Source organism: Pseudomonas sp. E1MeOHC2 (assembly GCF_058745025.1).
In genome coordinates this window covers 3,430,450-3,488,120 of record NZ_CP196675.1, presented here as the reverse complement: position 1 = coordinate 3,488,120, position 57,671 = coordinate 3,430,450, and the positions used below count along the sequence as shown (strand labels likewise).

Below are 57,671 nucleotides of genomic sequence, written 5' to 3'. Positions count from 1 at the left end.
CGGCTAAAGTGCAAGGCAGTACCCCTCCAAACGATTGCTGAAACGAGGAGCGATCAAGCTACCCATTTGCTTTTCGAGGTTTCTTAAGCGTCCATTCATCAATCATATCAGCCCAATCCTGCAACATCGCACGACGCTGATCCCGATACTCAGCCTTGTTGTAGACCGCACGAACCCCTTTCTGCTCGTGGGCTAAACATTTCTCGATCCAGTCGGAGTTATAGCCTGCCTCATGCAACAGCGTGCTGGCCGTGCGTCGCAGGTCGTGAGGTCCGAATTTGCCTAGTGGCACCCCTTCCTTCAGGGCAAGGCGATAGGTGAGTGTCAGTACCTGATTGATCGTGGCTGCACTCATTGGCAAATCGGAGTCGTAGCGTGATGGCAGAACGTAGTCTGAACCCCCAGCCAAGGTTTTCAAGGCGATGAAGAAATCCAATGCTTGCCGGGACAGAAACACCAAATGAGGGTTTCGGCGCTTCATGCGATCTTTGGGGATGGTCCATAGTGCCTCGCTGAAATTGATTTCACTCCACGTCGCATTGGTCAGCTCGCTCTTGCGCACCATCGTCAGCAGGAGGAGTTTGGCCGCTGCACGAACCGAAGCCGCGGTACCAATTCTGTCCATGTACTGGTACATCAGCGCAATCTCGTCAGGCGTCAACGCCCGGTCGCGTGGCTCAAATTTCGCGATGCTGGCAGGCCGTACCAGATCTGCCGGATTTTCAACTTTCTGGCCACGCTCAATGGCCCAACGGAAGACTTGAAGCACGATCTCACGTGCGTGAACGGCTGTTGCAGGCGCGCCCCGCTCCACAATCGTGTCCGTCAGAGCTCGCAGATCCTCGTGAGTGATTTCGATCAGCTTCTGATTGCCAAACTTAGGCTTTAACTCGCGCTCATAGACTGATCGGCGCATGTCTCGTGTCGAGTCAGCCATCTGATAGCCGCGCAGCCATTTTTCAGCCCAAGCGTCAAAGGTCTCAGCGCCCTTTGTGCGGGCCTTCGCACGTGCTTTTTCCTTTGCTGGAGACTTACCGGCGGCGACCATCTTCTTCGCCTCACCTAGCCGCTCACGCGCCTCTGCCAAGGTGATCCCCCCTAAGCCATAGCGACCGAAGGTGATGGTCTCCTGCCGGCCGTTGATGGAGTAGTTGTAGCGAAAGGAGATGGAGCCGGCCGGGGTGACAGCCACGTACAAGCCATCACGATCAATCACTTTGTAGAGCTTGTCTTGGGACTTTAGATTTCGAAGCTTGGTATCGGTGAGCATGGCTTCCACTATTTCCATGAAAAAATACCATGCCCCGAAAAGCGCGGGAAAATGGGGTATACCCCAGTAAAACCGGGCCTTTAGGCCAACTCGATACCATGCCAACACAGGGACAAGGGACATGGTATTGAGCGTCATGCATGGCATTGGATGCATTCAATACCCCGTACCATGCCACATAAACACCGTGCTTGGCGATGCAGAAAGCTACCCGAATTTGCCAGACCCAAAAAGCCAAAAGCCCGCAATTACGCGGGCTCTAGGGCATATTTTGCTAGATCGTGCCGGGCAGTGCCGGACGCGGGATCATTCCCACTCGATCGTGGCCGGCGGCTTGCTCGATACGTCGTAAGTAACGCGCGAGATGCCTTCGATTTCGTTGATGATGCGGCCGCTGACGGTCTCCAACAGCTCGTACGGCAGGTGTGCCCAACGCGCGGTCATGAAGTCCACGGTCTCGACGGCACGCAGGGCCACGACCCAGGCGTAACGACGGCCGTCGCCAACGACGCCAACCGATTTGACCGGCTGGAACACCACGAAGGCCTGGCTGGTCTTGTGGTACCAGTCGGCTTTGCGCAATTCTTCGATGAAGATGTGGTCAGCGCGACGCAGGATGTCGGCGTATTCCTTCTTCACTTCACCGAGAATCCGCACGCCCAGGCCTGGGCCTGGGAACGGGTGGCGGTAGACCATGTCGTACGGCAGGCCCAGTTCCAAGCCGATCTTGCGGACTTCGTCCTTGAACAGCTCGCGCAGCGGCTCGACCAGCTTGAGGTTCATTTCCTCTGGCAGGCCACCGACGTTGTGGTGCGACTTGATCACGTGGGCCTTGCCGCTCTTGGCGCCGGCCGACTCGATCACGTCAGGGTAGATGGTGCCCTGGGCGAGGAACTGGATGTTGTCCAGCTTGCTGGCTTCGGCATCGAAGATGTCGATGAAGGTGCGGCCGATGATCTTGCGCTTCTTCTCCGGGTCCGCTTCGCCTTCCAGGTTACCCAGGAACTGCTCCTCGGCATCGGCACGGATCACCTTGACGCCCATGTTCTCTTTGAACATGGCCATCACCTGGTCGCCTTCGTGCAGGCGCAGCAGGCCGTTGTCGACGAATACGCAGGTCAGCTGGTCGCCGATGGCGCGGTGCAGCAGCGCGGCAACCACGGAGGAGTCAACGCCGCCGGACAGGCCCAGCAGGACGTTTGCCGAACCGACTTGCTCACGCACCTGGGCGATGGCGTCTTCGACGATGTTGGACGGGGTCCACAAGGCTTCGCAGCCGCAGATGTCCTGCACGAAGCGCGAGAGGATACGGCCGCCCTGCTTGGTGTGGGTCACTTCTGGGTGGAACTGCACGCCGTAGTAGCCGCGCGCGTCATCGAACATGCCGGCAATTGGGCAGCTCGGGGTGCTGGCCAGCACGTGGAAGTCGCCAGGCATCTGGGTGACCTTGTCACCGTGGCTCATCCAGACGTCCAGGCCCAGTACGCCATCGGCGTCCACATGGTCTTCGATGCCGTCGAGCAGGCGGCTCTTGCCGACCACGTCAACGCGGGCATAACCGAATTCGCGCAGGTCGGACCCGGTAACCTTGCCGCCCAGCTGTTCGGCCATGGTCTGCATGCCGTAGCAGATGCCCAGCAGCGGTACGTTCAGGTCGAACACCGCCTGCGGTGCACGCGGGCTGTTGGCTTCGTGGACCGACTCGGGGCCGCCAGCGAGGATGATGCCGCGCGGGTTGAATTCGCGGATCGCTTCATCGTCCATGTCGAACGGATGCAGTTCGCAGTAGACACCGATCTCGCGCACGCGGCGGGCGATCAGTTGGGTGTACTGGGAACCGAAATCGAGGATCAGGATGCGGTGAGCGTGAATGTCGAGGGCCATGACTCAATCTCGTCAGTGGAAATCGGAAACGACGCGGGGCTGTCGTGACAGCCCCGCGTGCAACTGTTGCTGGAAGCCTCAGCCTACGCGGTAGTTAGGGGCTTCTTTGGTGATCTGCACGTCATGCACGTGGGACTCGGCCATGCCGGCACCGGTGATGCGTACGAATTCCGGCTTGGTGCGCATCTCTTCGATGGTCGCGCTGCCGGTGTAGCCCATGGACGAACGCAGGCCGCCCATCAGCTGGTGGATGATCGCAGCCAAGGCACCTTTGTACGGTACGCGGCCTTCAATGCCTTCCGGTACCAGCTTCTCGGCGCCGGCCGAGGAGTCCTGGAAGTAACGGTCGGAAGAGCCCTGCGCCTGTGCCATGGCACCCAGCGAGCCCATGCCGCGGTAGGCCTTGTAGGAACGGCCCTGGAACAGCTCGACTTCACCCGGGGCCTCTTCGGTACCGGCGAACATCGAACCCATCATCACGCAGGAAGCACCGGCAACGATGGCCTTGGACAGGTCACCCGAGAAGCGGATGCCACCGTCGGCGATCAGCGGCACGCCCGTGCCTTCCAGTGCGGCGGCGACGTTGGCGATGGCGCTGATTTGCGGCACGCCGACACCGGCGACGATGCGGGTGGTGCAGATCGAGCCTGGGCCGATACCGACCTTGACGGCGTCAGCGCCAGCTTCAGCCAGGGCCTTGGCCGCAGCGCCGGTGGCGATGTTGCCGCCAATCACCTGCACTTGCGGGTAGGTCTCTTTGACCCAGCGTACGCGGTCGATCACGCCTTTGGAGTGACCGTGGGCGGTGTCGACCACCACCACGTCAACGCCGGCGGCAACCAGCGCGGCTACGCGCTCGCCGGTGTCCTTGCCGGTGCCGACTGCCGCGCCGACGCGCAGACGACCTTGGTCGTCTTTGCTGGCCAGCGGGTAGGCCTTGGCTTTTTCGATGTCCTTGACGGTCATCATGCCCTTGAGGCTGAACTTGTCGTCGACGATCAGGACTTTTTCCAGGCGGTGCTTGTGCAGCAGCTCGCGGACTTCGTTCTTGTTGGCGCCTTCGCGCACGGTGACCAGACGCTCTTTAGGCGTCATCACGTCGCGAACCTTGGCATCCAGACGGGTTTCGAAGCGCACGTCACGGGAAGTGACGATACCGACCAGGTCACCGTTCTCCAGCACCGGAACACCCGAGATGTTGTTCAGGCGGGTCAGGTCGAACAGGTCACGCACGGTGGCGTCGGCTTCGATGGTGATCGGGTCCTTGACCACGCCAGCCTCGAACTTCTTGACCTTGCGCACTTCGCCGGCCTGCTGTTCGATGGTCATGTTCTTGTGGATGATGCCGATGCCGCCTTCCTGAGCCATGGCAATGGCCAGACGCGCTTCGGTCACGGTATCCATGGCGGCGGAAACCAGAGGGATGTTCAGCTCGATGCCACGAGTCAAACGGGTCTTGAGACTGACTTCATTGGGCAGTACCTCGGAGTAGCCAGGTACAAGGAGGATATCGTCGAAAGTCAGGGCTTCTTGGCTGATACGCAGCATCGCGGGGGCTCCCGGGCGGGAAAAATGGAAGCGCGCCATTATACTCATCCACGGCGCGCCGCTCAATGCAAAATAAGGGCCTTCGGTCAGCCTTGTGGCACTTTTACCTGCACCACGGCCACTGGCTGATCCAACCAGTCGGCGAAGCTGTCGAGAAAGGCCTGAGTAAATCCGGCCTCGCCCCAGTTGTTGAAGATGAACCCCAGGTTGGAAAAGGCACATGGCTGCAGGTAAAGAAAGCCATTGATGTCGTCTTCGAAGCCGCACAGCGGGCAGGTGAAATTGTCACTGACCCTTGGCATCCACTCTTCGAGGCTCTCGAACAGCGGCTCGCCGACTTCACGGCGGCACTCCGGGCAACCGGCTTCTTCAAGAAAACCGTCGGTCGGGGTGTAGATGCAGCGCTTGAGCATGATCTCCAGGCCGTTGGCCTGCTCACCGAATGGCAGCTTCTCGGGATGCAGGGCCACCTTGCGTGCACCTTCGGCCAAGGCATGGCCCATGCGGTTGCCGGTGCGGCCACAGGTGGTCAGTTGCTCTTCGACGATTTTCTCGCGCACCAGCCAGCGCACGATCGCCCGGGCGCGGGCTTCGTGGGCCGGGACGGTGGAAAGCTTGGGGACGATGATGCACTGGGTGTTCATTAAGGAAGCAAGCCTGCGAACTGCGGTAATGAAACAATTCTACCGCTCACAGGCTCAGGTAGCGACCGATCATGGCCAAGCCGCTGGCCAGCACCAGCCAGGTGACCAGGCGCACAAAGGCCTCGCGGGACAGTTTCAGGGTCAGCCGGCGCCCCACCCACAGCCCGATGAACATTACCGGTAACAGGCAGGCCGCGAGCAGCAGCAGGCTGCTGTCGGCGTAAACCCCGGCGAGCAGGAACAGCGACAGGCGTACGACCGTGCTGCAACTGATCAGCGCGCTCTGGGTAGCCCGCACCTGCTCTTTCGCCTCCAGGCGGGCGCTCAGATACAGCGCATAAAGAAAACCACCACTGCCGAACAACGCGCCGAACAAGCCCCCTACCGTACCCATGGGCACCGCCCAGACGCCGGACAGGTTCGCCGGGCGCACCTTCACCGCCAGGTTATAGAACGCATAGGCGCTGACGAACAAACCCATCAGCAACAGCAGCAGGTCGGACTTGAGCCGCAGCAAAAACACCACCCCCAGGGTGCACCCTATCGCCATGAAGGGCAGCAGGCGCATCAACTCACCGCGCACCACATCCCGGCGCGACGGCAGCAGGTTGCCGAATGCCGCAACGAAGTCCAGCAGCACCAACAGCGGGATGATCCGGGACAGCGGCATGAAGTGGATCAGCACCGGGGCTGCGACCAGTGCAGTGCCGAAACCGGCAATACCGAAGACGATGTAGGCCAGGCCAACACCGAGCAGGATGGGCAGCCAGTCGAGGCCGGAAAAGGACAATTGGGTGAGCATGGCGTGTGTTCCTGAAAAGTCATGCAAAGGTTAGCCAGCCATGAGCCATGCCGACTAATATGCGTTTGCGCCATCACCCATCTCGAAAAGGCATGACATGACGTCGATCCGCCAGTTGCGTTACTTCGTGGAAATCGCCGAGAGCGGCAGTTTCAGCGCCGCCGCCGAGCGGCTGTACATCGCCCAGTCGGCGCTGAGCCGGCAGATCAAGGAGCTGGAGCAGCACCTGGGCACGCCGCTGTTCGAGCGGACCGCACGCCTGCCGCGTCTGACGCTCGCGGGGGACGCCTTTTTGCAGCGTGCCCGCCGCTTGCTGGCCGACCTGGCACAGGCCGAGCGCATCACCCGCGACATGGGCGACGGCCTGCAAGGCAGCCTGCGCCTGAACCACTCCAGCACCGTGCCGCTGACCGGGCCACTGCTGGCTCGCCTGGGCAGCTACCTGCAAGGCAACCCAGGGATTGCACTGGAGATCGCGCAGCAATCCTCGGAGGCGCAGTTGGAGGATATCGCTGCTGGGCGGCTGGATATCGGCCTGCTGCGCCTGCCGGTGCTGCGCCAGCATGAGGGCGTGGTGCTGCATGAATTGTTCAGCGAGCCTTTATTGTTGGCCGTCGCCGCCGGGCACCCCTTGGCTGAAGCGCCGGTCGTGCAACTGGAGCAACTGCGTGGGGAACGGTTCATTTCCATTCCTCACCGCGATCGCGGCGGGTTGAGCTACTTGTCGGCCTCGCTGTGCATGAATGCGGGGTTCTTTCCGCAGGCGGCCCAGGTGGTTTCACGCAAGACCACGCAGTTGCAGTTGATTCAGGCGGGGTTCGGGGTGGCGTTGTTGCCGGCATGCATGCGCGAGATTGCGCCGGCATCGGTCAGGTTCGTGGCGCTGGGGGAGGTTTGTGAGAGTACTGTGGCACTGGCGTGTCGGCGGGATGCGGGGGTGATGGTGCGGCAGTTTTTGGCGGCGATGCAGGGGGCGTGATGGGAGGCAGTGGTGCATGACGGTAGATCTTCTGCGCTCTTGAGATCGAGCGCCGCCCGCGCGGCGCATCGCGACGCAAGGCCGCTCCCACATTTGTTTCGGGCCAATTATTCCTGACAAATTCGCGCGCGGCCCCTTGGCGCCCACCTCAATATCGAGTTGGACAAACAAGGCGGTCGCGCGCCCATGCCACAGGCCTGACTGGCCCGAAACAAATGTGGGAGCGGCCTTGCGCCGCGCGGGCGGCGCTCGATCTCAAAGGCGCTAAAAATCCACCGCCCTACACCTGCCAGCCCCAACCCAATTCCCGCCACCACCCGATGTCCTTTATGATGCCCGCCATGATCAAAGACCCCTTCGAACGACTCGGCCTGGACCGCGAGGTCCTTACCGTCAGCCAGCTCAACGGCCGCGCTCGTGTGCTGCTGGAGGACGTGTTCCGCAGTGTCTGGGTGGAAGGCGAGATATCCAACCTCGCCCGCCCGGCCTCCGGCCACATGTACTTCACCCTCAAGGACAGCGGCGCCCAGGTGCGCTGCGCGCTGTTCCGCCAGAACGCCACCCGCGTCCGCCAGGCCCTGCGCGACGGCCTGGCGGTGCGCGTACGCGGCAAGGTCTCGCTGTTCGAAGGCCGTGGCGACTATCAGCTGATTCTCGACAGTGTCGAACCTGCCGGGGATGGCGCCCTGCGCCTGGCGTTCGAGGCACTGAAAGAAAAACTTGGCGCCGAGGGCCTATTCAGCGCCGAGCGCAAGAAGCCGCTGCCGGCCCACCCGCAGCGCATCGGCATCATCACCTCGCCCACCGGTGCGGTGATCCGCGACATCATCAGCGTATTCGGCCGCCGTGCCCCGCAGGTTGAACTGAACCTGATCCCCACGGCGGTACAGGGCCGCGAGTCCATCGCGCAGATCGTGCGCGCTGTACAACTGGCCGACAGCCTTGGTTTCGATGCGCTGATCCTGGCCCGTGGCGGCGGCTCGCTGGAAGACCTGTGGAGCTTCAACGAGGAAGCCGTGGCACGTGCCGTGGCCGCTTGCGTCACGCCCATCGTCAGTGCCGTCGGCCATGAGACCGATGTGTCGATCTGCGATTTTGTCGCCGACGTACGCGCCCCCACGCCATCGGCCGCCGCCGAACTGCTGGCCCCTGACAACAGTGGCCTGCAGCAGCGCCTCGACGGCCTGCAACGGCGCCTGCTGCTGCGCATGCAAAACCGCCTGAGCCACGACCGCCTGCGCGTGGAATCGCTGGCCCGACGCCTGCGCCATCCGGGTGAGCGGCTACGCCAGCAAGCCCAGCGCCTGGACGACCTGGACATGCGCTTGCGCCGTGCCTTCATGCTCAACCTCAACCAGCGCCGCGAGCGCTTGGGGCGCCTCGACACCCGCCTGGCCGCGCAACACCCGGGCCGTACCCTGAAGCTCCTGAACCAGCGCCTGGACAGCCTCGCCGAACGCCTGCCGCGGGCCATGCGCGAGGTCCTCAAGGACCGCCGCCAGCGCTTCCAGGCGCAACTGCAGACGCTGCAAGTGGTCAGCCCGCTGGCCACCCTTGCCCGCGGCTACAGCATCCTGCTCGATGAGCGTGGCCAGGCCATCCGCAGCGCCGAGCAAACCCACAACGGCCAGCGCCTGACCGCCCGCCTCAATGAGGGCGAACTGCAGGTGCGCGTCGAAGACAACCACCTGACGCCCGTCACCCTCTCACTACTGGACTGACTCATGCCCCGCCTGTTCGCGCCCCTGCTCGCCCTTTCCCTGCTGTTGCTGGCCAGCGGCGCCCAGGCCAGCTATATCACCCGCGCCTTGAACAAACCGGTGCCCGGCGGTGTGGCGGTGGTCGATCTAGGCCCCGGCAGCACAGCGCCAAACGCGCGCTTTGACGGCAAGCCGGTGCTGGTGGTCAAGGAGCAGGACAACTGGCTGGCGATCGTCGGCATCCCGCTGACCCAAAAACCCGGCACCGCGGTGCTGAGCCAAGGTGGCCGCAGCCTGCCCTTCACAGTCGGCAGCAAGCAGTACCCCGAGCAGCGCATCACCCTGAAGAACACGCGCCAGGTCAACCCGAACCCGGCCGACCTCAAGCGCATCGACCGCGAACTGGCCGAGCAGATCAAGGCCTACCGCAGCTTCAGCCCGACCCTGCCAAGCAACCTGATACTCGACAAGCCGGTCACAGGCCCGCTGTCGAGCAAGTTCGGCGTGCGCCGCTTCTTCAACGGCGAAGAGCGCAACCCGCATGCCGGGCTGGACTTCGCCGTGCCCGCCGGCACGCCGATCAAGACCCCGGCCAATGGCAAGGTGATCCTGGTGGGTGATTACTTCTTCAATGGCCGTACCGTGTTTGTCGACCATGGCCAGGGTTTTATCAGCATGTTCTGCCACATGTCGAAGATCGATGCGAAGGTGGGGCAGGCGCTGCGTCGCGGGGATGTGGTGGGCCGGGTTGGCTCGACCGGGCGGGCGACCAGGCCGCACATGCATTGGAATGTCAGCTTGAATGATGCGCGGGTAGATCCAGCCATCTTCATTGGCGCGTTTCAACCCTGAGATCGGCGCCAGCCTCTTCGCGGGCAAGCCCGCTCTCACAGGGCTGGCGACGCCGCAGATCCCTGTGGGAGCGGGCTTGCCCGCGAAGAGGCTGGCACAAACACCCTGACTTCCCTTGTCTTGCGCCATCAAAAAGTACCGCGCAAAAACCTCAAAGCCTTGCAGTAAAAAGCGCTACAAAATCTCGCCATCCCACTTTTTTTAAGCATTCCTCTCAATTTTCTACGAACACTTGCCATCCCTCACCCCACTGGTTAGGGTTGAGGCATGAAAACCTCCAGCACCCTCATTCTGCTCCGACAACATCGCAGCCTCTGCCTGGTCAGTGCCCGACTACCAGGGTGAATCGCGTCGCCTCGCCTTTTCATCTCGTTACTGCTCGGCAGGCCCGATCTCGGCCGCATACAAAAGGATTGCTTCCATGACCATGCTCAAAGACCCTTCGAAGAAATACCGCGCCTTCCCGACCATCGACCTGCCTGACCGCACCTGGCCGTCGAAAAGCATCACTGCAGCGCCGATCTGGTGCAGCTCGGACCTGCGTGATGGCAACCAGTCGCTGATCGAGCCGATGGATGCGGAGAAGAAGCTGCGTTTCTGGAAGACTCTGGTGCAGGTCGGCGTAAAAGAAATCGAAGCCTCGTTCCCCTCCGCTTCGCAGACCGATTTCGACTTCGTGCGTACCTTGATCGAAGACGGCCACATCCCGGACGACACCACCATTCAGGTGCTGACCCAGGCCCGTGAAGACCTCATCGCCCGCACCTTCGAATCGCTGCGCGGTGCCAAAAAAGCCATCGTCCACCTGTACAACGCCACCAGCCCGTCGTTCCGCCGCATCGTCTTCAACCAGGACAAGCAAGGCGTGAAGGACATCGCGGTGAACGCGGCCAAGCTGTTCGTCAAGTACGCCGCCCAGCAGCCAGAAACTCACTGGACCTTCCAGTACTCGCCAGAGACCTTCAGCGCCACTGAGCTTGAGTTCGCCAAAGAAGTCTGCGACGCCGTCATTGAGGTGTGGAACCCAACCCCTGAGCACAAGCTCATCCTCAACCTGCCGGCCACCGTGGAAGTCGCCACACCGAACATCTACGCCGACCAGATCGAGTGGTTCTGCCGCAACATCAGCCGCCGTGACAGCGTGATCATCAGCCTGCACTGCCACAACGACCGCGGCACCGGCATCGCCGCCACCGAGCTGGGCCTGATGGCCGGCGCCGACCGCGCCGAAGGCTGCCTGTTCGGCAATGGCGAGCGCACCGGCAACGTCGACCTGGTGACCTTGGCGCTGAACCTCTACACCCAGGGCATCGACCCGCAGCTGGACTTCTCTGATATCGATGGCGTGCGCAAGGTCGTCGAAGAGTGCAACCAGCTGCCGGTGCACCCGCGTCACCCGTACGTGGGCGACCTGGTCCACACCGCGTTCTCCGGCTCGCACCAGGACGCCATCCGCAAAGGTTTCGCCAAGCAGCAGGAAGGCGAGCTGTGGGAAGTGCCGTACCTGCCGATCGACCCGGCCGACATCGGCCGCAGCTACGAGGCGGTGATCCGCGTCAACAGCCAGTCGGGCAAAGGCGGCATCACCTACCTGCTCGAACAGGAGTACGGCATCAGCCTGCCACGCCGCATGCAGATCGAGTTCAGCCAGGTGGTACAGGGTGAAACCGACCGCCTGGGCCTGGAAATGACCGCCAAGCAGATCTACAGCTTGCTGCAGAAGGAATACCTGCAGGCCAACGCCCCGTATGCGCTGGTCAGCCACCGCCTGCAGGAAGAAAACGGCCACAGCGCCGTGGAAGTGGAAGTCGCCGGTGAAGGCGAGACCACCCTGCACTGGCGCGGCAAGGGTAACGGTGCCCTGGAAGCCCTGGTGGCCGGCCTGCCGATTGCCGTGGAAATCATGGACTACAACGAACACGCCATTGGTGCCGGCACCAATGCCAAGGCGGCGGCGTACATCGAGCTGCGTGTGGCCGGTGGCCGTCCGGTACATGGCGTGGGTATCGATGAAAACATCACCACCGCCAGCTTCAAGGCACTGTTCAGCGCGCTGAACCGGTCGCTGAGCCAGCAAGATGCTAAAGCGGCGTAAGCAGTAGTTTGATGGTCACAAGCCCGCATCCTGATGCGGGCTTTTTTATGCCTGTACTGGCCTCTTCGCGGGGCAAGCCCGCTCCCACAGGAATGGTGGATCTACGGAGGTTTACTGTGGGAGCGGGCTTGCCCGCGAAGAGGCCATTACCATCAACACAAAACCTGCAGGCAAAAAAAAAGGGCGCCGACCAAGCGCCCCATAAGCCGTAAAGCACACAACAAATTCAGTTGGCGTCCAGCAACGCCATCGCCTCGGCACTGCACGCCTCGATCCGCGCCCAATCGCCGTTTTTGATCCAACTGCTGTCGAGCATCCAGGTCCCGCCCACGCACATCACATTGGGCAACGCCATGTAGTTGCGCACATTGGCCGGGTTGACCCCACCAGTCGGGCAAAAGCGGATGTCGCCAAACGGGCCGCCAAACGCCTTGATCGCCGCCACGCCACCGCTGATTTCCGCCGGGAACAGCTTGAACCGGCGATACCCCAAGGCGTAGCCCATCATGATCTCGGACGGTGTGCTGATACCCGGTAGCAGCGGAATGTTGCTGTCCACACCGGCTTCGAGGATGTCCTGGGTGATGCCTGGGGTGACCACGAACTGCGCACCAGCCGCTTCGACCGCCGCGAACATGCTGCGATCGAGCACGGTACCGGCACCGATGCACAGCTCTGGGCGCTGCTCGCGCAGCACCTGAATGGCCTTCAGGCCGTGCTGTGAACGCAGGGTCACCTCAAGGGTACGAATACCGCCTGCAGCCAAAGCATCGGCCAGGGGCAGGATGTCTTCCTCACGGGCGATGGTGATCACCGGCAGGATGCGCGCCTTGTTGCAGATCGCGTCGATCCGGGCGGCTTTGTCGGCCATCGAGAGCAGAGTCTGTGGGCGTTCAAGGGTGGTCATGACAGTGGATCCTTGGCTCATGGGCACCAGTAGATGTCCAGGGGGTCGTGAAGAAAGGCGCGTATCGGCATTTCGGTAAGGTCGTTGCCCGCCAGCGCGGCGCGCAGGGTAGCGAGTTTGCCCTGGCCTTGCACGGCCAGCGCGGTAAACGCGGCACAGGCCAGCAACGCGCGGGTCATCGACAGGCGCTGGTGCGGCACACTGGGCGCCAGCATTGGCAGGCAGCGGCGTGGGGTGTTCGGGTCCAGGCCTTCGTCCAGATTAGGGCTGTTAGGGAACAGCGAGGCGGTATGGCCATCGTCGCCCATGCCCAGCACCAACACGTCGATGGCTGGAAGATCTGCCAGTGCCTGGTCGGCGCTGGCCGCGGCGCGCTCAAGGTTCTCGGCCTGCTGATACAAGCCAATGAAGCGCGCTTTGGCCGCCGCGCCCTTGAGCAGGTGACGGGCCAGCAAGCCGGCATTGCTGTCGGCATGCTCCACCGGCACCCAGCGCTCATCGGCCAGGCTCACGGTGACCTTCGACCAGTCCAGCGCCTCGGCGGCTAACCGCTCAAGAAACGGCACCGGGCTGCGCCCACCGGACAACACCACACAGGCCTGGCCTTTGGCGGCAATCGCCGCCCGCAGCCGCTCGGCCACGTCACGGGCCAAGGTCGCCGCCAGGGCCCTGGCATCTGCCAGTTCATGCGCTTTCACCGCCGCTGGCAGTTGCAGTTTAGATATCGCCATACCACGCCCTCCCATCTCGTGTAATCAGTGCGATTGAGCTCATCGGCCCCCAGGACCCTGCCGCGTAAGGCTTGGGCGCATCACCTGCGCTTTGCCAACCGGCGATCAACTGGTCGCACCATTTCCAGGCATATTCGATTTCATCCTTGCGCACGAACAGGTTCTGGTTGCCACGCATCACCTCAAGCAACAGGCGTTCGTAAGCATCCGGAATCCGCGCGCTGCGCCAGGCATCGGAAAAATTCAGTTGTAGCGGGCCGCTGCGCAGTTGCATGCCCTTGTCCAGGCCTTGCTCCTTGGTCATCACCCTTAAAGAAATGCCTTCGTCCGGTTGCAGGCGGATGATCAACTTGTTACCGACCTGCAAACGTTGTTCCGGGGCGAAGATATAGTGCGGCGTTTCCTTGAAGTGGATGACGATCTGCGAGAGCTTCTGCGGCATGCGCTTGCCGGTGCGCAGGTAGAACGGCACGCCAGACCAGCGCCAGTTGCGGATATCGGCGCGCAGGGCGACGAAGGTCTCGGTGTCGCTCTGGGCGTTGGCATTGTCTTCTTCGAGGTAGCCGGGTACGGGCTTACCGTCGCTGTAGCCTGCGATGTACTGACCGCGCACCACACGGGTGCTCAGCCCTTCGCCGGTGATCGGCGCGAGGGCCTTGAGTACCTTGACCTTCTCGTCGCGAATGCTGTCGGCCGAGAGCTCGCTGGGCGGGTCCATGGCAATCAGGCACAACAGCTGCAACAGGTGGTTCTGAATCATGTCGCGCAGCTGGCCGGCCTTGTCGAAATAGCCCCAGCGGCCCTCGATGCCGACTTTTTCGGCCACGGTGATCTCCACATGGGAGATCGAATTCTGGTTCCACTGGGTTTCGAACAGGCTGTTGGCAAAGCGCAGCGCGATCAGGTTCTGCACGGTCTCCTTGCCCAGGTAGTGGTCGATGCGATAGACCCGGCTCTCGGGGAAGAACCGTGCCACGGCATCGTTGACCCGACGCGACGACTCCAGGTCGTGGCCGATCGGCTTTTCCAGCACCACACGGGTACGCGGTGCCAGGCCGGCCCGCTCAAGGTTTTCGCAAATAGCGCCGTATACCGCAGCCGCCGTGGCGAAGTAGGCAATCAATGGCAGCTCGCCGGGTAACTGCTCGGCCAGCGCCTGGTAACCCTCAGGTTGGAGGAAATCCAGATGCTGGTAGCTCAGTCGGCCCAAGAAGCGGCCCAGCGCAGCGGGCTCGATGTCTGCGTCGGCGACATGCCGACGCAGGTGCGCCTCGATGGTGTGCAGATGGTCCTGCGCACTGCCGCTCTCACGGGCCAGCGCCAGCAGGCGTGTGTCCGGGTGCAACAGATTGGCACGGTCGAGCTGATAGAGGGCAGGAAACAGCTTGCGCAATGCCAGGTCGCCCAGGGCGCCAAACAGGGCAAAGGTGCAAGGTTCGACACTGATCGCAGCCATGATGTTGGTTCTTTCCTAAAGTTGGTCTAGGAATACCGCTTTCACATACGGTTTTCAAGGGGTAATGTAGTAAAACTAACAACATTACCGACGAGTATTACAGATAAGTGGTGCGCCACCCGCACCGACAGTACGATAGACGACCGTGCAAAAGGCCCGCTGCTCCGTCAGCCGGCTGCCTTCCCGACCCAAGGACACACCCATGGACCGCGTGCGAAACCTCCTGGAACAGATCCAGGGACGCCTCGACGAGCTGAACAAGGCCGAACGCAAAGTCGCCGAAGTCATCCTGCTCAACCCGCAACAAGCCACCCGCTTCAGCATTGCTGCGCTGGCCCAGGCGGCCAAGGTCAGCGAACCGACCGTCAACCGCTTCTGCCGTTCGTTCGGCGTCAGCGGCTACCCCGAGCTCAAGCTGCAACTGGCGCAGAGCCTGGCCAGTGGCGCTGCCTATGTCAGCCGCGCCGTCGAGGCCGACGATGACCCTGCAGCCTACACCCAGAAGATTTTCGGCAGCGCCATCGCCTCGCTCGACAGCGCCTGCCAGCAACTCGACCCGCAGCAGGTCAGCCGCGCCGTGGACATGATGATCCAGGCCCGACAGATCCACTTTTTCGGCCTCGGCGCCTCGGCCCCGGTGGCGCTGGATGCCCAGCACAAGTTCTTCCGCTTCAACCTGGCGGTGTCGGCCCACGCCGACGTGCTGATGCAACGCATGCTGGCCTCGGTTGCCCACACCGGCGACCTGTTCGTGATCATCTCCTACACCGGCCGCACCCGCGAGCTGGTCGAAGTGGCACGCGTGGCCCGTGAAAACGGTGCCTCGGTGCTCGGCCTGACCGCAGCGGGTTCGCCACTGGCCCAAGCCTGCAGCCTGAGCCTGCACATTCCGCTGCCCGAAGACACCGACATCTACATGCCGATGACCTCGCGGATCATCCAGCTGACCGTGCTCGACGTGCTGGCCACCGGCATGACCCTGCGCCGGGGCGTGGACTTCCAGCCGCACCTGCGCAAAATCAAAGAAAGCCTCAACGCCAGCCGCTACCCGATCGAGGACGACGAACTCAACTGAGCCGGTGCGCCTGCAAGCGCAAATGGGCACGTTGGCCCGGCGCCAGGCTCAGGAACTCGCCACTGCCGCTGGCGGCTTCGACACAGACGAAGCCCTGACATTCGCGGCCGGTCACCCCCATCAGCGGTCGATTGCCGGGGTGCCAGACCACAGTGTCATCGCTGTCACCGGTGTCGATGCACAATTCGCGCTGCCAAGCCGGGTCTTGCAGCTGCACCCGCGGGGTACCCGGGTAGACTTTCTGGCACCCGCCCTTGAGCTTCAGCGCACCTTCCTCGCGGCAGGCCTGCCGGTTCAGGCGGTCGTAACCTTCGATATCCTCAAGCCCAGACAGCGCTATCTCGGACACGTCACTGATACGCCAGTAGGCCAGCAGCGCATGGCTCAGTTGGCACGGCTCGCTGTCTTGGTGCTCGGTACTCAAGCTCAGCTCCATACGGCTGCCTAGCCGCGCATGCAGGTCAACCTGCCAATCGCACAGGTCCAGGCGCCACTTCAGCGTCACGCCCTCCTCATCCTCCCGGCTGTCGACCAGCTTCCAGTCGAGCAGGCGCGCCCAGCCATGGGCCGGCCACAGGTCTTCGCTGGGATGGCGGCCATACCACGGCCAACACACCGGTACGCCACCGCGAATCGCCCCTACCTGCGGCCACTGCTCGGCGCACCATAGCCAGGGCCGTTCGCCGGCCGGTTGAAAGTGCAGCAGTTGTCCGCCCTGCCGGCTGAACACCGCCTGGCAACGGGGATGGTCGATGATCAGCACATCGCGCTGCTGGTAACGCTCCCACTCGAATGTCGGCCTGGGCCGTTGCGAGGCAAAGAAGCGATGGAGCGGATGTTCGGGCATGGTTCAGAGCTCTTGTTGTTTGAGATAGCGCTGTCTCGGCCTATCCCCGACAACCACTGCAAGCCAGTGGATGCCGGGAGCCGAAAATGGATTGGCGTAAATTTACAACAAACAGGCTCAGAATGACGACTGAATCTTCAACCCCGCGACCAGCGCGTTGTCCACCTCATCCACCCCGCCGGGGCTCTTGATGTACTGAAGGTTGGGCCGCACGGTCAGCCAGTTGGTGACGTGGAAGCCGTAATAAAGCTCGGCGTTGTACTCGGTGCGCTGCAGCGGCACGAAGCCTGGGTTGTCGTAGTCGTTGATGCCGCTTTGGCCATTGAGCAGCTCGGCACGCTTTTTCACGTCGTCGTTGACGTGGATCCGCGCGACGCCAAAGCCGATGTCGTCCTTGGGCCGGGCATCGAAGGCGCCCTTGTACACCAGGCCGACCTGCTGGTAGTTGTCGACCACATTGGTGGCCTTGTCGTGCACGGTGAAGTTGGCGAACAGGCTAAGGCCCCGGTTGACGTCGCCGCCATGGGCCGTGACCTGCTGCTGCGCCACCACCCACCAGCCGTGTTTGCTCGAATGCGATTTAAACGCCCCACCGCTCAATGCCTGGGGGTTGCCGTTGACATCATCGAACACGTCGTCGGCCTTGGCCGTGCTGTAGTAGTAACCCAGGCGGTACTCACCCGGCAGGCCATTAACTTTGGGCGACCACACCGCCTCCACCGGCAGGATCGCGCCCTTGGTGCCGCTGCCGCTGAGCTTGAAGCCGTTGCCGGTCTCCAGGTTCGAGGGGTTCTGCTCGAAGGCGCCGACCTGAACGAAGAATTCCGGCATGATGTTGTACTTGACCCGCAGCGCCCACTGGCTGACCGGCCAGTTGTACCAGATGCCGCCGACCCAGTTGCCCACCTGCGAGCCGCAGAACGCCAGGTTCTGGAAATCGCAAGGGAAGCTGTTGAAGTCCTCGCCCTCGCCGAAGCGGCCGAATTTGACGTCCAGCGCCCCGTCGAAGTACTTCTGCTTGACCCACATCTGGGTCAGCCGCCAGGTCTGGCCGCGCCCCCACACTTCCTGCACCGAGCTGAACTGCCCGGCACGCGGGTCGCTGATGCGGTCGTTGGACAGGTTGCGGCCGCTGCGTTCGGTGATCGCCAATTTGAATTCGGCATCGTGCCAGCCAAAGATCTTCTGCAGGTCCAAATGCGCGCCAAGGGCGAACTGGTCGCTGTAGCGCGCGGTCTTGTCGTCGTTATAGCCACCGTTGAGGTTACCGGCCACTTCACCCACGTAGTCGAGGGTGAAGTCGTAGCCTTTCTCCAGCAGTTCGGTGCGGCTGCCGCCCCAGTCGCCGGTCATCCATTTCGACTCGCTGGAGAAGGCCTCGGCGGCCTGCGCCCCACTGCTGCCAACCAAGGCAAGTAAGGCCAACGAGCCCAAGGTCCTGATGCGATTGCGCTGTTCCATCCCTTTGCGTCCTCTTTTTTCTTATTGATGGTGTAGACGATTCAACGGCTCTTGAGGTGAGTCACGTTGTCTTTCACAGAAGCGTTGGCAGTACTGACGTCCAGGCGCTCGCCGCTGGCTGCGTCGAACAACAGCACCCGCGCCGGGTCGAACTGCAGGTTGAGGCTGTCGCCAACCCGGCACGCCACATCCGGTGCCAGACGGCAGCAGACCTTGGTCTGGTTGAGGGTGACGAACACCAGCAGGTCAGGCCCGGTAGGCTCGGTCACCTGCACCTCGGCGCGAATGCCAGGCAGGCCATTGCCCTCCCCCGTGCCCAGGGCAATCTGTTCCGGGCGGATGCCAAGGATGATCTCGCGCCCTTCCAACTCATCGTCGACCACGCCCAAGGGCAGCTCGCAACGGGCCTGGCCGCTGTCGAGCAGCGCCAGCAGGCGCCCGTCCTGACGGGTCAGGCGCACCGGAATGAAGTTCATCGGTGGCGAACCGATGAAACTGGCGACGAACTGGTTGGCCGGGTCGTTGTAGATCTGCTGCGGTGTGCCGAACTGCTGGATGATGCCGTCCTTCATCACCGCCACTTTGTCGCCCAGGGTCATGGCCTCGATCTGGTCGTGGGTGACGTACACCGTGGTGGTTTTCAGGCGCTGGTGCATCAGTTTCATTTCGGTGCGCATCTCGACCCGCAGCTTGGCGTCGAGGTTGGAAAGCGGCTCGTCGAACAGGTAGATCTTCGGCCGCCGCGCCAGCGCCCGGCCCATGGCCACGCGCTGTTGCTGGCCACCGGACAACTGCGCAGGCTTGCGGGCAAGCAGGTGCTCGATCTGCAGCAGCTTGGCCACACGCGCCACTTCCTCGTCGATGGCAGCCTGCGGCATCTTGCGGATCTTCAAGCCGAATTCGATGTTCTCGCGCACGCTCATGGTCGGGTACAGCGCGTAGGACTGGAACACCATGGCGATGTCCCGGTCCTTGGGGCTCATGCCGCTGACGTCCTGATCATCAATAAGGATCGCGCCGCCGGTGATGTGCTCAAGGCCGGCGATGCAGTTCATCAAGGTCGATTTGCCACAACCCGAGGGGCCGACCAGGATCAGGAACTCGCCGTCCTTGATCGACAGCTGGATGTCCTTGAGGGTGTCCGGCAGGCCGCTGCCGTAGGTCTTGTTCACATTGCGAAGTTCAAGCGTTGCCATGACTTACCCCTTGACGGCGCCGGCCGTGAGGCCGCGGACGAAATACTTGCCTGCTACCACATAGACCAGCAGGGTTGGCAGGCCGGCGATCATCGCCGCCGCCATATCGACGTTGTATTCCTTGGCCCCGGTGCTGGTGTTGACCAGGTTGTTGAGGGCCACGGTGATCGGTTGCGAGTCGCCACTGGAGAACACCACGCCGAACAGGAAGTCGTTCCAGATCTGAGTGAACTGCCAGATCAGGCAGACCATGATGATCGGTGTCGACATCGGCAGGATGATGCGCCGGAAGATGGTGAAGAACCCGGCACCGTCCAGGCGCGCGGCCTTGACCAGCGCATCAGGGATGCTCACGTAGAAGTTGCGGAAAAACAGCGTGGTGAAGGCCAGACCGTAGACCACATGCACCAGCACCAGGCCGCCAGTGGTGCTGGCCAGGCCGAGTTTGCCGAGGGTGAACGAGGCTGGCAGCAGCACGGTCTGGAACGGCAGGAAGCAGCCGAACAGCAGCAGGCCGAAGAACAGCTGCGAACCGCGAAAGCGCCACATCGACAGCACATAGCCGTTCAGCGCGCCGAGGGTGGTGGAGATCAGCACCGCCGGCACGGTGATCATGATCGAGTTCCAGAAATACCCGTTTACCGTACCCCAGGCCTTGACCCAGCCAATGCCACTGACCACCGTCGGCCAGCTCAGCAGGTTGCCGGTGCTGATGTCTTCCGGGGTCTTGAAGCTGGTCAGCAGCATCACCACCAGCGGTACCAGATACAGCAGCACGGCAAGCAGCAGTACCGCGTGGATGGCGAGGCGGCTGATGCTCAGCGCCGGTTTGTCGACAGGGCTATGCATGGCGTTTGCTCCGCAGCTCCGAGTACAGGTAAGGCACGAGGATCGCCAGGATCGCCCCGAGCATGAGGATGGCGCTGGCCGAGCCCATGCCCATCTGGCCACGGCTGAAGGTGAACGAGTACATGAACATCGCCGGCAGGTCCGACGAGTACCCAGGGCCGCCGGCGGTCATCGCCGCCACCAGGTCGAAGCTCTTGATGGCAATGTGCGAGAGAATCATCAGCGCGCTGAAGAACACCGGGCGCAGGCTCGGCAGCACCACGGTCCAGTAGATGCGCGGGAGGCTGGCGCCATCCATTTGCGCCGCGCGGATGATCGACTGATCGACGCCGCGCAGGCCGGCGAGGAACATCGCCATGATGAAGCCCGAGGCCTGCCACACGGCAGCGATCACCAGGCAATACACCACCCGGTCGGGGTCGATCAGCCAATCCAGGCGAAAACCTTCCCAGCCCCAATCACGCAGCAGTTTGTCCAGGCCCATGCCGGGGTTGAGCAGCCATTTCCAGGCGGTGCCGGTGACGATCATCGACAGGGCCATGGGGTAAAGGTAAATGGTGCGGATGAAGCCTTCGCGGCGAATGCGCTGGTCCAGCAGCACCGCCAGCAACACGCCGATGGCCAGGCTGATGGCGATGAACAGGCCGCCGAACACCAGCAGGTTCTTGCTCGCCACCCACCAGCGGTCGTTGTCGAACAGCCGGGCGTATTGCGCCAGGCCCGCCCATTTGTAGGTGGGCAGGAAGGTCGAGGTGGTGAAGGACAGGACGAAGGTCCACAGGATGTAGCCGTAGAAGCCCACCAGGACGATGAACATGCTCGGGGCCAGTACCAATTTGGGTAGCCAGCGCTGTAGAGCGTCCAGGGGTGAGGCCCGCAGTTGGGCGGTAGTTGTGGTCATGAAAATGATCCCGAAGTCTGGGCGGCGCTGCGCACCGCTTCGCGGGCAAGCCCGCTCCCACACAGGCCCAGCTCACCGCAGGTCATGGACAGAGCGCCCAACCGGTGGGAGCGGGCTTGCCCGCGAAGGGGGTTATTGGGCGGCTTTGATCGCCGCTGCCAGTTTCTTCGCCGCATCGGCCGGATCGGCCTTGGGGTCGTTGATGTAGTTGGTCACCACATCGAAGAAGGCGCCCTGTACGGCAAGCGTGGTGGCCATGTTGTGCGCCATGCTCGGCTGCAGGCCGCCCGTCTTGGCATCGGCCAAAAAGTCCTTGGCGGAGGTCTGGGCGCAGGCGTCGAAGCCGTACTTGCTCATGTCAGCAAGCATGTCGTTGCGCACCGGGATCGAGCCCTTGTTGCTGCTGAACACCTTCTGGAATTCCGTGCCCAATACCTTGCGGGCGATGTCCTGCTGGCCGGCTGACGTGCCGGCATCGTTCTGTTTGAACACCACCAGTGAGTCGATGTTGTACAGGAAGCCATTGCCCGTACCGGGGAACGGTACGCACTGGTAATCCTTGCCGGCGACTTTGTTGGCCAAAGTCCACTCGCTCTTGGCCCAATCGCCCATGATCTGCATGCCGGCCTTGCCGTTGATGACCTTGTTCGCTTCCAGGTTCCAGTCCTGGCCCTTGCCGTCCGGGTCCATGTAGGTGGCGATCTTCTTCAGCTCGGTCAACGCCTTGATCATTGCCGGGCCGGTCAGTGCGGCGCCGTCCAGATCGACCAGGGCCTTCTTGTAGCCCTCCACGCCCATCACCGAGAGCGCCACGCTTTCGAACACGGTGCTGTCCTGCCACGGCTGGCCACCGTGGGCGAGCGCGATGAAGCCGGCGGCCTTGAGTTTGTCGGCGGCAGCGTAGAATTCGTCGAGGGTCGCGGGGGCCTTTTCGATACCGGCTTTCTTGAAGACGTCGGGGTTGATCCACAGCCAGTTGGTGCGGTGGATGTTGACCGGCACGGCGACGTAGTCACCGTCGTACTTCACAACGTCAGCGACTTTCTTGTCGAGCAGCGAGTCCCACTTTTCCTGGATGGCCACGTCCTTGAGCACGTCGTTGTCGAGCAGCCCGGTAGCCGCCCAGTCCTGGATGTCCGGGCCCTTGATCTGAGCGACGCCTGGCGGGTTGCCAGCCACCGCGCGGCTCTTGAGCACGGTCATGGCCGTGGCACCGCCGCCACCGGCGACAGCGCCGTCCTTCCAGGTGAAACCGTCTTTCTCGACTTGCGCCTTGAGCACATCGACGGCGGCTTTTTCACCACCGGAGGTCCACCAGTGCACGACCTCGACGCTGCCTTTGGCATCGGCGGCCAGGGCGCTGAGGGGGAAAAGGGAAGCGAGGGAGATCGCGGCAGCGAGACGGAGCGTGGAATTCATCGAAGCACCTTTCTTGTTGTTATGCCGTGCAAGTCGGTCGCTTGCGTTACCTGCAGTCTAATCAGCAAGCTCGACTCGCCAGGTAACGAAGCGATGCGTGAATGTCATCGTTTGGTGACATTGCCGGCACCAACGACAGCGCACTCAATCCAGCCCTCGCGGCAGATACAGGGTCACCCGCAAGCCACCCTCGCGCAGGTTGAGCAAGCTCACTTCACCGCCATGGCTATGGGCAATGTTGCGTGCAATGCCCAGGCCCAGCCCATACCCCTGCTGCTGCCCGGCCAGCCTGAAGTGCGGCTCGAATACCTGTTCCATCTGCTGCTGCGGTACACCCGGCCCTTGGTCATCGACCTGCAAGACAAACCCCTCGGCACTGTCGATGACCCGCAAGCGTGCCCGCTCGCCGTACTTGAGGGCGTTGTCGATCAGGTTGCCGATACAGCGGCGCAACGCCAGCGGCTTGCCCAAGTAGGGTGCCAATGCCTGCCCATCCACGGTGATACGGCCATCCCTCAGATAAGGCTCGGCAAGGATTTCCAGCACCTGGTTGAGGTCTACCGGCTCGATGTTCTCGTGGATGTCGGTGTCTTTCACACACTGCAGCGCCCCTTTGACCAACAGCTCCAGCTCGTCCAGGTCCTGGCTGAACTTGGCCTGCAGGCGTTCGTCCTCCAGCAGTTCGACGCGCAAGCGCAGGCGCGTGATCGGCGTGCGCAGGTCGTGGGAAATGGCGCTGAACAGTTGGCTGCGCTCGGTCAGGTAGCGGCTGATGCGCTCGCGCATGCTGTTGAAGGCCCGCCCCACTTCGACCACCTCGCTGCCGCCGCCTTCGGCCACGGGCGCCACGTCGGCACCTAGCGACATCTCCCGCGCGGCCCGTGCCAGGCGCTTGAGCGGCCAACTTTGCCAGTGCACCAGCAGGCCGATGAACAACAACAGCAAAGCCGTGGTGAGCACGATGAAACCGATCTGCTGACGTGGCAGGCGCTCGGCCTCAAGGCTGGTGTAGGGTTCGGGCAGCAGCGAGGCGATGTACAGCCACTCGCCCTCGCCCAGGCGGATTTGTGTCACCAGCACTGGGGGATTGAGCGGCTCCAGGGTCAGTGAATAATGCGCCCAGGAGCGCGGCAGCTCATCGAGCTTCAAGCCACTGTTGAAAATCCGCAGGTCATCCGGGGCGACGAATGCCACCGAGACTTCCATCTGCGGCCCCAAGCGCTCGTGCAGCACCGCTTGGAACACCTCGATCACCGCCTGCTTGCGCGGGGTGATGGGCAGCACCGGCATGTCCAGCGGCTTGTCGTTGAGCGACACGAAAAAGCGCGTGCCGCCCATGCTGCGCAGCTGGTCCAGAACCATCGGCCGATAGGCCACCGGCAGCGACCGGAAGTAACTGACACTGGCTGTCATCGAATGGGCCAGGCTGCTGGCACTGGCACGCAGCCCTTGCAGCTGGCTGGCCCGCAACTGGGCGACCCAGATGACGCTGGACAGGCCTTGCGCCAGCAGCACCACCAGCAAGGTCAGCAGCAGCATGCGCCCCAGCAGCGAGCGCGGCAGCAGGCGCCAGCGCCGCTCAGGAAGCGCAGCAGACATGGGCAGCCAGCAGGTAGCCACTGCCACGCACGGTGCGGATCAGCCGTGGTGGTTTTTCGGTGTCGCGCAGACGCTGGCGCAGGCGGCTGACCGCCATGTCGACGATACGGTCCAGCGGCATGGGTTCACGGCCACGGGTGGCATTGCCGATGGTGTCGCGGTCGAGGATCTGCTGGGGGTGATCGAGAAACAGTTTCAGCAGGGCGAAATCGGCGCCCGACAGGATCACCTCTTCGCCATCACGGTGGAACAGCCGGTGGCTGACCGTGTCCAGGCGCCAGTCGTCGAACGCCAGCACGGCACTGCTCGGCGCCGCCTGGCCGAACTCGGCACGGCGCAGCAAGGCTTTTATCCGCGCCTGCAGTTCACGCGGGCTGAAGGGTTTGCCGAGGTAATCGTCGGCGCCCAGCTCCAGGCCGATGACCCGGTCGGCTTCGTCAGAACTGGCGGTGAGCATGATGATCGGCACCCGCGCTTGACGTGGGTGCTGACGCACCCAGCGGCACAGGCTGAAACCGTCTTCGTCGGGCAGCATCACGTCGAGGATCACCAGGTCGCAGGGGGTGTTTTCCAGGGCCTGACGAAAGCCCTGCCCATCGGCCTCGGCGTGGACCTGAAAACCGGAACGGCTCAGGTAGGTTTGCAACAGCTCGCGAATTTCCTGATCGTCGTCGACCATCAGGATCGATTTTCCGGCAGTGCTCAAGGTGTTCCGCCCTCTTGTTTAGTCGCAGGTCTTTTGCCTGCTGAGGGGGCCGCTTCGCGCCCCATTCCGACCGGTCCGGCGCCCCGGCAAGGCCGCTCCTACAGAAGTACGCGCCCTTCTGTAGGAGCGGCCTTGTGTCGCGAAAGGGCCGCAAAGCGGCCCCATTCACACATCAGTGATCCAGCGCCTGCTGCAAGGCCACCCCGGCCCCCAGCAAACCCGAAAACTCCGCCGTCACCAACCACACCGGCACCCCGGCAAAATACCCACTCATGCAACCCTTGTCGGCAAAGCTTGCAGCAAACCCGCTGCGCAGGAACAGCTCGACGAACCGCGGGATCACGCCTCCGACAATGTAAACCCCACCCCTCGCGCCCAGGGTCAGCACATTGTTACCTGCCACGCGCCCAAGGAACCGGCAAAACTGCTCGACCACCGCCAGCGCCCGTGGCTCACCGCCCAGCGCGGCATCGGTAATCTGTGCCGGGGTCTTGTGTCGCGGTATGTCGCCATCCAGCGCGCACATGGCCTGATACAAACGCACGAGGCCACCGCCGCTGAGCACGGTTTCGGCACTGACATGACCGATCTGGCCGTGAATCTGCTGATGGATCGCCGCCTCGCGGGCATTGCCCACCGGCAGGTCGACATGCCCACCCTCGCCCGGCAGCGCCTGCCAGTGCTGCTCGCCCAGGCGCAACAGGCTACCGACGCCAAGGCCGGTACCGGGCCCGATCACCAGCGCAGGCCGCAGCGGGTCGGCATGGCCAGGGCACACCTCGCGAAACTCCCCTTCTTGCAGGCGGGTCATGCCCAGCGCCATGGCCGAAAAGTCGTTGATCAGCATCAATCGCTCGACCTGCAGCGTGTTGCAAAACGCACTACGGCTCAGGCGCCAATGGTTGTTGGTGAAACGGAACTCATCACCATCAACCGGCCCCGCCACCGCCAGGCACACCGCCGACAGGCCACCACGGACGATGCCCTGATCGTTCAGATAGGCCTCGATGGCCTGCTCGGGGCTTGTGTAGTCAGCGGTTGCGAAGACCTTCACCTGATACAGCTGGTTGTCACGCCACAACGCAAAACGGGCATTGGTGCCACCGATGTCGCCAACCAGCAGGTCCTTCATTTGAGGTTCTCCAAAGCCGAGGTAAAGGCGCTGGCGCCCTGCTCGGCCGGGCTGAACGCCATGCGCATGAAACCGAACAGTTCGCGCCCGCAGCCCAGGTCGTTGCCCTGAGGCGCCGGCGGCAGGTCACGGCTGGCCAGTTCTTCGGCCGACACTTTCACCTGCAGCGTGCCGGCGACACCATCGACCCGCACGATATCACCCTCGCGCACGCGCGCCAGCGGGCCGCCGTCATAGGCCTCGGGGCAAACATGGATGGCGGCCGGGATCTTGCCCGAGGCGCCAGACATGCGCCCATCGGTGACCAGCGCAACCTTGTAGCCACGGTCCTGCAGCACACCCAGAAACGGTGTCAGCTTGTGCAGCTCGGGCATGCCGTTGCAACGCGGCCCCTGGAAACGCACCACGGCGACGAAGTCGCGCTCCAGCTCACCGGCCTTGAAGGCATCGGCCAGCGACTGCTGGTCGTGGAAGATCCGCGCCGGGGCTTCCACCACCTGGTGTTCGGGGGCGACGGCGGAGACTTTCATCACCCCGCGCCCCAGGTTGCCTTCCATCACCCGCAGGCCACCTTCGGCCGAGAACGGCCGCGCCACCGGGCGCAGGATGCTTTCGTCCAGGCTCTGCTCTGGCCCTTCACGCCAGACCAGCTTGCCGTTGTCGAGGAATGGCTCTTGGGTATAGCGGCGCAAGCCGTGGCCTGCCACGGTGTTGACGTCTTCGTGCAGCAACCCGGCATCGAGCAGCTCGCGGATCAGGAAGGCCATGCCACCCGCCGCCTGGAAATGGTTGATGTCGGCTTTGCCGTTGGGGTAGACGTGGGACAACGTCGGCACCACTTCGGACAGGTCGGCCATGTCTTGCCAGGTCAACTGGATGCCTGCCGCCTGGGCGATCGCCGGCATGTGCAAGGTGTGGTTGGTGGAGCCACCCGTGGCGTGCAGGGCGACGATCGAGTTGACCAGTGCCTTCTCGTCGACGATCTCGCCCAGCGGCATGAAACTGCCACTGGCCTTGGTCATGCGCGTGACCTGCTGCGCCGCCTCGGCGGTCAATGCGTCACGCAAGGGAGTGTAAGGGTTGACGAACGAAGCGCCCGGCAGGTGCAGCCCCATCACTTCCATCACCAGCTGGTTGGTGTTGGCAGTGCCGTAGAAGGTGCAGGTGCCTGGGCTGTGGTAGGAGTTCATCTCTGACTCCAGCAGCTCTTCACGGCTGGCCTTGCCTTCGGCATAGCGCTGGCGTACGTCGGCCTTCTGCTTGTTGGAGATACCCGAAAGCATCGGGCCACCCGGCACGAAAATGGTCGGCAAGTGCCCGAAGCGCAACGCGCCCATCATCAAGCCGGGGACGATCTTGTCGCAGATGCCAAGCATCAGCGCGGCGTCGAACATGTTGTGCGACAGGGCGACGGCGGTGGACATGGCGATCACTTCACGGCTGGCGATGGCCAGTTCCATGCCCGGCTCGCCCTGGGTCACGCCATCGCACATGGCCGGCACGCCGCCGGCGAACTGGCCGACCGAGCCAACCTCGCGCAGGGCCTGCTTGATCTGTTCGGGGAAGTGCTGGTACGGCTGGTGCGCCGAGAGCATGTCGTTGTAGGCCGAGACGATGGCCACGTTGGCCGCGTTCATCAGGCGCAGGCTTTGCTTGTCCTGGGTGCCGCAACCGGCCACGCCATGGGCGAAGTTGGCGCACTGCAGGCTGGCACGCATGGGTCCGTCACTGGCCGCGCCGCGAATCAGCTGCAGGTAGCGTTCACGGGTGGCACGGCTGCGTTCGACCAGCCGTTGGGTGACCTCAAGGATGCGCGGGTGCATGTACTGGACTCCAGGCTAACTGTATGGGCGGCTTAGCGGGCATTTCCCCTCCAAACGATTGAGACCTAGGCTCAAGAAAAGGGCCTTGGATGCAACGCTGAGAGGTCAACCCAACCACTCGTTGTATGTTTAAACAAAATACTGCCACTAAAAAGGCTTGTTTTCTATCTGATAGTGAATAATCTTGTAATTCCAACAACAAAACCGTTTCAGTGAAGCCCCTTTGTGCCACAGGCCTCACTCGAACCGCCAGAGGTAATGCCATGACCCTTCGCATCGCCATCAATGGATTCGGCCGCATTGGGCGCAATGTCCTTCGCGCACTGTATACCCAAGGCTACCGCCAGGACCTGCAGGTCGTCGCCATCAACGACCTGGGCGACAGCGCCATGAACGCCCATCTGCTCAAGTACGACAGCGTGCACGGCACTTTCGACGCCAGCGTCGAAGCCGATCATGAAAGCCTCACGGTCAATGGTGACCGTATCGCGGTCAGTGCCATCCGCAACCCGGCCGAACTGCCCTGGAAGGCCGAGGCGATCGACGTGGTGTTCGAGTGCACCGGGCTGTTCACCGAGCGTGCCAAGGCTGCTGCGCACCTGGCTGCAGGCGCAGGCAAAGTGATCATCTCGGCACCCGCCAAGGGCGCTGACGCCACCGTGGTCTATGGGGTTAACCACGACGTGCTGCGCGCTTCGCACCAGATCATTTCCAACGCCTCCTGCACCACCAACTGCCTGGCGCCGATCGCCCAGGTGCTGCACCGCGAGTTCGGCATCGAACAGGGCCTGATGACCACCATCCATGCCTACACCAACGACCAGGCGCTGACCGACGTCTACCACAGCGACCCGTACCGTGCGCGCTCGGCCACCCAGTCGATGATCCCCAGCAAGACCGGCGCCGCCGAAGCCGTGGGCCTGGTATTGCCGGACCTGGCCGGCAAGCTGACCGGCATGGCGGTACGGGTGCCTGTGATCAACGTGTCGCTGGTGGACCTCACCGTCAACCTCAAACGCGAAGCCACTGCTGACGAGGTCAACCAGCTGTTCCTGGAGGCCAGCCGACATTCCAAGGTATTGGGCTACAACGCCTTGCCATTGGTTTCCTGCGATTTCAACCACAACCCACTGTCGTCGATCTTCGATGCCAACCATACCCGGGCCACCGGGCGGATGCTCAAGGTGCTGGCCTGGTACGACAACGAGTGGGGGTTCTCCAACCGGATGCTGGATAACTGCCTGGCGTTGTGCAGCGCGCGTTGAGCCCTTCGGCCCCATCGCCGGCTTGCCGACGATGGGGCCGCACGACAATCTTTACCGTTTCTAAACACTTCCAGACTTGACCTTTGGTACAGATGATAAGCATTATCATTAACCTTTCGTCGGCCAGGTCCCCCCGTGAGTCAGTCCCGGTTCAACTCCGTTTTCCTCGTCCAGCGCCTGACCCTGCTGCGTACCTTGCAACGCATGGTGGGTAACCACAGCACAGCCGAGGACCTGCTGCAGGAAACCTACCTGCGGGTTTCCCGCGCCTTGAGCGAACGGCCCATCGAGCATATCGAACCCTTCGTGTTCCAGACCGCCCGCAACCTTGCCCTCGACCATTTGCGCGCGCGCCGGGTGCAATCGCGCATGCTGGTCGACGACGTGCCCGACGAGGTTCTGCACAGTGTCGCTGCGCCCACCAGCAGCAGCGAAGACGCCGCCCACGCCGAACAATTGCTCAAGCACCTGAGTGTCAGCCTCAACCAACTGAGCGAGCGCCAACAGCGCATCTTCATCCTCAGCCGCCTGCATGGCGCCACCTACCTGGAAATCGCCGAACAATTGAACGTCTCGGCCAGCACGGTACAGAAGGAACTGAAACTGATCATGGCCATCTGCATGGGCGTCGCCGACCGGCTCAAGTGATGTGACCGCCGGCCACCTGGGCAACGCAAAGCGCTTGCCACACCCCGCCTTAGCCTTGATCATTCGTGAATAACCCTTTCAAGGATTCACCGTGACCCACCGCCCCGTCCCTCCCCCGACACCTGCAGGGCCCAACGCCCGTGCCCGTGCCATGGACGAGGCACTGGACTGGCTGGTACGCCTGCAATGCGCCGATGCCCACGACACCCAGGCCTTCGAAGCCTGGCTCAGTGCCGCAGCGGAAAACGCCGAAGCCTATGTCGAAGCAGAAGCGCTGTGGAATGGCATGCCGCTGCACCAGGCGGCCGTGCAGATGCATCAGGGCCAGCGTCGTTCCTTGCGCGGGCGCCTGCGCCGCCACTGGAAACCGCTGGCTACCGCTGCGGTGCTGGTGGTTGGCCTGTTCACCCTCGGCAACCTCCCCATGCGACTGCAGGCCGATCACCTGACCGTGGTGGGCGAACGTCAGCGCCTGCAACTGGACGACGGCGCGAAAGTGTTGCTCAACACCAATTCAGCGTTCGCCAGCGACCTGCGCGAAGGGCGCCAGGTCGCCCGCCTGCTCCAGGGCGAGGCCTACTTCCAGGTCCCCGAAGGCGCGCAAGTGCCGCTTGAGGTCCAGGCTGGCCCACTCCGAGCACAGGTGCGTGACACCGACTTCGCCGTACGTTACCTCGACGGCGAAGCCCAGGTGCGGGTACAGCGCGGTGATGTCGACCTGCAAGCCGCCAGCGACCAGCGCATCCGCCTCAGTGCCGGCGACAGCATCAGCGTCGGCCCCCAGGGCTTCGGCCAACGCCAGCGCGCAGACATGCAAAAGGACCTGGCCTGGGTCGACGGCCGCCTGGTGTTCGAGAACTGCCCGTTGAGCCAGGTGCTGGCCGAGGTCAGGCGCTACTACCCGGGCTGGATCATCAACCGCAACGCCGGCCTGGAAGACGTCGCGGTCACCGGCAACTATCGCCTCGACCAACCCCTGGAAACCCTGCGCGCCCTTGCGCACATCACCTCTGCCCGGCTGCACGAATACCCCGCTGTGGTCATCCTCAACTGATTGCCGCTGCAGATGCTGCGACTGCGATCATTTATTTTTACGCGATCGCGCTACGCCGCCCGTCTCGTTATAGCCAATGCAACTGATTCTTGTTTGATAACAAGAACAGTCATCACCTATAACAGTTCGCGCGTCTGGGAGCGCTTTCGATGTCCACAGGTCCAACTCGCCCGTCCACACTTTCCCGCCGTACAGGGCAATTGTCCCTGCTGAGCCTGGCCCTGCTCGCCTGCGGCGCCTGCAGCCTGCCGGCCCTGGCCGCCGAACCGGCCCAGGCCAGCAGCCCGCGCATGGGCGACTACCGCTTCAGCATCGGCCAGCAACCACTGGTATCGGCCATCAATGCCTTCAGCCAGGTCACCGGCTGGCAAGTCGGCTTCAGTGCCGAACTGGCCGATGGCGTGGCCTCGCCAGGGGTGCAGGGCTCGCTGCCACCGGACGCGGCGCTCAAGCGCCTGCTGCAGGGCACCGGCCTTAGTTATCGCAAGATCGGTAACGGCAACGTGGTGCTCGAACGCCAGACCACCGGCAAAGTCATCGCCCTGCAGCAGGTGACCGTCAGCGCCACCCGCAGCGCGCAAGACGTCAGCCAGGTGCCGAGCACCGTCAGCGTGCAGACCCGCGAGCAACTGGACCGCCAGAACGTCAATAACATCCAGGACCTGGTGCGTTACGAACCGGGCGTTTCCGTGGCCGGCACCGGCCAGCGCAGCGGCCTGAACGGCTACAACATCCGCGGTATCGACGGTGAGCGGATCCTCACCCAGATCGACGGTGTGTCGATCCCCGACAGCTTCTTCTACGGCCCCTACGCCCAGACCCAGCGCAACTACGTCGACCCCGAGATCGTCAAGCGCGTGGAGATCCTGCGCGGCCCGGCGTCGGTGTTGTACGGCAGCAACGCCATCGGCGGTGCGGTGAGCTATTTCACCCTCGACCCGGACGACATCATCAAACCCGGCAAGGACGTCGGCGCCCGCCTGAAGACCGGCTACAGCTCGGCCGACGAAAGCTGGCTGACCTCCGCCACCGTGGCCGGCCGCCAAGGCGACGTCGACGGTTTGCTGCACCTGAGCCAACGCAACGGCCATGAGAACGAGTCCTACGGTGGCCACAGCGGTGACGGCCTGGCCCGCACCGAAGCCAACCCGCAAGACGTACGCACCACCAACGTGCTGGCCAAACTGGGCTGGAACTACGCCGACGACGCGCGCCTGGGGTTCACCTACGAGCGTTACAAGGATGACCGCGACCAGAACATTCTCAGTGCGGTGGGTGGGCCGTTCATTCCAGGTTTCGGCGCTATGAACTCCTATCGCATGCGCCAAGGCAACGATACGGTGACCCGCGAGCGCTTCGGTATCAATCATGAGTTCGGTCTCGATAGCATGGTTGCCGACCATGTCAAATGGAGCCTCAACTACCAGATTGCCAAGACCGATCAGACCACCGATGAGTTGTATGTCGCCTCAGGTCGCCAGGTACTTCGGGACCGCCAGACCACCTACAAGGACCGCCAATGGGTATTCGACGCCCAGCTGGACAAAGCCTTCAGCATCGGTGAGACCGATCACCTGCTGACCTACGGCACCACGCTCAAGCATGAAAAAGTCACCGGATCCCGCAGTGGCTCGGGCACCTGCGTGAACGTTGGCGGCAGCTGCACAGCCATCGGCCAGGACAGCGCCCGCGATGGCCAGGCCCTGGTCAGCGATTTCCCGGACCCGACCGTGAACACCTACAGCCTGTTCGTCCAGGACGAGATCCGCTGGAACAACTGGACCTTCCTGCCAGGCGCCCGCTATGACTACACGCACATGGAGCCCAAGTTCACCGACGCCTTCCTGCGTGGCCTGGAGTCCACCGGCACCGCGCCCACCTCCCAGGACGACTCGGACAAGAAGTGGCACCGCGTCTCGCCCAAGTTTGGCCTGACCTACGCGTTCAACGACAACTACACCTGGTACGGCCAGTACGCCGAAGGCTTCCGCACGCCCACTGCCAAGTCCATGTACGGCCGCTTCCAGAACCTGGAGCAAGGCTACCGCGTAGAGGGCAACCCAGGGCTTGAGCCTGAAAAGAGCAAAAGCTACGAAACCGGCCTGCGTGGCAACTTCGACGCCGGCAACTTCGATGTGGCGGTGTTCTACAACAAGTACCGCGACTTCATCGATGAAGACGCCGTGCAGAGCGCCAACCTGGAACAGACCTTCCAGGCCAACAACATCAAGCACGCCACCATCAAGGGCGCTGAGGTCAAGGGCCGCCTGAACCTGGACCACTTCGGTGCCCCGCAAGGCCTGTACACCCAAGGCTCGATTGCCTACGCCTACGGCCGCAACGATGACACCGGCCAGCCGTTGAACACCGTCAACCCGCTCAAGGGCGTGTTCGGCCTGGGTTACGAGCAGCAAAACTACGGCGGCCTGCTGAGCTGGACGCTGGTCAAGCGCAAGACCCGCGTGGACGACACCCACTTCTACGCACCCGACGGTTCGAGCAGCAAGTTCCGCACCCCGGGCTATGGCGTGCTGGACCTGACCGGTTTCTACAAGGTGACCGACGACGTCACCATCAACGCGGGCCTGTACAACCTCACCGACAAGAAATACTGGCAGTGGGATTCGGTACGCAGCTACGACGGCCAGGGTGAGGCGGCTGTGACCCAGCCAGCCAACATGGACCGTTTGACCATGCCGGGGCGTAACTTTGGCATCAATGTGGTGTGGGATATCTGACCTGAGCTGGCCACCGCCGGCTTCTTCGCGGGTAGCCCCACAAAGAGGCCGGCACATTCAACACAAAAACCCAGTTTTTTTACTGTCCCGCCCGCGCTATTTCGTCTTGTATCTAGATGCCCCTTTTTCCAAGGACTGCCCCCATGACCGAACGCCCAGCCCTGCGCTCCCAGCGCCTCAACCAGATCACCCACGCCCCGCACGCCGAGCTGGATGCCCTGGTCAAGTCCCACGCCCCCTTTGACAGCCGTGAAAGCTTTGCCCGCTTCGTGGTCGCCCAGTACCTGTTCCAGTCCGAACTCAAGGCCTTGTACAACGACCCACAACTGATCGCCATCGTCCCCGACCTGGCCGAGCGCTGCCGCGCCGAGCAGGCCCGCCTGGACCTCGCCGACCTCGACACCGACGTGCCCGGCCCCGTAGCCGGCGCGGTACAAAATCCGAGCCTGGGCGAGGCCATGGGCTGGATCTTCGTCTCCGAAGGCTCCAAACTGGGCGCTGCGTTTCTGATCAAGCGTGCCGTGGCCCTGGAACTGTCCGACAGCTTCGGTGCCCGCCACCTGGGCGAACCGGCCGGCGGCCGTGCCGAAGGCTGGAAACAGTTCACCCGTATCCTCGATGGCCTGGCGCTGTCGGCCGAAGAAGAGGCCGCTGCAGAACGGGGTGCGGTCGCCGCCTTCGAGCGCTTCACCGAGCTGCTCAAACACGCCTATGCTGCGAATGCCGCGCTGGTCTGACACGCTCTGCCCGGCCACCCCACCGGTGGCCGAACCGTTTTTCGCAGTGAGACCATGACCCAACCTGCCCGCTCGAAACTTGCCCGCCTGCTGTATGGAATCCTGGCTTACTTAAGCTTGGGCATAGGCCTGGTCGCGATCGTCATTCCCGGCTTGCCGACCACCGAATTCATCCTGCTGGCAGCCTGGGCAGCCACCCGCAGTTCACCGCGCCTTTCGGCCTGGCTGGAGAGCCATCGGTTGTTCGGGCCGATTCTGTTCAACTGGCGCAATGGCAAGGTGATCCAGCGCCGTGCCAAAGTCAGCGCGACGATCAGCATGCTGCTGTGCGCGGGCCTGATGCTGACCTTTCTCGACCATCACTGGCCGGTGTTTCTGGCAATCGGCGGCATGGCCCTGGGCAACCTGTGGATCTGGTCGCGCCCCGAACAGGCATGCCCTGCCGGGTCACAAGCTCAACAGCCCTGAATACAGCGCGTACGCCGCCAGCGCAGCACCTGCCAGCACCGCGGCAAAAATCAGCTTTTCCCATGTGGTGAACAGGGTCTGCCCTTGCTCGTGCTTGGCCCTGGCGAACAGGATCACCCCCGGGGCATACAACAATGCCGACAGCAGCAGGTACTTCAGCCCACCGGCGTACAGCAACCAGACCGCATACAACAAGGCAACCATCGCCACCAGCAGGTCCTTGCGCCGCAGGGCCACTTGCCCTGCGTAGGTTTCTGCGCGCAGCGCCAACAGCACCGCATAAGCCGCCGACCACAGGTAGGGCACCAGGATCATCGACGAGGCCAGGTAGATCAGGCTGGTGTAGGTCCCTGCCGAAAACAGCGTGATCAGCAGGAAACCCTGGATCATGCAGTTGGTCAGCCATAAGGCATTGGCCGGTACATGGTTGGCGTTTTCCTTGGCCAGAAAGCGCGGCATGGTCTTGTCGCGTGCGGTGGCAAAGAGGATTTCTGCGCACAGCAAAGCCCATGAAAGCAAGGCGCCGAGCAGCGAAACGGCCAGGCCGATACTGATCAGCAACGCGCCCCACGGGCCGACGATGTGCTCCAGCACCGACGCCAACGACGGGTTCTGCAAGCCGGCAAGCTCCGGTTGGGTCATCACCCCCAGCGACAGGACGTTGACCAGCACCAGCAGCGCCAGCACGCCCAGAAAGCCGATCACCGTGGCCTTGCCCACATCCGAGCGGCGCTGCGCACGCCCGGAATACACGCTCGCGCCTTCGATGCCGATGAACACGAACACAGTCACCAGCATCATGTTGCGCACCTGATCCAGCACATTGCCGAACTGCGGGTTGCTCAAGCCCCAGATATCACGGGTGAAGATATCGGCACGGAAGGCGAAGGCCGCGATAACGATAAAAATCAGCAACGGCACCACCTTGGCCACGGTGGTCACCTGGTTGATGAAGGCGGCTTCCTTGATCCCGCGCAGCACCAGAAAGTGCACCGCCCACAGCAGCAGCGAAGCGCAACCGATGGCGATGGGCGTGTTGCCTTCGCCGAATACCGGAAAATAAAAACCCAGGGTACTGAACAGCAGCACGAAGTAACCGACGTTGCCGAGCCAGGCGCTGATCCAGTATCCCCAGGCCGAAGAGAAGCCCATGTAGTCGCCAAAGCCCGCCTTGGCGTAGGCATACACCCCCGAGTCCAGCTCAGGTTTGCGGTTGGCCAGGGTCTGGAACACGAACGCCAGGGCCAACATGCCGACCGCAGTGATGCCCCAGCCGATCAGCACCGCACCGACATCGGCGCGTGCTGCCATGTTCTGCGGCAGCGAGAAGATCCCGCCACCGATCATCGAGCCCACCACCAGTGCGATCAGCGCGCCCAGGCGCAGCTTCTGTCCCGGTTCGCTCATGTGCCTCCCTTTTTTCACACCCTGTCATGCGTTTGAAATAGCCGTGAAGGCTATATAAACGCTGTGACTTATATTGATAAGTGCCCTAAAAGCTATAGCACTCATAACTGCTTTGTCTATGCCAGCAATCTGTTAAAAACTAGCAGCTGCCCAGCAACTAGGGAAGAAACTGTTAAAACTCGATTTTTTTGTGAAAAATTTGCGAAAGCAGCAAAAACAGCTAGCTTCAAGCATCGCAGGCCGAACAGAGCGTTTGCTCTAGAAGGACATGGAGGTGCCAGCGTGCAAGGCCTGCAGCAGAGCTGTCGGCACTCTCCAGGAGCCACGTGAAGGAATTTTCCTACTTTACGTGCCCATGAACTGACCCAAGTCAGCGAATGGCGCAGGCGTCGGATTTACTCTGTCGTCAACTTTCTCCTGGCAGGAGTTGTTAAATGTCTGATTCATCCGGAAAACTAAAGCTCGGTGCGTTAGTTGCACTTGTAGTCGGTTCAATGATTGGCGGCGGGATCTTCTCGCTGCCGCAAAACATGGCGGCCAGCGCGGGGGTTGGCGCGGTGCTGATTGGCTGGGCGATCACTGCGGTCGGCATGCTGACCCTGGCGTTCGTGTTCCAGACCCTGGCCAACCGCAAACCTGACCTGGACGGCGGGGTGTACGCCTACGCCAAGGCCGGTTTCGGTGACTACATGGGCTTCTCTTCGGCCTGGGGTTACTGGATCAGCGCCTGGCTCGGCAACGTCGGTTACTTCGTGCTGCTGTTCAGCACCCTCGGTTACTTCTTCCCGATCTTCGGCGAGGGCAACACCCCCGCTGCGATCATTGGCGCCTCGATCCTGCTCTGGGCCGTGCACTTCCTGGTACTGCGCGGGATCAAGGAAGCGGCGTTCATCAACCTGGTCACCACGGTAGCCAAGATTGTGCCGCTGGTGCTGTTCGCCCTGATCTGCCTGTTCGCCTTCAAACTCGACGTGTTCACCGCCGATATCTGGGGCTTGGGCACGCCGGAACTGGGCAGCGTCATGAACCAGGTGCGCAACATGATGCTGGTCACCGTCTGGGTGTTCATCGGTATCGAGGGTGCAAGCATCTTCTCGTCACGGGCGGAAAAACGCTCTGACGTGGGCAAGGCCACCGTCATCGGCTTCGTCACCGTGCTGCTGTTCCTGGTGCTGGTCAACGTGCTGTCGCTGGGCATCATGACCCAACCGGAACTGGCCAAGCTGCAGAACCCGTCGATGGCCGCCGTGCTTGAACACGTGGTCGGCCACTGGGGCGCAGTGCTCATCAGCGTCGGCCTGATCATCTCGCTGCTCGGGGCCCTGCTGTCGTGGGTGCTGCTGTGCGCCGAGATCATGTTCGCCGCCGCCAAAGACCACACCATGCCGGAGTTCCTGCGCCGCGAAAATGCCAATCAGGTGCCGGCCAACGCCCTGTGGCTGACCAACGCCATGGTGCAGATCTTCCTGGTCATCACGCTGTTCTCCAGCAGTACCTACCTGTCGCTGATCTACCTCGCCACCTCGATGATCCTGGTGCCCTACCTGTGGTCGGCGGCCTATGCCTTCCTGCTGGCACTGCGCAGCGAAACCTACGAGCAAGCCTTGGCCGAACGCAAGAAGGACCTGTTCATCGGCGCCATCGCCTTGCTGTACGCCATCTGGCTGCTGTACGCCGGCGGCGTGAAGTACCTGTTGCTCTCGGCCCTGCTGTACGCCCCTGGGGCCATTCTGTTCGCCAAGGCCAAGCGCGAGGTTGGCCAACCTATCTTCACCAACGTGGAAAAACTGATCTTCGCGGCCGTGGTCGTCGGCGCCCTGGTGGCTGCCTATGGCCTGTACGACGGCTTCCTGACCCTTTGACCCACGTCTTCGCACACATGGAGGAATGAACAATGTCCGCTGAAAAACAGAAGTACGGTGTCCACTCCGAAGCCGGCAAATTGCGCAAAGTGATGGTCTGCTCCCCTGGGCTGGCGCACAAGCGCCTGACCCCGAGCAACTGCGATGAACTGCTGTTCGACGACGTGATCTGGGTCGACCAGGCCAAGCGCGACCATTTCGACTTCGTCACCAAGATGCGCGAGCGCGGCGTCGATGTGCTGGAAATGCACAACCTGCTGACCGACATCGTGCAGCAACCAGAAGCCCTCAAGTGGATCCTGGACCGCAAGATCACCTCTGACACCGTGGGTGTCGGCCTGACCAACGAGGTGCGTAACTGGCTCGAAGGGCTGGAACCACGCCACCTGGCGGAGTTCCTGATTGGCGGCGTGGCGGGCCAGGACCTTCCAGTAAGCGAAGGCGCCGAAGTGATCAAGATGTACAACAAGTACCTGGGTCACTCCAGCTTCATTCTGCCGCCGCTGCCCAACACCCAATTCACTCGTGACACCACCTGCTGGATCTACGGTGGCGTGACGCTCAACCCGATGTACTGGCCTGCGCGACGCCAGGAAACGCTGCTGACCACAGCCATTTACAAGTTCCACAAGGAGTTCACCGGTGCCGACTTCCAGGTCTGGTATGGCGACCCGGACAAGGATCATGGCAACGCCACCCTTGAAGGCGGCGACGTGATGCCGATCGGCAAGGGCATCGTACTCATCGGCATGGGCGAGCGCAGCTCGCGCCATGCCATCGGCCAACTGGCTCAGAACCTGTTCGAGAAAGGCGCGGCCGAGAAAGTCATCGTCGCAGGCCTGCCGAAGTCCCGCGCAGCGATGCACCTGGACACCGTGTTCAGCTTCTGCGACCGCGACCTGGTAACGGTATTCCCGGAGGTGGTGAAAGAGATCAAGCCATTCATCATCACCCCAGACTCCAGCAAGCCCTATGGCATGAATATCGCGCCGCAGGATGCCTCGTTCCTCGAGGTGGTATCCGAGCAGTTGCTGGGCAAGAAAGACAAGCTGCGCGTGGTCGAGACCGGCGGCAACAGCTTTGCCGCCGAGCGCGAACAGTGGGATGACGGCAACAACGTGGTGGCCATCGAGCCGGGTGTGGTCATCGGCTACGACCGCAACACCTACACCAACACCCTGCTGCGCAAGGCAGGGATCGAGGTCATCACCATCAGCGCCGGCGAACTGGGCCGAGGCCGTGGCGGCGGCCACTGCATGACCTGCCCGATCGTGCGCGACCCGATCGACTACTAACGACCATCACACCCGGCCGCCTCCACAAGACCGCGGCCGGGCACATCACCGAACTCAAGGAGAAATCGTCATGGCGTTCAACATCCACAACCGCAACCTGCTCAGCCTCGAACATCACACCACGCGCGAGCTGCGCTACCTGCTGGACCTGTCCCGCGACCTCAAGCGCGCCAAGTACACCGGTACCGAACAGCAGCACCTGAAGGGCAACAACATCGCCCTGATCTTCGAGAAGACCTCGACCCGCACCCGCTGCGCCTTCGAAGTCGCCGCCTATGACCAGGGCGCCAACGTCACCTACATCGACCCCAATTCTTCGCAGATCGGCCACAAAGAAAGCATGAAGGACACCGCCCGCGTACTTGGGCGCATGTACGATGCCATCGAGTACCGTGGCTTCAAGCAGGAAATCGTCGAAGAACTGGCCAAGTTCGCCGGTGTGCCGGTGTTCAACGGCCTGACCGACGAATACCACCCAACCCAGATGATCGCCGACGTGCTGACCATGCGTGAAAACAGCGACAAGCCGCTGCACGACATCAGCTACGCCTACCTAGGCGATGCCCGCAACAACATGGGCAACTCGCTGCTGCTGATCGGCGCCAAGCTCGGCATGGACGTGCGCATCGCCGCGCCCAAGGCGCTGTGGCCGCATGACGACCTGGTCGAGCGCTGCAAGAAGTACGCTGAAGAAAGCGGCGCACGCATCACCCTCACCGAAGACCCGAAAGCCGCCGTCAAGGGCGTGGACTTCGTGCACACCGACGTCTGGGTATCGATGGGCGAGCCGATCGAAGCCTGGGGCGAGCGCATCAAGCAGCTCAAGCCTTATCAGGTGAATGCCGAGCTAATGAAGGCCACCGGCAACCCGCGCAGCAAGTTCATGCACTGCCTGCCGGCCTTCCACAACTCCGACACCAAGGTCGGCAAACAGATCGCCGAACAGTACCCGGACCTGGCCAATGGCATTGAAGTGACCGATGACGTGTTCGAGTCGCCGGCCTGCATCGCCTTCGAGCAGGCGGAAAACCGCATGCATACCATCAAGGCGATCCTGGTTTCGACCCTGGCTGACCTTTAAAGGCCACGCCTGATCTCTGTGGGAGCGGGCTTGCCCGCGAATAGGCCAGCCGCAACACCTCGTTGCCCGAGCTGACGCCTTCGCGGGCAAGCCCGCTCCCACAGGGTCGGCGTCGATCGTCAACATTTCCGATAAAGGACATTCCCCATGCGTATCGTTGTTGCATTGGGCGGCAACGCCCTGCTGCGTCGCGGCGAGCCCATGACCGCTGACAACCAGCGCGCCAATATCCGCACCGCCACCGAACAGATCGCCAAGATTCACCCCGGCAACGAACTGGTCATCGCCCACGGCAACGGCCCCCAGGTGGGCCTGCTGTCGCTGCAGGCGCTGTCATACAAGCCGGACGAAGCCTACCCGCTGGACGTGCTCGGCGCCGAGACCGAAGGCATGATCGGCTACATGATCGAACAGGAGCTGGGCAACCTGCTGGCGTTCGAAGTGCCGTTCGCCACCCTGCTCACCCAGGTCGAAGTGGACGCCAACGACCCGGCCTTCAAAGACCCGACCAAGTTCATCGGCCCGGTCTACAGCAAGGAAGAAGCCGAGCGCCTGGCCAAGGAAAAAGGCTGGGTGGTCAAGCCCGACGGCGACAAATACCGCCGTGTGGTGGCCAGCCCCAAACCCAAGCGCATCTTCGAAATCCGCCCGATCAAGTGGCTGCTGGAAAAGAGCAGCATCGTGATCTGCGCCGGCGGCGGTGGCATCCCCACCATGTACGATGAAAACCGCAAGCTCAAAGGCATCGAAGCGGTCATCGACAAGGACCTGTGCTCGGCACTGCTGGCCGAGCAACTGGAAGCCGACCTTCTGATAATCGCCACCGACGTCGATGCGGCCTACATTGACTGGGGCAAGCCTACGCAAAAAGCCATTGCCCAGGCCCACCCTGACGAACTCGAGCGCCTGGGCTTCGCCGCCGGCTCCATGGGGCCGAAGGTGCAAGCTGCCAGTGACTTTGCCCGCAACACCGGCAAAGTGGCGGTGATCAGCTCGCTGGAGAACATCGAAGACATCGTCAAAGGCACCGCCGGCACCCGGGTTTCCACCGCCAAGCCTGGGATCAGCTACCGTTGAATGCAGTGGGCGGGCGCCTGGCGCCCGCCATTTTCGACCTTCCAAAGGAGCTTGCCATGGCCCAGTACCACCCCGGTCATGTACACATCGAGCGCACCGCGCTGAACACCAATGACCACAGCTATGACCTGAACATCGAATACGAGGCAGTGTCGGATCCCAGGGAAGGCAGAGGCATTCAGTTCCACATGCATGGCAGCATCGAAGGCAAGACGGTGGAGGAGAAGTTCTTCCTGCCCAAGGACCAGGTGTTGCCCAGCTTCCTCATGCTGTTGACCCGCAAGGCTCAGTCTTACCTGGCCCCGCCGAAGAAATTCGAGAACCTGAGTTCACCGCACAAACTCTACGACTATATGTTCGCGGACATTCGCGAAAAGCTGGACGTGAAATCAGGCGACGCGATCAAGCCTGAACATCTGGAGTGAGCTCAGAATTTTGGGGCTGCTTTGCAGCCCTATCGCGACACAAGGCCGCTCCCACAGGAGAATGCGTCAACTTTGTGGGAGCGGCCTTGTGTCGCGAAAGGGCCGCAAAGCGGCCCCGGCAATGTTAAGGCATACTACCGCCCTCCCCGGCCACCACCCCAACCCTCCCCATGCGCATCCACGTCAGCTTCATCGACCGCGTCGGCATCACCCAGGAAGTCCTCGCCCTGCTCGGTGCCCGCAACCTCAACCTGGACGCCGTGGAGATGGTCCCGCCGAACGTCTACATCGACGCCCCGACCCTCAGCCCCGCCGTGCTCGAAGAGCTGCACGATGCCTTGTTCGAAGTGCACGGCGTGCAGTCGGTGGATGTGGTCGACATCCTCCCTGGCCAACGCCGCCACCTGCAACTCGACGCCCTGCTCGCTGCCATGAGCGACCCGGTACTGGCCGTGGACAGCGCAGGCCTGGTGCTGCTGGCCAACCCGGCGCTGATCGCCCTGTGCGGGCGCGAGTCGGCCGGGCGCTCGGTGGGCGAACTGTTCGGCGACAACGGCCTGCTACAGGCCCTGCAGGACAACAACTTCCACCTGCCGATGCGTGAGATGCAACTCAACGGCCAGAGCCTGCTGCTCGACGCCACGCCGATCACCAACGCTGGCGGCCTGCTGACCCTGTATCCACCGACACGCATGGGTGAGCGCCTGTCGGCCTTGCACCACGACCACGCCGAAGGGTTCGACGCCCTGCTGGGTGAATCGCCAGCCATCCGTACCCTCAAGGCCCGCGCCTTGCGTGTGGCAGCCCTCGATGCCCCCTTGCTGGTGCACGGTGAAACCGGCACCGGCAAGGAGCTCGTGGCCCGGGCCTGCCATGCCATCAGCAGCCGACACGCAGCGCCGTTCCTTGCCCTGAACTGCGCCGCGCTACCCGAAAGCCTGGCCGAAAGCGAGCTGTTCGGCTATGCCCCAGGCGCCTTTACCGGCGCGCAGCGGGGTGGCAAACCGGGGTTGATGGAGCTGGCCAACCAAGGCACGGTGTTTCTCGACGAAATCGGCGAAATGTCACCCTACCTGCAGGCCAAGTTGCTGCGTTTTCTCAGCGACGGCAGCTTCCGCCGCGTAGGTGGCGACCGCGAGGTGAAGGTGGATGTACGCATCATCAGCGCCACCCACCGCGACCTGGAGCACATGGTGGCCGAAGGCACCTTCCGTGAAGACCTGTTCTACCGCCTCAACGTGCTCAACCTGCAGGTGCCGCCGCTGCGCGACCGTGGCCAGGACATCCTGATGCTGGCGCATTTCTTCATGCAGCAGGCCTGCACGCAAATTCAGCGCCCGCCTTGCCGCCTCACGCCAGCCACCCACTCGGCGCTGTTGGCCAACCCCTGGCCGGGCAACGTGCGCCAGCTGCAGAACGTGATTTTCCGCGCTGCGGCAATTTGCGAGAGCAACCTGGTGGACATTGGCGACCTGGATATTGCAGGCACCTCGGTGGCCCGTGGCCAGGATGGCGAAGTGGCAAGCCTGGAGCAGGCCGTGGGGGATTTCGAACGGGAGCTGTTGCAGCGTTTGTATGCAAGCTACCCCTCGACACGGCAATTGGCAGGCAGGCTGCAAACTTCGCATACCGCCATTGCGCAGCGGCTGCGCAAGTACGGTATTCCCCAAAAGCCATGAAGGTTGTTGAAAAGTCCGGAAGCGCTTCAGTATTGTCCTACAGGGTGCACCGATACTACCCAACTGTGCTTGCGTAGAATGGCCGCTCGCCTGTGGATATAAAAAGAGCACCCTGATGTTTGAACTCGACTTTTACGGCACCTTGGTAGCGGCTTCTTTAGTACTTTTATTAGGCCGCGGCCTGGTCGCACGCGTGGGTTTATTGCGCGCCTACAACATACCAGAGCCCGTCGCCGGCGGTTTGGTTGTTGCGTTTTGCCTGTTAGGGCTGCGGCACTTTGATATCCACGTGCAGTTCGATACTTCCCTGCAAACACCCTTGATGCTGGCGTTTTTCGCCACCATTGGTTTGAGTGCAGACTTTGCCAGCCTGAAAAAGGGTGGGCGTGTCGTTGCCATCTTCCTGCTGGTGGTGACTGGCCTGCTGCTGGTTCAGAATGCCATGGGCATCGGGCTGGCCACGGCATTGGGCCTCGACCCGCTGATGGGCCTACTGGCCGGTTCGGTTACCCTGTCCGGTGGCCATGGCACAGGCGCCGCCTGGGGCGCAACGTTCAGTGAGCAGTTTGGCCTGGCCTCTGCCTCCGAGCTGGCACTGGCCGCTGCAACGTTCGGCCTGGTATTGGGCGGCCTGATCGGTGGCCCGGTCGCGCGCTTGCTGGTCAAGCGCGTACAAACCAGCGGCATAGCGCAAGCGCAGCCACAACAGCCCAGGGGCTTTGAACAACCGAACGAAGAGCGCCTGATCACCTCAGCCAGCTTTATCGAAACCCTCGCGCTGATTGCCGTCAGCTTGCTGGCGGGCTCACTGTTGAATGGCCTGTTAAAGGGCACTGCACTTGAATTGCCAACCTTCGTTTGTGTGTTGTTCGTCGGCGTAGTGTTGCGCAATGGGCTTTCAGCCTTGGGCGCGTATCGTGTGTTCGAGCGTGAAGTTTCAGTGCTGGGTAATGTCAGTCTTTCACTGTTTTTGGCGATTGCGTTGATGTCGCTTAAATTATGGGACTTGGCGGCACTGGCGTTCCCGTTCTTTATTCTTTTGGCTACGCAAGCACTGGTCATGGCATTGTTTGCCATCTTCATTACGTTCAGGGTCATGGGCAGTAACTATGACGCAGCTGTATTAGCGGCTGGGCATTGCGGTTTTGGCCTGGGGGCCACGCCGACCGCCATTGCCAACATGCAAGCCGTGACGCAACGCTACGGGCCTTCGCATATCGCCTTTCTGGTAGTACCGATGGTGGGTGCGTTCTTCATCGATATCATCAATGTGATCGTGATCAAGTTGTATTTGGCCTTGCCGTTCTTCACGGCTGGCTGAAGCTTTAACGACGTATCGAAATCACTACACCGTACTGATTTCGATACAACCCCTCTCGAGTGCGTCTACACAAGGGTTTGATCCTCAAACCCTTTTCCTCCCCCCGCCTTCTGTATCGATTTCATTCCATAAGAATGAAAGCCTTCTCACAAAATATAATCAAGTCATTGATTTATAAGAACTTTTTCCTACTGGCCGCATTATTGCTAGGGATATTCCAACCCAAGAGCGCGGAGCCACCGCGCCCAACGCCCTGCTTCCCGAGGAATTCCCATGAGCGAGTTGCGTTTCACCGAAGATCACGAATGGCTGCGCGTCGAAGCCGACGGCAGCGTCACCGTGGGCATCACCGCCTACGCCCAGAACGCCCTCGGCGATGTGGTCTTCGTGCAACTGCCTGAGCTGCAGCAGTACGAAAAAGGTGCCGAAGCCTCCACCGTCGAATCGGTCAAGGCCGCCAGCGGCGTGTACATGCCGCTGACCGGCGAAGTGGTCGAAGTCAACGGCCAGCTCGAAGACAGCCCGGAACTGGTCAACGAAGACCCGATGGGCGAAGGCTGGTTCTTCCGCTTCACCCCGGCCGACATGAGCGAAGTCACCGCCCTGCTCGACCAGGACGCTTACGACCGCCTGCTCAAAGCCAACGACGACGCCTGAGGAACCGCACCATGACCATCAACCTCGGCACCGCCAACGAATTCATCGCCCGTCACATCGGCCCACGCGCGGCTGACGAACAGGCCATGCTCGCCGCCCTGGGCTTCGATTCCCTGGACGCCATGACCGCTGCGGTCATCCCCGACAGCATCAAGGGCACCAGCGTGCTCGGTGCCGAAGACGGCCAGAGCGAAGCCGACGCCCTCGCTGCGCTGAAAGCCATCGCCGGCACCAACCAGTTGTTCAAGAGCTACATTGGCCAGGGCTACTACAACACCCACACCCCGGCACCGATCCTGCGCAACCTGTTGGAAAACCCGGCCTGGTACACCGCCTACACCCCTTACCAGCCAGAGATTTCCCAAGGCCGTCTGGAAGCACTGCTGAACTTCCAGACCCTGATCAGCGACCTGACCGGCCTGCCGATCGCCAACGCCTCCCTGCTCGACGAAGCCACCGCCGCTGCCGAGGCCATGACCTTCTGCAAGCGCCTGTCGAAGAACAAGGCCAGCCATGCCTTCTTCGCCTCCAGCCATTGCCACCCGCAGACCCTCGACGTGCTGCGCACCCGCGCCGAGCCGCTGGGTATCAACGTCGTGGTCGGCGACGAACGTGAACTGACCGATGTCAGCGCCTTCTTCGGTGCGCTGCTGCAATACCCGGCCAGCAATGGCGAGGTGTTCGACTACCGCGAACTGGTACAGCGCTTCCACGCCGCCAATGCCCTGGTTGCCGTCGCTGCCGACCTGCTGGCCCTGACCCTGCTGACCCCACCGGGCGAGTTCGAGGCCGACGTGGCCATCGGCAGCGCCCAGCGCTTCGGCGTGCCGTTGGGCTTCGGCGGCCCGCATGCGGCCTACTTCGCCACCCGTGACGCGTTCAAGCGCGACATGCCGGGCCGCCTGGTCGGCGTGTCGATCGACCGCTTTGGCAAGACCGCCCTGCGCCTGGCCATGCAAACCCGCGAACAGCACATCCGCCGTGAAAAGGCCACCAGCAACATCTGTACCGCCCAGGTGCTGCTGGCCAACATCGCCAGCATGTTCGCCGTGTACCACGGCCCAGTCGGCCTCAAGCGCATCGCCCAGCGCACCCACGCACTGACCGCTATCCTCGCCGCTGGCCTCAAGGCCATGGGCGTTCAGGTCGTCGGCGACAGCGCGTTCGATACCCTGACCCTGGCGACCGGCGAGGCCACCGCCGGCCTGCATGCCAACGCCCGCGCCCAGCGCATCAACCTGCGCCAGATCGATGCTGGCCATGTTGGCCTGTCGCTCGACGAGACCACCGCCCAGGCTGACGTGGAAGCGCTCTGGCAACTGCTGGCCGGCGACCAGCCGCAACCGGACTTCGCCGCCCTCGCCGCCAGCACTGGCTCGCTGCTGCCAACCGGCCTGCTGCGTCAGTCGGCGATCCTCGAACACCCGGTATTCAACCGCTACCACAGCGAAACCGAGCTGATGCGTTACCTGCGCCGCCTGGCCGACAAGGACCTGGCGCTGGATCGCAGCATGATCCCGCTGGGGTCGTGCACCATGAAGCTCAACGCTGCCAGTGAAATGATCCCGGTCACCTGGGCCGAGTTCGGCAACCTGCACCCGTTTGCCCCGGCCGAACAGAGCCAGGGCTACCTGCAGATGACCACCGAGCTGGAAGCCATGCTGTGCGCCGCCACTGGCTACGACGCGGTATCGCTGCAACCCAACGCCGGCTCCCAAGGCGAGTACGCAGGCCTGCTGGCCATTCGCGCCTACCACCGTAGCCGCGGCGAAGGCCATCGCGATATCTGCCTGATTCCCTCTTCGGCCCACGGCACCAACCCTGCGACCGCGAACATGGCAGGCATGCGCGTGGTCGTCACCGCGTGTGATGCCCGTGGCAACGTCGATGTCGAGGACCTGCGTGCCAAAGCCCTCGAACACCGCGAGCGCCTGGCGGCCATCATGATCACCTACCCGTCGACCCACGGCGTGTTCGAGGAAGCGATCGGCGAAATCTGCGCGATCATCCACGACAACGGCGGCCAGGTTTACATCGACGGCGCTAACATGAACGCCATGGTCGGCCTGTGTGCCCCAGGCAAGTTCGGCGGCGACGTTTCGCACCTGAACCTGCACAAGACCTTCTGCATCCCCCATGGGGGTGGCGGCCCGGGCGTCGGCCCGATCGGCGTCAAGTCGCACCTGGCGCCGTTCCTGCCAGGCCATGCGCAGTTGGAGAACCACCAGGGCGCGGTGTGCGCCGCACCCTTCGGCAGCGCCAGCATCCTGCCGATCACCTGGATGTACATCCGCATGATGGGCGGTGCCGGCCTCAAGCGCGCCTCGCAAATGGCCATCCTCAACGCCAATTACATCGCCCGCCGCCTGGAAGAGCACTATCCTGTTCTATACACCGGTAGCAATGGCCTGGTTGCCCACGAGTGCATCCTCGACCTGCGCCCGCTCAAGGACACCAGCGGCATCAGCGTCGACGATGTGGCCAAGCGCCTGATCGACTTCGGCTTCCACGCCCCGACCATGTCGTTCCCGGTGGCCGGCACGCTGATGATCGAGCCGACCGAAAGCGAGTCCAAGCAAGAGCTGGACCGCTTCTGTGACGCGATGATCCAGATCCGCGAAGAAATTCGCGCCGTCGAAAACGGCAGCCTGGACAAGGACGACAACCCGCTGAAAAACGCACCGCACACGGCAGCGGAGCTGGTGGGCGAATGGGCCCACGGCTACAGCCGTGAGCAGGCGGTGTACCCGCTGCCGAGCCTGGTGGAAAGCAAGTACTGGCCACCCGTCGGCCGCGTCGACAACGTGTTCGGCGACCGTAACCTGGTCTGCGCCTGCCCGTCGATCGAGAGCTACCAGGACGCCTGATAGCTTTTCAATGGCAGCTCGTTCCCTGTGGGAACGGGCTTGCCCGCGAATGCGACAGTGAATTCGCCGCCGCATTCGCGGGCAAGCCCGCTCCCACAGGTTCAGTGTCTACCTGCAGAATCTGGTAGGAGGTCCATCATGTCACTGAGCGTCTTCGACCTGTTCAAGATCGGCATCGGCCCCTCCAGCTCCCACACGGTCGGCCCGATGCGCGCCGCCGCACGTTTTGCCGAAGGCCTGCGCCGCGACGGCCTGCTGGCCAGCACGGTCAGCGTCAAGGCCGAGCTGTATGGCTCGCTCGGCGCCACGGGTAAAGGCCACGGCAGCGACAAAGCGGTGTTGCTCGGCCTGGAAGGCGAGCACCCCGACACCGTCGACACCGAAGCCATCCCCGCCCGCCTGCAGGCCATCCGCGACAGCGGCCACCTGCGCCTGCTCGGCGAACACGACATCGTCTTCGTTGAAAAACAGCACCTGGCAATGATTCGCAAGCCACTGGCTTACCACCCCAATGGCATGATCTTCCGCGCCTTCGACCAAGCCGGCCTGCAGATTCGCAGCCGCGAGTACTACTCGGTTGGCGGCGGTTTCGTGGTCGACGAGGACGCTGCCGGCCACGACCGGATCGTCGAGGACAGCACACCGCTCACCTACCCGTTCAAGACCGCCAAGGCACTCCTTGGGCACTGCACCGCGCAGCACCTGTCAGTCAGCCAGGTGATGCTCGCCAACGAGGCGGCCTGGCGCCCAGAGGCCGAGACCCGCGCCGGCCTGCTGCGTATCTGGCAGGTGATGCAGGATTGTGTCGAGGCCGGTTACCGCCATGAAGGCATCCTGCCGGGTGGGCTCAAGGTCAAGCGCCGGGCACCGGCATTGTATCGACAGCTCAGCCAACACCCGGAAGCCAGCCTGCGCGATGCCCTGTCGGTGCTCGACTGGGTCAATCTCTACGCATTGGCGGTAAACGAGGAAAACGCCTACGGCGGGCGTGTGGTCACCGCGCCTACCAATGGCGCCGCTGGCATCGTCCCGGCGGTGCTGCACTACTACATGCGCTTTGTACCGGGCGCCAGCGAAGACGGGGTGGTGCGGTTTCTGCTCACGGCGGCGGCAATCGGCATTCTCTACAAGGAAAACGCCTCCATCTCCGGCGCCGAAGTCGGCTGCCAAGGCGAGGTGGGCGTGGCCTGCTCGATGGCTGCCGGCGCCCTGTGCGAAGTCATGGGCGGCACCGTGCAACAGGTGGAGAACGCCGCCGAGATCGGCATGGAACACAACCTGGGTCTGACCTGCGACCCGATCGGCGGGCTGGTCCAGGTACCCTGCATCGAGCGCAACGCCATGGGCTCGGTGAAAGCGATCAACGCCGTGCGCATGGCCCTGCGCGGCGATGGGCAGCACTTTGTGTCGCTCGACAAAGTCATCCGTACCATGCGCCAGACCGGCGCCGACATGAAAAGCAAATACAAGGAGACCGCCCGCGGCGGTCTGGCCGTCAACATCATCGAATGTTGACCCGATAACAACACCAAGGAGTCACCGATGTCCGAAACACTGCTCAAGACCCCGCTGCACGCCCTGCACCTCGAGCTGGGTGCGCGCATGGTGCCATTCGCCGGCTATGACATGCCGGTGCAGTACCCGTTGGGCGTGCTCAAGGAGCACCTGCACACCCGCGAGCAGGCTGGCCTGTTCGACGTCTCGCACATGGGCCAGATCATCCTGCGCGGCAGCGACGCTGCCCAGGCGCTGGAAAGCCTGGTGCCGGTAGACATCATCGACTTGCCAGTGGGCATGCAGCGCTATGCCATGTTCACCAACGAGCAGGGCGGCATCCTCGACGACCTGATGGTCGCCAACCTCGGCGATGACGTGCTGTTCCTGGTGGTCAACGCCGCCTGCAAAGACCAGGACCTGGCTCACCTGCAAAAGCACATTGGCAGCCGCTGCGAGATTCAGCCACTGTTCGAAGCCCGCGCCCTGCTGGCCCTGCAAGGCCCGGCGGCGGTCAAGGTGCTGGAACGCCTGGCCCCGGAAGTGGCCGGTATGACCTTCATGCAGTTGCGCCCGGTGACCCTGCTCGGTGAAGAGTGCTACGTCAGCCGTTCGGGTTACACCGGTGAAGACGGCTATGAAATTTCCGTGCCGGCCAACGCTGCCGACACCCTGGCCCGCCGCCTGCTGGCAGAGCCCGAAGTGCAACCGATCGGCCTGGGTGCCCGCGACTCGCTGCGCCTGGAAGCCGGCTTGTGCCTGTATGGCCACGACATGGACACCGAGACCACGCCGATCCAGGCCAGCCTGCTCTGGGCCATCTCCAAAGTGCGCCGCGCCGACGGTGAACGCGCTGGCGGCTTCCCAGGTGCTGACATCATCTTTGGCCAGCAACAGCAAGGTGTTAAACGCAAGCGCGTCGGCTTGCTGCCACAAGAGCGCACACCTGTACGAGAAGGCGCAGAGATTGTCGATGCATCCGATATCCCTGTGGGCAAAGTCTGCAGTGGTGGCTTTGGCCCAACACTTGGCGCACCGGTTGCAATGGGTTATGTCGATATCGAACATGGCGCGCTAGACACACCACTGTTTGCATTGGTGCGCGGCAAGAAGGTTGGCTTGAAAGTCAGCAAAATGCCTTTCGTGGCACAGCGTTACTATCGCGGCTGAATGCATGACATGAAGTGTGCGAACAGCTTTGCCATATTCGATTTCGAACCTGTGTAATAACGAATGAACATGGCGCCAGCCCAGGCGCCATGCCGTTTAAGACAAACCGTTCGGCTATCGGCGAAAGGCCTGTTTTCCATACGACCAAGGGCTTGTTTTTCGCGCTGGAGTTGGCGTAGAGTCACTGCACTGTGTTTGCATGGGTCGCAACAGTTCGTGACCTGGGCCAGTAGCCGCGATCTGCTACAACCCGTTCGACGTCTCTTACTTTCCAGCAACCCAGCCCAGTAAGCTTTCACCCAATACAATGTGAAAGTAACTGTTATCAAATTAATAGATTCATAGGAAATAAGAAAATGGCACAGCGTCAGAACGGTACCGTCAAGTGGTTCAATGACGAAAAAGGTTACGGCTTCATCACCCCAGAGAGCGGTCCGGATCTGTTCGTACACTTCCGTGCCATTCAGGGCAACGGCTTCAAAAGCCTGAAAGAAGGCCAGAAGGTTACCTTCGTAGCCGTTCAAGGCCAAAAAGGCATGCAGGCTGACGAAGTACAGCCAGAAGCCTGATAATCCATAAAAAAGAGCCCCTGCGTTGACGCGCAGGGGCTTTTTTTTGCCTGCAGTTCCCTAAAATGAGCCTTTGCCATCTGGAGCTGCAGCGTAATGTCCAAGCCCCCCCTCATGCCTCAGGGTAACTTCCCACCTGCTGGACTAGGCCGCCGGCTGGCGGCGATGTTCTATGACTTCCTGCTGTGCACCGCGCTGCTGATCGTGACGGCCGGCGCTTACAAGATGATCCAGATGGCGATCATCGGCGAGGCCCGCATGCGTACGCTGACCGATGCCGGGGCACTCGATGGCGACCCGTTGCTGTCGACGATCCTGCTGTTTGCGCTGTTCGGTTTTTTTGCCAAGTTCTGGACCCACGGCGGGCAGACCCTGGGGATGCAGGTGTGGGGCCTGCGGGTGCAGAACGCCGATGGCAGTGCCATCAGCCTGTGGCAGGCGCTGTTGCGCTTCGTGGTCTCGATCGCTTCGTGGCTATGCCTGGGGCTGGGGTTTTTCTGGGCGTTGATCGACAAGCGCAAACGCGGCTGGCATGACATCTATTCCGAGACACAGCTGGTGCGGGTGCCGAAGCAGAAGAAATAAAAAAGCCGACCCTGGGGTCGGCTTTTGTACATCGCTCAGGCCATCAACCCGCCCGGCGCAATAACCACAACCCTGCCAACGCACATATCGCAGCCGGTATCACCACGGCCAGCAGCGGCGGGAAGCCGAACACCTGGCTCGAAGGGCCAAGCAAGTCCTGGGCGATGCGGAACACGAAGCCCACCAGCACACCGGTGAATACCCGCTGGCCCAGGGTCACCGAGCGCAACGGGCCGAAGATGAAGGAAATCGCCATCAACACCAGCGCCGCAGTCACCGCAGGCTGCAGCACCTTGGTCCAGAACGCCAGCCAGTAGCGGGCATTGTTCAAGCCCTGGTCGGACAAATAGTGGATGTAATCCCACAGCCCGGTGATGGACAGCGATTCCGGCGCCAGGATTACCGTGTTGAGCAGTTGCGGGGTGACCGAAACGTCCCAACGTTCTTCTGGTGTTTTCACCACTTCGGTGTGGTCGCCACGGAAATACGTGGTGCGCACATCGCTGAGCATCCAATGGTCGTCATTGTACTGCGCCCGGCGGGCGAAGCTGGAGGTGACGATCTTGCGTTCGCTGTCGAAGCGATAGCGGGTCACACCCAGCAACAGGCCATTAGGCTGCACGGCGTTGATGTGCACGAACTCTTCGCCCTGGCGGTGCCACATACCGCGCTTGGAGCTCTGCGCCTCACCACCACCCTGGGCCAGGGAACGGTCCGCCTGGGCTTTGTTTTCGGTGACCGGGGCCACGTACTCGCCAATCAGCACACCCACCAGCATCAGCACCAGCATCGGCTTCATGACCGCCCAGACGATGCGCCCGATGGAAACCCCCGCCGCACGCATGATGGTCAGTTCACTGCTGCTGGCCAGGCTGCCAAGGCCGATCAGGCAGCCAATCAGTGCCGCCATTGGCAACATGTCGTACAGACGGCGCGGCGCGGTGAGCAGCGTGAACCAGCCAGCGTCCATTACCGTGTAGGTGTCGCTCAGGTCGCTCATCTCATCGATGAAGGCGAACAACGAAGCCAGACCGAGGATGATCCCCAGCACGGCCAGAATGGCCATCAGCACACTCATGCCGATGTAACGATCCAGCTTAACCATGGGCCACCTCCGCACGACGTGCGGCACGCTTGAGGCGCATCGGCTCCCAATACATCAGCCCAAGGCCGATCAGCAGGAACAGGCCATGTACCCACCACATGCCCAGGGCGATCGGCAATTTGCCCTTCTCGAGGGCGCCGCGTACGGAAATCAGCATTGTCAGGTAGGCCATGTACAGAAGAATCGCCGGCAGCAATTTGAGGAAGCGGCCCTGGCGTGGGTTGACCCGGGACAGCGGCACCGCCAGCAGGGTCACGACGAAAACCAGAATCGGCAACGACAAGCGCCATTGCAGCTCGGCACGTTCACGCAAGCGCTTCTGGCCGAACAGTTGCGAGGTGGGGATGGCTTCGCGATCGGTCACTTCCTCGCTGACTTCAGGCTTGGGCAGCAGTACACCGTAGGTGTCGTACTTGATCGCGCGGTAATCGGCCTGGCCTGGGTTGCCGTCGTAGCGGTAGCCGTTTTCGAGAATCAGGTAGCGGTTGCCGTCGGCCTGGATTTCCTGGTGGCCCTTTTCGGCGACCAGCACGGAGGGTGCCCGGTCCTTGGTCTTGTCTTGGTTGAAGCGTTTTTCGGAGATGAACACCCCGCCCAGGTTGATGCGATCGTCCGACAGCTCTTCGGTGTAGGTCACCCGCGAGCCATCACGCAGGGTCTGGAAGCGCCCTGGCACCAGGGTATCGAACTCGGTCAGGGCATCCTGCTGGCTGATGATCTGCTGCACCTGGGCCACGCCCAGGGGCGCCAGGCTCAGGCTCAGCCAAGCCACCAGCAAGGCCACCAGGGCAGCCGGCGCCATGGTCATGCCAAGCAGGCGCTGCTGGCTCATGCCCGTGGCCGAAAGCACGGTCATCTCGCTTTCAAGGTACAAACGGCCATACGCCAGGAGAATGCCGAGAAACAGCCCCAACGGCAGGATCAGTTGCAGAAAGCCTGGCAGGCGAAAGCCCATGATCAGGAACAGCACGCTCGGGTCGAGCACGCCCTGGGCGGCCTGGGCCAGGTACTTGATGAAGCGCCCGCTCATGATGATCACCAGCAGCACTGCGCTGACGGCGCTCAAGGTCACCAGGACCTCGCGGGAGAGATAACGAAAGACGATCAAACCAGACACTCCTGGGTTGTCAGGGCGGACTGCCAAACATTGGCGCCAAACAATGACTTAGTACAGCCAAGACCAATGTCGGTTCGCCATAGGCGAACCTCCATGTAAAGTGCGCGCATTATCCTGTGATTGACCGCCCCTGTCACTTGGCCGCGCATGAAGCCGCAAAACAGGGTTGTCAGCAGGCTTGCCGCAGGCTCAAACTGGCAGCTTTTCCACGGGTACGCGACCACGCGGCCTGGCCCGCCCAGAGCGCTGGAACACAAAGCGCCAACTGTATTGATCATTCGGGGACCCTGACATGGAACTGGTTGTAAAAAGCGTAGCTGCTGCATCCGTAAAAACCGCCACGCTGGTGGTACCGGTTGGTGAAGGCCGCAAGCTCGGCGCTGTTGCCAAGGCCGTCGACCAAGCCTGCGAGGGGGCCATCAGCGCCGTGCTCAAGCGTGGCGACCTGGCCGGCAAGCCAGGGCAGACCCTGCTGCTGCAAAGCCTGCCTGGCCTCAAGGCCGAGCGTGTGTTGCTGGTCGGCAGCGGCAAGGACGAAGCCCTGGGCGATCGCGCCTGGCGCAAACTGGTCGCCAGCGTCGCTGGCGTACTCAAAGGCCTCAACGGTGGTGATGCGGTGCTGGCCCTGGACGACATCGCCGTCAGCAACCGCGACGCCCACTACGGTAAGTACCGCCTGCTGGCCGAGACCCTGCTCGACGGCGAATACGCGTTCGACCGTTTCAAAAGCCAGAAAGCCGAGCCGCGCGCCCTGAAAAAGGTCACCCTGCTGGCCGACAAAGCCGGCCTGGCCGAAGTCGAGCGCGCGGTCAAGCACGCCAACGCCATCGCCACCGGCATGGCCTTCACCCGCGACCTGGGCAACCTGCCGCCAAACCTGTGCCACCCAAGCTTCCTCGCCGAGCAGGCCAAGGAGCTGGGCAAAGCGCACAAAGGCCTCAAGGTTGAAGTGCTCGACGAGAAAAAGATCAAGGACCTGGGCATGGGCGCGTTCTACGCCGTGGGCCAGGGCAGCGACCAGCCGCCACGTCTGATCGTGCTCAACTACCAGGGCGCCAAGAAGGCCGACAAACCGTTCGTGCTGGTGGGCAAGGGCATCACCTTCGACACCGGCGGCATCAGCCTCAAGCCAGGCGCCGGCATGGACGAAATGAAGTACGACATGTGTGGCGCCGCCAGCGTGTTCGGCACCTTGCGTGCGGTACTCGAACTGCAGCTGCCGATCAACCTGGTGTGCCTGCTGGCCTGCGCCGAGAACATGCCGAGCGGCGGTGCTACCCGCCCTGGTGACATCGTCACCACCATGAGCGGCCAGACCGTCGAAATCCTCAACACCGATGCCGAAGGCCGTCTGGTGCTGTGCGATACCCTGACCTACGCCGAACGCTTCAAGCCCCAGGCAGTGATCGACATCGCTACCCTGACCGGCGCCTGCATCGTTGCCCTGGGCAGCCACACTTCGGGCCTGATGGGCAACAACGACGACCTGGTCGGCCAATTGCTCGATGCCGGTAAACGCGCCGACGACCGCGCCTGGCAGCTGCCGCTGTTCGACGAATACCAGGAGCAACTGGACAGCCCGTTCGCCGACATGGGCAACATCGGTGGGCCGAAGGCCGGCACCATCACCGCAGGCTGCTTCTTGTCGCGCTTCGCCAAGGCCTACAACTGGGCGCACATGGACATCGCCGGCACGGCCTGGATCAGCGGTGGCAAGGACAAGGGGGCCACTGGCCGCCCGGTCCCGCTGCTGACCCAGTACCTGCTGGACCGCGCTGGCGCCTGATGCCGTGAGACCGGTGGCGCCTTGTGCGCCACCGGCCGGCAGACACCACCATGAGCAAAGTCGATTTCTACATCCTGCCCACCGATTCCTTGTCGGCGCGGCTCGATTTCGCCTGCAAGCTGTGCGACAAAGCCTGGCGCCTTGGCCACCGGGTCTACCTGCACTGCCAGGACGCCGAGCAACGCAGCGAACTGGACCAACGTCTATGGCGCTTCAAGGGCGAGGCGTTCGTGCCCCATGACCTCGCGGAGTTGCACGCTGATGCCACCGTGGCACTGGGCATCGCCGAGGATGCCGGCCTTCACCGCGACCTGCTGATCAACCTGGGCGCTGGCGTACCCGCGTTCGTCGGCCAGTTCGAACGGGTTGCCGAAATCGTCGTCGAGGAACCGAGCATCCGCCAATCGGCCCGTGAGCGGTTCCGTTTCTACCGCGAACAGGGCTATGCTCTGCAAGACCACCGCTTACAGCGACTTTGACGACGATGGACAAGCCCTCCCCTTTGCCCGACTCCGCCCACCTGCTCGATGACCTCGAGTCGATCCGCCAGCTGCTGGGCGATGCCGACCTACAACCGCCGCTGCTGACCGAGACCGTCGAGCAGATTCCGTTATTGCTGGATGAGCCAGGTGGTAACGCCACGCCTGCCGTCGAGCCAGCAGCCAGCGAACCCGAGGAAGATTCGCAAACCCGCCGCCAGGACACCCTGCTGCACCTGGAAAGCGAGCTGCGCGCAGCGGCGCAGGCGATCATGCAAGACGTGATCAATGACTTCACGCCGCACATCGAGAACGAAATCAAGCGTCGGCTGGATGCGCGTATCGAGCGCTTGATCAAGCGCGCCGAGTAGAAGCCTACCTCCAAGTCGCCTGCTTCGCGGGCAAGCCCGCTCCCACAGGTACTGTGCTTACCCTGTGGGAGCGGGCTTGCCCGCGAAGCAGGCGACACTGTCCCGACAGTTGTCAGCAGCTTGTCGCCTGCGGCCCCCACCTTGGTTATACTGCCCGGCTTTCCCGAATAAATGCACAGGGTCCCGCCGCGCATGGATAAGACCTACCAGCCGCACGCCATCGAAACCTCCTGGTACAACACCTGGGAGTCCGAGAACTATTTCGCCCCACAAGGTGCAGGCGAGTCCTACACCATCATGATCCCGCCGCCGAACGTGACCGGCAGCCTGCACATGGGCCACGGGTTCAACAACGCGATCATGGACGCCCTGATCCGCTTCCGCCGCATGCAGGGTCGCGACACCCTGTGGCAACCGGGCACCGACCACGCGGGCATCGCCACGCAAATGCTGGTCGAGCGTCAGCTCGAAGCCAAAGGCCAGAACCGCCATGACCTGGGTCGCGAACAGTTCCTGGAAAAAGTCTGGGAGTGGAAGG

At 62.5% G+C, this 57,671-nt stretch carries 49 protein-coding genes (1 of these 49 running past the window's edge); 28 read left to right on the top strand and 21 right to left on the bottom strand.

Features of this window, described 5'->3' with window-relative positions; translation table 11 throughout:
- Window positions 1-58: 58 nt before the first annotated feature.
- The 5 genes from ACSSU5_RS15745 to ACSSU5_RS15725 all read right to left on the bottom strand — a co-directional run bounded on the left by ACSSU5_RS15745 (window position 59) and on the right by ACSSU5_RS15725 (window position 6,148).
- A complete protein-coding gene (locus ACSSU5_RS15745; protein ID WP_492561325.1) occupies window positions 59-1,270 on the bottom strand; it encodes a tyrosine-type recombinase/integrase in 1,212 nt (403 codons plus the stop codon).
- 306 nt (window positions 1,271-1,576) lie between these two features.
- The gene (gene guaA, locus ACSSU5_RS15740) at window positions 1,577-3,154 is read right to left on the bottom strand and encodes a glutamine-hydrolyzing GMP synthase (protein ID WP_264310091.1); all 1,578 of its coding nucleotides are present in this window, start codon (window positions 3,152-3,154) and stop codon (window positions 1,577-1,579) included.
- A gap of 78 nt (window positions 3,155-3,232) precedes the next feature.
- On the bottom strand, window positions 3,233-4,702 hold the full coding sequence (gene guaB / locus ACSSU5_RS15735; RefSeq protein ID WP_027595680.1) for an IMP dehydrogenase: 1,470 nt from the start codon (window positions 4,700-4,702) through the stop codon (window positions 3,233-3,235).
- An 86-nt stretch (window positions 4,703-4,788) separates the two neighbouring features.
- Window positions 4,789-5,346 carry a sugar ABC transporter ATPase gene (locus ACSSU5_RS15730; protein WP_264310092.1) on the bottom strand — a complete coding sequence of 186 codons (558 nt, stop codon included), beginning with the start codon at window positions 5,344-5,346 and terminating at the stop codon, window positions 4,789-4,791.
- A gap of 46 nt (window positions 5,347-5,392) precedes the next feature.
- Window positions 5,393-6,148 carry a sulfite exporter TauE/SafE family protein gene (locus ACSSU5_RS15725; protein WP_264310093.1) on the bottom strand — a complete coding sequence of 252 codons (756 nt, stop codon included), beginning with the start codon at window positions 6,146-6,148 and terminating at the stop codon, window positions 5,393-5,395.
- Window positions 6,149-6,245: 97 nt separating this feature from the next.
- On the opposite strand from ACSSU5_RS15725, the gene ACSSU5_RS15720 reads away from it, so the two are divergent.
- From ACSSU5_RS15720 to leuA, 4 genes are all read left to right on the top strand, one after another.
- Window positions 6,246-7,127 carry a LysR family transcriptional regulator gene (locus ACSSU5_RS15720; protein ID WP_492559241.1) on the top strand — a complete coding sequence of 294 codons (882 nt, stop codon included), beginning with the start codon at window positions 6,246-6,248 and terminating at the stop codon, window positions 7,125-7,127.
- Window positions 7,128-7,468: 341 nt separating this feature from the next.
- Window positions 7,469-8,848, top strand: a complete 1,380-nt coding sequence (gene xseA / locus ACSSU5_RS15715) for an exodeoxyribonuclease VII large subunit (RefSeq protein WP_492559240.1) — start codon at window positions 7,469-7,471, stop codon at window positions 8,846-8,848.
- A gap of 3 nt (window positions 8,849-8,851) precedes the next feature.
- The gene (locus tag ACSSU5_RS15710) at window positions 8,852-9,679 is read left to right on the top strand and encodes a peptidoglycan DD-metalloendopeptidase family protein (RefSeq protein WP_492559239.1); all 828 of its coding nucleotides are present in this window, start codon (window positions 8,852-8,854) and stop codon (window positions 9,677-9,679) included.
- A gap of 421 nt (window positions 9,680-10,100) precedes the next feature.
- Window positions 10,101-11,774 carry a 2-isopropylmalate synthase gene (leuA, locus tag ACSSU5_RS15705; protein WP_492559238.1) on the top strand — a complete coding sequence of 558 codons (1,674 nt, stop codon included), beginning with the start codon at window positions 10,101-10,103 and terminating at the stop codon, window positions 11,772-11,774.
- Between the two features lie 226 nt (window positions 11,775-12,000).
- Here leuA and ACSSU5_RS15700 read toward each other — a convergent pair whose 3' ends face one another.
- The 3 genes from ACSSU5_RS15700 to zwf are packed head-to-tail and all read right to left on the bottom strand — an operon-like array spanning window position 12,001 to window position 14,868.
- Window positions 12,001-12,681 carry a bifunctional 4-hydroxy-2-oxoglutarate aldolase/2-dehydro-3-deoxy-phosphogluconate aldolase gene (locus ACSSU5_RS15700; RefSeq protein WP_492559237.1) on the bottom strand — a complete coding sequence of 227 codons (681 nt, stop codon included), beginning with the start codon at window positions 12,679-12,681 and terminating at the stop codon, window positions 12,001-12,003.
- 17 nt (window positions 12,682-12,698) lie between these two features.
- Window positions 12,699-13,412 carry a 6-phosphogluconolactonase gene (gene pgl / locus ACSSU5_RS15695; protein ID WP_492559236.1) on the bottom strand — a complete coding sequence of 238 codons (714 nt, stop codon included), beginning with the start codon at window positions 13,410-13,412 and terminating at the stop codon, window positions 12,699-12,701.
- Window positions 13,399-14,868: a glucose-6-phosphate dehydrogenase gene (gene zwf / locus ACSSU5_RS15690; protein ID WP_264310100.1), complete on the bottom strand. Its 1,470-nt coding sequence runs from the start codon at window positions 14,866-14,868 to the stop codon at window positions 13,399-13,401. Before zwf ends, pgl begins: the two co-directional genes overlap by 14 nt.
- Window positions 14,869-15,079: 211 nt before the next feature.
- On the opposite strand from zwf, the gene hexR reads away from it, so the two are divergent.
- Window positions 15,080-15,943, top strand: coding sequence for a DNA-binding transcriptional regulator HexR (gene hexR / locus ACSSU5_RS15685; protein ID WP_172960401.1), 864 nt, complete (start codon window positions 15,080-15,082; stop codon window positions 15,941-15,943).
- Here hexR and ACSSU5_RS15680 read toward each other — a convergent pair.
- The 10 genes from ACSSU5_RS15680 to edd all read right to left on the bottom strand — a co-directional run bounded on the left by ACSSU5_RS15680 (window position 15,936) and on the right by edd (window position 27,876).
- Window positions 15,936-16,790: a D-hexose-6-phosphate mutarotase gene (locus tag ACSSU5_RS15680; protein WP_264310101.1), complete on the bottom strand. Its 855-nt coding sequence runs from the start codon at window positions 16,788-16,790 to the stop codon at window positions 15,936-15,938. The genes hexR and ACSSU5_RS15680 overlap by 8 nt on opposite strands.
- 117 nt (window positions 16,791-16,907) lie before the next feature.
- Window positions 16,908-18,251 carry a carbohydrate porin gene (locus ACSSU5_RS15675; RefSeq protein ID WP_492559235.1) on the bottom strand — a complete coding sequence of 448 codons (1,344 nt, stop codon included), beginning with the start codon at window positions 18,249-18,251 and terminating at the stop codon, window positions 16,908-16,910.
- A gap of 41 nt (window positions 18,252-18,292) precedes the next feature.
- Window positions 18,293-19,447, bottom strand: a complete 1,155-nt coding sequence (locus ACSSU5_RS15670) for an ABC transporter ATP-binding protein (RefSeq protein WP_492559234.1) — start codon at window positions 19,445-19,447, stop codon at window positions 18,293-18,295.
- Between the two features lie 3 nt (window positions 19,448-19,450).
- Window positions 19,451-20,296, bottom strand: coding sequence for a carbohydrate ABC transporter permease (locus ACSSU5_RS15665; protein WP_264310104.1), 846 nt, complete (start codon window positions 20,294-20,296; stop codon window positions 19,451-19,453).
- On the bottom strand, window positions 20,289-21,197 hold the full coding sequence (locus ACSSU5_RS15660; RefSeq protein WP_264310105.1) for a carbohydrate ABC transporter permease: 909 nt from the start codon (window positions 21,195-21,197) through the stop codon (window positions 20,289-20,291). The genes ACSSU5_RS15665 and ACSSU5_RS15660 overlap by 8 nt, the downstream gene beginning before the upstream one ends.
- A 132-nt stretch (window positions 21,198-21,329) precedes the next feature.
- Window positions 21,330-22,616, bottom strand: coding sequence for an ABC transporter substrate-binding protein (locus ACSSU5_RS15655; RefSeq protein ID WP_492559233.1), 1,287 nt, complete (start codon window positions 22,614-22,616; stop codon window positions 21,330-21,332).
- Window positions 22,617-22,760: 144 nt separating this feature from the next.
- Window positions 22,761-24,215 (bottom strand): ATP-binding protein, encoded by a 1,455-nt coding sequence (locus ACSSU5_RS15650; protein ID WP_264310107.1) that lies wholly within the window; start codon window positions 24,213-24,215, stop codon window positions 22,761-22,763.
- Window positions 24,196-24,921, bottom strand: a complete 726-nt coding sequence (gltR, locus tag ACSSU5_RS15645; RefSeq protein WP_264310108.1) for a two-component system response regulator GltR — start codon at window positions 24,919-24,921, stop codon at window positions 24,196-24,198. The genes ACSSU5_RS15650 and gltR overlap by 20 nt, the downstream gene beginning before the upstream one ends.
- Before the next feature lie 172 nt (window positions 24,922-25,093).
- Window positions 25,094-26,053, bottom strand: coding sequence for a glucokinase (locus tag ACSSU5_RS15640; protein WP_492559232.1), 960 nt, complete (start codon window positions 26,051-26,053; stop codon window positions 25,094-25,096).
- Window positions 26,050-27,876 carry a phosphogluconate dehydratase gene (edd, locus tag ACSSU5_RS15635; RefSeq protein WP_264310110.1) on the bottom strand — a complete coding sequence of 609 codons (1,827 nt, stop codon included), beginning with the start codon at window positions 27,874-27,876 and terminating at the stop codon, window positions 26,050-26,052. The genes ACSSU5_RS15640 and edd overlap by 4 nt, the downstream gene beginning before the upstream one ends.
- A gap of 263 nt (window positions 27,877-28,139) precedes the next feature.
- Between edd and gap the strand changes: the two genes are divergently transcribed.
- The 6 genes from gap to ACSSU5_RS15605 all read left to right on the top strand — a co-directional run bounded on the left by gap (window position 28,140) and on the right by ACSSU5_RS15605 (window position 34,786).
- Complete coding sequence (gap, locus tag ACSSU5_RS15630) at window positions 28,140-29,141, top strand: type I glyceraldehyde-3-phosphate dehydrogenase (RefSeq protein ID WP_264310111.1); 1,002 nt, start codon at window positions 28,140-28,142, stop codon at window positions 29,139-29,141.
- Window positions 29,142-29,276: 135 nt separating this feature from the next.
- Entirely contained in the window at window positions 29,277-29,789 is a 513-nt protein-coding gene (locus ACSSU5_RS15625) for an RNA polymerase sigma factor (RefSeq protein ID WP_264310112.1), read from the top strand.
- Between the two features lie 91 nt (window positions 29,790-29,880).
- On the top strand, window positions 29,881-30,843 hold the full coding sequence (locus ACSSU5_RS15620; RefSeq protein ID WP_492559231.1) for a FecR family protein: 963 nt from the start codon (window positions 29,881-29,883) through the stop codon (window positions 30,841-30,843).
- 149 nt (window positions 30,844-30,992) lie between these two features.
- On the top strand, window positions 30,993-33,581 hold the full coding sequence (locus tag ACSSU5_RS15615) for a TonB-dependent receptor (protein WP_492559230.1): 2,589 nt from the start codon (window positions 30,993-30,995) through the stop codon (window positions 33,579-33,581).
- A 143-nt stretch (window positions 33,582-33,724) separates the two neighbouring features.
- On the top strand, window positions 33,725-34,318 hold the full coding sequence (locus tag ACSSU5_RS15610; protein WP_492559229.1) for a biliverdin-producing heme oxygenase: 594 nt from the start codon (window positions 33,725-33,727) through the stop codon (window positions 34,316-34,318).
- A 54-nt stretch (window positions 34,319-34,372) separates the two neighbouring features.
- Window positions 34,373-34,786 (top strand): YbaN family protein, encoded by a 414-nt coding sequence (locus tag ACSSU5_RS15605; RefSeq protein ID WP_264310116.1) that lies wholly within the window; start codon window positions 34,373-34,375, stop codon window positions 34,784-34,786.
- Here ACSSU5_RS15605 and arcD (ACSSU5_RS15600) read toward each other — a convergent pair.
- Complete coding sequence (gene arcD / locus ACSSU5_RS15600) at window positions 34,766-36,193, bottom strand: arginine-ornithine antiporter (RefSeq protein WP_264310117.1); 1,428 nt, start codon at window positions 36,191-36,193, stop codon at window positions 34,766-34,768. The two genes, ACSSU5_RS15605 and arcD (ACSSU5_RS15600), sit on opposite strands and share 21 nt — an antisense overlap.
- A 434-nt stretch (window positions 36,194-36,627) precedes the next feature.
- Between arcD (ACSSU5_RS15600) and arcD (ACSSU5_RS15595) the strand changes: the two genes are divergently transcribed.
- The 13 genes from arcD (ACSSU5_RS15595) (at window position 36,628) to ACSSU5_RS15535 (ending at window position 52,275) form a co-directional block, all read left to right on the top strand.
- Window positions 36,628-38,055 carry an arginine-ornithine antiporter gene (arcD, locus tag ACSSU5_RS15595; RefSeq protein WP_492559228.1) on the top strand — a complete coding sequence of 476 codons (1,428 nt, stop codon included), beginning with the start codon at window positions 36,628-36,630 and terminating at the stop codon, window positions 38,053-38,055.
- 32 nt (window positions 38,056-38,087) lie between these two features.
- The gene (gene arcA / locus ACSSU5_RS15590) at window positions 38,088-39,350 is read left to right on the top strand and encodes an arginine deiminase (protein WP_264310119.1); all 1,263 of its coding nucleotides are present in this window, start codon (window positions 38,088-38,090) and stop codon (window positions 39,348-39,350) included.
- A gap of 70 nt (window positions 39,351-39,420) precedes the next feature.
- Window positions 39,421-40,431, top strand: coding sequence for an ornithine carbamoyltransferase (locus tag ACSSU5_RS15585; RefSeq protein ID WP_264310120.1), 1,011 nt, complete (start codon window positions 39,421-39,423; stop codon window positions 40,429-40,431).
- A 147-nt stretch (window positions 40,432-40,578) separates the two neighbouring features.
- Window positions 40,579-41,508: a carbamate kinase gene (gene arcC, locus ACSSU5_RS15580; RefSeq protein WP_027595649.1), complete on the top strand. Its 930-nt coding sequence runs from the start codon at window positions 40,579-40,581 to the stop codon at window positions 41,506-41,508.
- A gap of 56 nt (window positions 41,509-41,564) precedes the next feature.
- Complete coding sequence (locus ACSSU5_RS15575; RefSeq protein ID WP_264310121.1) at window positions 41,565-41,933, top strand: DUF5064 family protein; 369 nt, start codon at window positions 41,565-41,567, stop codon at window positions 41,931-41,933.
- Window positions 41,934-42,103: 170 nt separating this feature from the next.
- Window positions 42,104-43,612, top strand: coding sequence for a transcriptional regulator GcsR (gene gcsR / locus ACSSU5_RS15570; protein WP_264310122.1), 1,509 nt, complete (start codon window positions 42,104-42,106; stop codon window positions 43,610-43,612).
- A gap of 115 nt (window positions 43,613-43,727) precedes the next feature.
- A complete protein-coding gene (gene gltS, locus ACSSU5_RS15565) occupies window positions 43,728-44,933 on the top strand; it encodes a sodium/glutamate symporter (RefSeq protein ID WP_492559227.1) in 1,206 nt (401 codons plus the stop codon).
- Between the two features lie 273 nt (window positions 44,934-45,206).
- Window positions 45,207-45,590: a glycine cleavage system protein GcvH gene (gcvH, locus tag ACSSU5_RS15560; RefSeq protein WP_264310124.1), complete on the top strand. Its 384-nt coding sequence runs from the start codon at window positions 45,207-45,209 to the stop codon at window positions 45,588-45,590.
- A gap of 11 nt (window positions 45,591-45,601) precedes the next feature.
- On the top strand, window positions 45,602-48,457 hold the full coding sequence (gcvP, locus tag ACSSU5_RS15555) for an aminomethyl-transferring glycine dehydrogenase (protein ID WP_492559226.1): 2,856 nt from the start codon (window positions 45,602-45,604) through the stop codon (window positions 48,455-48,457).
- Between the two features lie 138 nt (window positions 48,458-48,595).
- The gene (locus ACSSU5_RS15550; protein ID WP_264310126.1) at window positions 48,596-49,972 is read left to right on the top strand and encodes an L-serine ammonia-lyase; all 1,377 of its coding nucleotides are present in this window, start codon (window positions 48,596-48,598) and stop codon (window positions 49,970-49,972) included.
- A 27-nt stretch (window positions 49,973-49,999) separates the two neighbouring features.
- Window positions 50,000-51,121 carry a glycine cleavage system aminomethyltransferase GcvT gene (gene gcvT, locus ACSSU5_RS15545; protein WP_492559225.1) on the top strand — a complete coding sequence of 374 codons (1,122 nt, stop codon included), beginning with the start codon at window positions 50,000-50,002 and terminating at the stop codon, window positions 51,119-51,121.
- A 356-nt stretch (window positions 51,122-51,477) separates the two neighbouring features.
- Window positions 51,478-51,690 carry a cold-shock protein gene (locus tag ACSSU5_RS15540; RefSeq protein ID WP_033701061.1) on the top strand — a complete coding sequence of 71 codons (213 nt, stop codon included), beginning with the start codon at window positions 51,478-51,480 and terminating at the stop codon, window positions 51,688-51,690.
- Between the two features lie 96 nt (window positions 51,691-51,786).
- Window positions 51,787-52,275: an RDD family protein gene (locus ACSSU5_RS15535; protein ID WP_264310128.1), complete on the top strand. Its 489-nt coding sequence runs from the start codon at window positions 51,787-51,789 to the stop codon at window positions 52,273-52,275.
- Window positions 52,276-52,318: 43 nt separating this feature from the next.
- Here ACSSU5_RS15535 and lptG read toward each other — a convergent pair whose 3' ends face one another.
- Both lptG and lptF read right to left on the bottom strand, forming a co-directional pair.
- Window positions 52,319-53,380 carry an LPS export ABC transporter permease LptG gene (gene lptG / locus ACSSU5_RS15530; protein ID WP_264310129.1) on the bottom strand — a complete coding sequence of 354 codons (1,062 nt, stop codon included), beginning with the start codon at window positions 53,378-53,380 and terminating at the stop codon, window positions 52,319-52,321.
- Entirely contained in the window at window positions 53,373-54,488 is a 1,116-nt protein-coding gene (lptF, locus tag ACSSU5_RS15525) for an LPS export ABC transporter permease LptF (protein ID WP_492559224.1), read from the bottom strand. Before lptF ends, lptG begins: the two co-directional genes overlap by 8 nt.
- A gap of 301 nt (window positions 54,489-54,789) precedes the next feature.
- Between lptF and ACSSU5_RS15520 the strand changes: the two genes are divergently transcribed.
- The 4 genes from ACSSU5_RS15520 to ACSSU5_RS15505 form a co-directional block, all read left to right on the top strand.
- Window positions 54,790-56,283, top strand: coding sequence for a leucyl aminopeptidase (locus tag ACSSU5_RS15520; protein ID WP_492559223.1), 1,494 nt, complete (start codon window positions 54,790-54,792; stop codon window positions 56,281-56,283).
- Between the two features lie 50 nt (window positions 56,284-56,333).
- Window positions 56,334-56,762, top strand: a complete 429-nt coding sequence (locus ACSSU5_RS15515) for a DNA polymerase III subunit chi (protein ID WP_264310132.1) — start codon at window positions 56,334-56,336, stop codon at window positions 56,760-56,762.
- A 5-nt stretch (window positions 56,763-56,767) separates the two neighbouring features.
- Window positions 56,768-57,133, top strand: coding sequence for a DNA polymerase III subunit chi (locus ACSSU5_RS15510; RefSeq protein ID WP_492559222.1), 366 nt, complete (start codon window positions 56,768-56,770; stop codon window positions 57,131-57,133).
- Window positions 57,134-57,325: 192 nt separating this feature from the next.
- Window positions 57,326-57,671: the beginning of a valine--tRNA ligase gene (locus ACSSU5_RS15505; RefSeq protein WP_492559221.1), read on the top strand. It continues 2,501 nt past the right edge of the window; only the first 346 of its 2,847 coding nucleotides appear in the window; its start codon is at window positions 57,326-57,328; its stop codon lies off the right edge, out of view.

Bases quoted from the DNA above. Each gene is read 5' to 3' on its own strand.
- ACSSU5_RS15655 (WP_492559233.1), bottom strand. From the start codon at position 22,616: ATGAATTCCACGCTCCGTCTCGCTGCCGCGATCTCCCTCGCTTCCCTT.
- gcvT (WP_492559225.1), top strand. From the start codon at position 50,000: ATGTCCGAAACACTGCTCAAGACCCCGCTGCACGCCCTGCACCTCGAG.
- pgl (WP_492559236.1), bottom strand. From the start codon at position 13,412: ATGGCGATATCTAAACTGCAACTGCCAGCGGCGGTGAAAGCGCATGAA.
- ACSSU5_RS15535 (WP_264310128.1), top strand. From the start codon at position 51,787: ATGTCCAAGCCCCCCCTCATGCCTCAGGGTAACTTCCCACCTGCTGGA.
- ACSSU5_RS15610 (WP_492559229.1), top strand. From the start codon at position 33,725: ATGACCGAACGCCCAGCCCTGCGCTCCCAGCGCCTCAACCAGATCACC.
- ACSSU5_RS15615 (WP_492559230.1), top strand. From the start codon at position 30,993: ATGTCCACAGGTCCAACTCGCCCGTCCACACTTTCCCGCCGTACAGGG.
- gcsR (WP_264310122.1), top strand. From the start codon at position 42,104: ATGCGCATCCACGTCAGCTTCATCGACCGCGTCGGCATCACCCAGGAA.
- ACSSU5_RS15730 (WP_264310092.1), bottom strand. From the start codon at position 5,346: ATGAACACCCAGTGCATCATCGTCCCCAAGCTTTCCACCGTCCCGGCC.
- ACSSU5_RS15720 (WP_492559241.1), top strand. From the start codon at position 6,246: ATGACGTCGATCCGCCAGTTGCGTTACTTCGTGGAAATCGCCGAGAGC.
- ACSSU5_RS15520 (WP_492559223.1), top strand. From the start codon at position 54,790: ATGGAACTGGTTGTAAAAAGCGTAGCTGCTGCATCCGTAAAAACCGCC.
- gap (WP_264310111.1), top strand. From the start codon at position 28,140: ATGACCCTTCGCATCGCCATCAATGGATTCGGCCGCATTGGGCGCAAT.
- ACSSU5_RS15650 (WP_264310107.1), bottom strand. From the start codon at position 24,215: ATGTCTGCTGCGCTTCCTGAGCGGCGCTGGCGCCTGCTGCCGCGCTCG.
- arcD (WP_492559228.1), top strand. From the start codon at position 36,628: ATGTCTGATTCATCCGGAAAACTAAAGCTCGGTGCGTTAGTTGCACTT.
- ACSSU5_RS15605 (WP_264310116.1), top strand. From the start codon at position 34,373: ATGACCCAACCTGCCCGCTCGAAACTTGCCCGCCTGCTGTATGGAATC.
- ACSSU5_RS15515 (WP_264310132.1), top strand. From the start codon at position 56,334: ATGAGCAAAGTCGATTTCTACATCCTGCCCACCGATTCCTTGTCGGCG.
- arcD (WP_264310117.1), bottom strand. From the start codon at position 36,193: ATGAGCGAACCGGGACAGAAGCTGCGCCTGGGCGCGCTGATCGCACTG.
- guaA (WP_264310091.1), bottom strand. From the start codon at position 3,154: ATGGCCCTCGACATTCACGCTCACCGCATCCTGATCCTCGATTTCGGT.
- gcvP (WP_492559226.1), top strand. From the start codon at position 45,602: ATGACCATCAACCTCGGCACCGCCAACGAATTCATCGCCCGTCACATC.
- xseA (WP_492559240.1), top strand. From the start codon at position 7,469: ATGATCAAAGACCCCTTCGAACGACTCGGCCTGGACCGCGAGGTCCTT.
- ACSSU5_RS15680 (WP_264310101.1), bottom strand. From the start codon at position 16,790: ATGCCCGAACATCCGCTCCATCGCTTCTTTGCCTCGCAACGGCCCAGG.
- ACSSU5_RS15660 (WP_264310105.1), bottom strand. From the start codon at position 21,197: ATGACCACAACTACCGCCCAACTGCGGGCCTCACCCCTGGACGCTCTA.
- ACSSU5_RS15710 (WP_492559239.1), top strand. From the start codon at position 8,852: ATGCCCCGCCTGTTCGCGCCCCTGCTCGCCCTTTCCCTGCTGTTGCTG.
- ACSSU5_RS15550 (WP_264310126.1), top strand. From the start codon at position 48,596: ATGTCACTGAGCGTCTTCGACCTGTTCAAGATCGGCATCGGCCCCTCC.
- ACSSU5_RS15510 (WP_492559222.1), top strand. From the start codon at position 56,768: ATGGACAAGCCCTCCCCTTTGCCCGACTCCGCCCACCTGCTCGATGAC.
- ACSSU5_RS15725 (WP_264310093.1), bottom strand. From the start codon at position 6,148: ATGCTCACCCAATTGTCCTTTTCCGGCCTCGACTGGCTGCCCATCCTG.
- ACSSU5_RS15585 (WP_264310120.1), top strand. From the start codon at position 39,421: ATGGCGTTCAACATCCACAACCGCAACCTGCTCAGCCTCGAACATCAC.
- gltS (WP_492559227.1), top strand. From the start codon at position 43,728: ATGTTTGAACTCGACTTTTACGGCACCTTGGTAGCGGCTTCTTTAGTA.
- leuA (WP_492559238.1), top strand. From the start codon at position 10,101: ATGACCATGCTCAAAGACCCTTCGAAGAAATACCGCGCCTTCCCGACC.
- zwf (WP_264310100.1), bottom strand. From the start codon at position 14,868: ATGGCTGCGATCAGTGTCGAACCTTGCACCTTTGCCCTGTTTGGCGCC.
- ACSSU5_RS15700 (WP_492559237.1), bottom strand. From the start codon at position 12,681: ATGACCACCCTTGAACGCCCACAGACTCTGCTCTCGATGGCCGACAAA.
- arcC (WP_027595649.1), top strand. From the start codon at position 40,579: ATGCGTATCGTTGTTGCATTGGGCGGCAACGCCCTGCTGCGTCGCGGC.
- ACSSU5_RS15670 (WP_492559234.1), bottom strand. From the start codon at position 19,447: ATGGCAACGCTTGAACTTCGCAATGTGAACAAGACCTACGGCAGCGGC.
- ACSSU5_RS15575 (WP_264310121.1), top strand. From the start codon at position 41,565: ATGGCCCAGTACCACCCCGGTCATGTACACATCGAGCGCACCGCGCTG.
- guaB (WP_027595680.1), bottom strand. From the start codon at position 4,702: ATGCTGCGTATCAGCCAAGAAGCCCTGACTTTCGACGATATCCTCCTT.
- ACSSU5_RS15675 (WP_492559235.1), bottom strand. From the start codon at position 18,251: ATGGAACAGCGCAATCGCATCAGGACCTTGGGCTCGTTGGCCTTACTT.
- edd (WP_264310110.1), bottom strand. From the start codon at position 27,876: ATGCACCCGCGCATCCTTGAGGTCACCCAACGGCTGGTCGAACGCAGC.
- ACSSU5_RS15665 (WP_264310104.1), bottom strand. From the start codon at position 20,296: ATGCATAGCCCTGTCGACAAACCGGCGCTGAGCATCAGCCGCCTCGCC.
- lptG (WP_264310129.1), bottom strand. From the start codon at position 53,380: ATGGTTAAGCTGGATCGTTACATCGGCATGAGTGTGCTGATGGCCATT.
- ACSSU5_RS15640 (WP_492559232.1), bottom strand. From the start codon at position 26,053: ATGAAGGACCTGCTGGTTGGCGACATCGGTGGCACCAATGCCCGTTTT.
- arcA (WP_264310119.1), top strand. From the start codon at position 38,088: ATGTCCGCTGAAAAACAGAAGTACGGTGTCCACTCCGAAGCCGGCAAA.
- gcvH (WP_264310124.1), top strand. From the start codon at position 45,207: ATGAGCGAGTTGCGTTTCACCGAAGATCACGAATGGCTGCGCGTCGAA.
- ACSSU5_RS15745 (WP_492561325.1), bottom strand. From the start codon at position 1,270: ATGCTCACCGATACCAAGCTTCGAAATCTAAAGTCCCAAGACAAGCTC.
- ACSSU5_RS15540 (WP_033701061.1), top strand. From the start codon at position 51,478: ATGGCACAGCGTCAGAACGGTACCGTCAAGTGGTTCAATGACGAAAAA.